The sequence below is a fragment of the Pseudoneobacillus rhizosphaerae genome (genome assembly GCF_917563885.1).
Classification (GTDB): domain Bacteria; phylum Bacillota; class Bacilli; order Bacillales; family Cytobacillaceae; genus Pseudoneobacillus; species Pseudoneobacillus rhizosphaerae.
On sequence record NZ_CAKJTG010000005.1, the window covers coordinates 1 to 57,671 of the forward strand.

58 protein-coding genes and 1 tRNA gene (1 of these 59 running past the window's edge) are annotated in these 57,671 nt (G+C 35.1%); 15 read left to right on the plus strand and 44 right to left on the minus strand.

From position 1 onward, the window contains the following. Nucleotides 1-377: 377 nt before the first annotated feature. Together LRP83_RS04915 and LRP83_RS04920 are read right to left on the minus strand one after the other, a co-directional pair. Nucleotides 378-1,898: an MDR family MFS transporter gene (locus tag LRP83_RS04915; RefSeq protein ID WP_230495573.1), complete on the minus strand. Its 1,521-nt coding sequence runs from the start codon at nucleotides 1,896-1,898 to the stop codon at nucleotides 378-380. Nucleotides 1,899-2,137: 239 nt separating this feature from the next. Further along, complete coding sequence (locus tag LRP83_RS04920) at nucleotides 2,138-2,767, minus strand: hypothetical protein (RefSeq protein ID WP_230495574.1); 630 nt, start codon at nucleotides 2,765-2,767, stop codon at nucleotides 2,138-2,140. Between the two features lie 490 nt (nucleotides 2,768-3,257). Between LRP83_RS04920 and LRP83_RS04925 the strand changes: the two genes are divergently transcribed. From LRP83_RS04925 to LRP83_RS04935, 3 genes are all read left to right on the plus strand, one after another. Beyond that, nucleotides 3,258-4,346 carry a CotH kinase family protein gene (locus LRP83_RS04925; protein ID WP_230495575.1) on the plus strand — a complete coding sequence of 363 codons (1,089 nt, stop codon included), beginning with the start codon at nucleotides 3,258-3,260 and terminating at the stop codon, nucleotides 4,344-4,346. Between the two features lie 135 nt (nucleotides 4,347-4,481). Next, a complete protein-coding gene (locus tag LRP83_RS04930) occupies nucleotides 4,482-5,537 on the plus strand; it encodes a spore coat protein (protein ID WP_230495576.1) in 1,056 nt (351 codons plus the stop codon). A 99-nt stretch (nucleotides 5,538-5,636) separates the two neighbouring features. Further along, nucleotides 5,637-6,302 carry a DUF2642 domain-containing protein gene (locus tag LRP83_RS04935; RefSeq protein ID WP_230495577.1) on the plus strand — a complete coding sequence of 222 codons (666 nt, stop codon included), beginning with the start codon at nucleotides 5,637-5,639 and terminating at the stop codon, nucleotides 6,300-6,302. Between the two features lie 43 nt (nucleotides 6,303-6,345). Here LRP83_RS04935 and LRP83_RS04940 read toward each other — a convergent pair whose 3' ends face one another. From LRP83_RS04940 to LRP83_RS04950, 3 genes are all read right to left on the minus strand, one after another. Then, on the minus strand, nucleotides 6,346-7,704 hold the full coding sequence (locus LRP83_RS04940) for an arsenic transporter (protein WP_230495578.1): 1,359 nt from the start codon (nucleotides 7,702-7,704) through the stop codon (nucleotides 6,346-6,348). A 314-nt stretch (nucleotides 7,705-8,018) separates the two neighbouring features. After that, a complete protein-coding gene (locus tag LRP83_RS04945) occupies nucleotides 8,019-8,219 on the minus strand; it encodes a cold-shock protein (protein ID WP_230495579.1) in 201 nt (66 codons plus the stop codon). 235 nt (nucleotides 8,220-8,454) lie between these two features. Continuing rightward, a complete protein-coding gene (locus LRP83_RS04950; protein WP_230495580.1) occupies nucleotides 8,455-9,321 on the minus strand; it encodes a DUF1002 domain-containing protein in 867 nt (288 codons plus the stop codon). 248 nt (nucleotides 9,322-9,569) lie between these two features. Here LRP83_RS04950 and LRP83_RS04955 point away from each other — a divergent pair, with 248 nt between their 5' ends. Then, a complete protein-coding gene (locus LRP83_RS04955) occupies nucleotides 9,570-9,902 on the plus strand; it encodes a hypothetical protein (protein WP_230495581.1) in 333 nt (110 codons plus the stop codon). A gap of 174 nt (nucleotides 9,903-10,076) precedes the next feature. On the opposite strand, the gene LRP83_RS04960 is transcribed toward LRP83_RS04955, so the two are convergent. Further along, nucleotides 10,077-10,967, minus strand: a complete 891-nt coding sequence (locus LRP83_RS04960) for a hypothetical protein (protein ID WP_230495582.1) — start codon at nucleotides 10,965-10,967, stop codon at nucleotides 10,077-10,079. A gap of 177 nt (nucleotides 10,968-11,144) precedes the next feature. Here LRP83_RS04960 and LRP83_RS04965 point away from each other — a divergent pair. After that, nucleotides 11,145-11,241: transfer RNA gene (locus tag LRP83_RS04965), tRNA-Sec, on the plus strand. 108 nt (nucleotides 11,242-11,349) lie between these two features. Here the strand turns inward: LRP83_RS04965 and LRP83_RS04970 are convergent. Then, the gene (locus LRP83_RS04970; protein WP_230495583.1) at nucleotides 11,350-12,042 is read right to left on the minus strand and encodes an oxidoreductase; all 693 of its coding nucleotides are present in this window, start codon (nucleotides 12,040-12,042) and stop codon (nucleotides 11,350-11,352) included. A 242-nt stretch (nucleotides 12,043-12,284) separates the two neighbouring features. On the opposite strand from LRP83_RS04970, the gene LRP83_RS04975 reads away from it, so the two are divergent. Beyond that, the gene (locus LRP83_RS04975) at nucleotides 12,285-12,710 is read left to right on the plus strand and encodes a DUF2621 domain-containing protein (RefSeq protein ID WP_230495584.1); all 426 of its coding nucleotides are present in this window, start codon (nucleotides 12,285-12,287) and stop codon (nucleotides 12,708-12,710) included. A gap of 28 nt (nucleotides 12,711-12,738) precedes the next feature. Here the strand turns inward: LRP83_RS04975 and LRP83_RS04980 are convergent, their stop codons facing one another. Both LRP83_RS04980 and LRP83_RS04985 read right to left on the minus strand, forming a co-directional pair. After that, complete coding sequence (locus tag LRP83_RS04980; RefSeq protein WP_230495585.1) at nucleotides 12,739-13,209, minus strand: CcdC family protein; 471 nt, start codon at nucleotides 13,207-13,209, stop codon at nucleotides 12,739-12,741. Between the two features lie 149 nt (nucleotides 13,210-13,358). Next, on the minus strand, nucleotides 13,359-14,066 hold the full coding sequence (locus LRP83_RS04985; RefSeq protein WP_230495586.1) for a cytochrome c biogenesis CcdA family protein: 708 nt from the start codon (nucleotides 14,064-14,066) through the stop codon (nucleotides 13,359-13,361). A gap of 280 nt (nucleotides 14,067-14,346) precedes the next feature. Here LRP83_RS04985 and LRP83_RS04990 point away from each other — a divergent pair, with 280 nt between their 5' ends. Next, nucleotides 14,347-14,517: an aspartyl-phosphate phosphatase Spo0E family protein gene (locus tag LRP83_RS04990; RefSeq protein WP_230495784.1), complete on the plus strand. Its 171-nt coding sequence runs from the start codon at nucleotides 14,347-14,349 to the stop codon at nucleotides 14,515-14,517. Between the two features lie 41 nt (nucleotides 14,518-14,558). On the opposite strand, the gene LRP83_RS04995 is transcribed toward LRP83_RS04990, so the two are convergent. The 8 genes from LRP83_RS04995 to yneA form a co-directional block, all read right to left on the minus strand. Next, complete coding sequence (locus tag LRP83_RS04995; protein ID WP_230495785.1) at nucleotides 14,559-16,352, minus strand: ABC transporter ATP-binding protein; 1,794 nt, start codon at nucleotides 16,350-16,352, stop codon at nucleotides 14,559-14,561. Between the two features lie 4 nt (nucleotides 16,353-16,356). Next, nucleotides 16,357-18,105, minus strand: coding sequence for an ABC transporter transmembrane domain-containing protein (locus tag LRP83_RS05000; RefSeq protein ID WP_230495587.1), 1,749 nt, complete (start codon nucleotides 18,103-18,105; stop codon nucleotides 16,357-16,359). Nucleotides 18,106-18,267: 162 nt separating this feature from the next. Next, on the minus strand, nucleotides 18,268-18,486 hold the full coding sequence (locus LRP83_RS05005) for a YneF family protein (RefSeq protein WP_230495786.1): 219 nt from the start codon (nucleotides 18,484-18,486) through the stop codon (nucleotides 18,268-18,270). Between the two features lie 72 nt (nucleotides 18,487-18,558). Next, entirely contained in the window at nucleotides 18,559-18,999 is a 441-nt protein-coding gene (gene sirA, locus LRP83_RS05010) for a sporulation inhibitor of replication protein SirA (RefSeq protein WP_230495588.1), read from the minus strand. A gap of 535 nt (nucleotides 19,000-19,534) precedes the next feature. After that, nucleotides 19,535-21,541, minus strand: a complete 2,007-nt coding sequence (gene tkt, locus LRP83_RS05015) for a transketolase (RefSeq protein WP_230495589.1) — start codon at nucleotides 21,539-21,541, stop codon at nucleotides 19,535-19,537. A gap of 194 nt (nucleotides 21,542-21,735) precedes the next feature. Continuing rightward, nucleotides 21,736-21,969 (minus strand): DUF896 domain-containing protein, encoded by a 234-nt coding sequence (locus tag LRP83_RS05020; RefSeq protein ID WP_230495787.1) that lies wholly within the window; start codon nucleotides 21,967-21,969, stop codon nucleotides 21,736-21,738. Nucleotides 21,970-22,064: 95 nt separating this feature from the next. After that, entirely contained in the window at nucleotides 22,065-22,712 is a 648-nt protein-coding gene (locus LRP83_RS05025; protein ID WP_230495590.1) for a YneB family resolvase-like protein, read from the minus strand. 3 nt (nucleotides 22,713-22,715) lie between these two features. After that, entirely contained in the window at nucleotides 22,716-23,039 is a 324-nt protein-coding gene (gene yneA / locus LRP83_RS05030; RefSeq protein ID WP_230495591.1) for a cell division suppressor protein YneA, read from the minus strand. A gap of 154 nt (nucleotides 23,040-23,193) precedes the next feature. Between yneA and lexA the strand changes: the two genes are divergently transcribed. Beyond that, nucleotides 23,194-23,814, plus strand: coding sequence for a transcriptional repressor LexA (lexA, locus tag LRP83_RS05035; RefSeq protein WP_230495592.1), 621 nt, complete (start codon nucleotides 23,194-23,196; stop codon nucleotides 23,812-23,814). 540 nt (nucleotides 23,815-24,354) lie between these two features. Here lexA and glnA read toward each other — a convergent pair. From glnA to hflX, 4 genes are all read right to left on the minus strand, one after another. Continuing rightward, nucleotides 24,355-25,689 (minus strand): type I glutamate--ammonia ligase, encoded by a 1,335-nt coding sequence (glnA, locus tag LRP83_RS05040; protein ID WP_230495593.1) that lies wholly within the window; start codon nucleotides 25,687-25,689, stop codon nucleotides 24,355-24,357. A 30-nt stretch (nucleotides 25,690-25,719) separates the two neighbouring features. Further along, nucleotides 25,720-26,127 carry a MerR family transcriptional regulator gene (locus tag LRP83_RS05045; RefSeq protein WP_230495594.1) on the minus strand — a complete coding sequence of 136 codons (408 nt, stop codon included), beginning with the start codon at nucleotides 26,125-26,127 and terminating at the stop codon, nucleotides 25,720-25,722. 156 nt (nucleotides 26,128-26,283) lie between these two features. Further along, entirely contained in the window at nucleotides 26,284-27,555 is a 1,272-nt protein-coding gene (locus LRP83_RS05050; protein WP_230495595.1) for a methionine gamma-lyase family protein, read from the minus strand. A 14-nt stretch (nucleotides 27,556-27,569) separates the two neighbouring features. Continuing rightward, nucleotides 27,570-28,826: a GTPase HflX gene (gene hflX, locus LRP83_RS05055; protein ID WP_230495596.1), complete on the minus strand. Its 1,257-nt coding sequence runs from the start codon at nucleotides 28,824-28,826 to the stop codon at nucleotides 27,570-27,572. A gap of 262 nt (nucleotides 28,827-29,088) precedes the next feature. Between hflX and LRP83_RS05060 the strand changes: the two genes are divergently transcribed. Next, the gene (locus LRP83_RS05060) at nucleotides 29,089-29,718 is read left to right on the plus strand and encodes a trimeric intracellular cation channel family protein (protein ID WP_230495597.1); all 630 of its coding nucleotides are present in this window, start codon (nucleotides 29,089-29,091) and stop codon (nucleotides 29,716-29,718) included. A gap of 315 nt (nucleotides 29,719-30,033) precedes the next feature. After that, nucleotides 30,034-30,705, plus strand: a complete 672-nt coding sequence (locus LRP83_RS05065) for a TerC family protein (RefSeq protein ID WP_230495598.1) — start codon at nucleotides 30,034-30,036, stop codon at nucleotides 30,703-30,705. A gap of 39 nt (nucleotides 30,706-30,744) precedes the next feature. On the opposite strand, the gene LRP83_RS05070 is transcribed toward LRP83_RS05065, so the two are convergent. After that, a complete protein-coding gene (locus LRP83_RS05070; protein ID WP_230495599.1) occupies nucleotides 30,745-31,335 on the minus strand; it encodes a YitT family protein in 591 nt (196 codons plus the stop codon). Nucleotides 31,336-31,740: 405 nt separating this feature from the next. On the opposite strand from LRP83_RS05070, the gene LRP83_RS05075 reads away from it, so the two are divergent. Continuing rightward, nucleotides 31,741-32,415, plus strand: a complete 675-nt coding sequence (locus LRP83_RS05075) for a TerC family protein (RefSeq protein ID WP_230495600.1) — start codon at nucleotides 31,741-31,743, stop codon at nucleotides 32,413-32,415. 82 nt (nucleotides 32,416-32,497) lie between these two features. Here the strand turns inward: LRP83_RS05075 and spoVK are convergent, their stop codons facing one another. The 3 genes from spoVK to miaA all read right to left on the minus strand — a co-directional run bounded on the left by spoVK (nucleotide 32,498) and on the right by miaA (nucleotide 34,873). Continuing rightward, nucleotides 32,498-33,445 (minus strand): stage V sporulation protein K, encoded by a 948-nt coding sequence (spoVK, locus tag LRP83_RS05080; RefSeq protein ID WP_230495601.1) that lies wholly within the window; start codon nucleotides 33,443-33,445, stop codon nucleotides 32,498-32,500. A gap of 209 nt (nucleotides 33,446-33,654) precedes the next feature. Next, on the minus strand, nucleotides 33,655-33,891 hold the full coding sequence (gene hfq / locus LRP83_RS05085) for an RNA chaperone Hfq (protein ID WP_230495602.1): 237 nt from the start codon (nucleotides 33,889-33,891) through the stop codon (nucleotides 33,655-33,657). 25 nt (nucleotides 33,892-33,916) lie between these two features. After that, the gene (gene miaA / locus LRP83_RS05090; protein WP_230495603.1) at nucleotides 33,917-34,873 is read right to left on the minus strand and encodes a tRNA (adenosine(37)-N6)-dimethylallyltransferase MiaA; all 957 of its coding nucleotides are present in this window, start codon (nucleotides 34,871-34,873) and stop codon (nucleotides 33,917-33,919) included. A gap of 276 nt (nucleotides 34,874-35,149) precedes the next feature. Between miaA and mreBH the strand changes: the two genes are divergently transcribed. Together mreBH and LRP83_RS05100 are read left to right on the plus strand one after the other, a co-directional pair. After that, nucleotides 35,150-36,157, plus strand: a complete 1,008-nt coding sequence (gene mreBH / locus LRP83_RS05095; protein ID WP_230495604.1) for a rod-share determining protein MreBH — start codon at nucleotides 35,150-35,152, stop codon at nucleotides 36,155-36,157. A gap of 128 nt (nucleotides 36,158-36,285) precedes the next feature. Then, nucleotides 36,286-36,696 (plus strand): nucleoside 2-deoxyribosyltransferase, encoded by a 411-nt coding sequence (locus LRP83_RS05100; protein WP_230495605.1) that lies wholly within the window; start codon nucleotides 36,286-36,288, stop codon nucleotides 36,694-36,696. 46 nt (nucleotides 36,697-36,742) lie between these two features. Here the strand turns inward: LRP83_RS05100 and LRP83_RS05105 are convergent, their stop codons facing one another. From LRP83_RS05105 to LRP83_RS05135, 7 genes are all read right to left on the minus strand, one after another. Further along, nucleotides 36,743-37,357 (minus strand): DedA family protein, encoded by a 615-nt coding sequence (locus LRP83_RS05105; RefSeq protein WP_230495606.1) that lies wholly within the window; start codon nucleotides 37,355-37,357, stop codon nucleotides 36,743-36,745. 204 nt (nucleotides 37,358-37,561) lie between these two features. Next, nucleotides 37,562-39,406, minus strand: a complete 1,845-nt coding sequence (gene mutL, locus LRP83_RS05110) for a DNA mismatch repair endonuclease MutL (RefSeq protein ID WP_230495607.1) — start codon at nucleotides 39,404-39,406, stop codon at nucleotides 37,562-37,564. Between the two features lie 21 nt (nucleotides 39,407-39,427). After that, complete coding sequence (gene mutS / locus LRP83_RS05115; RefSeq protein ID WP_230495608.1) at nucleotides 39,428-42,076, minus strand: DNA mismatch repair protein MutS; 2,649 nt, start codon at nucleotides 42,074-42,076, stop codon at nucleotides 39,428-39,430. 160 nt (nucleotides 42,077-42,236) lie between these two features. Next, nucleotides 42,237-43,775: an AMP-binding protein gene (locus LRP83_RS05120; RefSeq protein ID WP_230495609.1), complete on the minus strand. Its 1,539-nt coding sequence runs from the start codon at nucleotides 43,773-43,775 to the stop codon at nucleotides 42,237-42,239. Nucleotides 43,776-43,897: 122 nt separating this feature from the next. After that, the gene (locus tag LRP83_RS05125) at nucleotides 43,898-44,650 is read right to left on the minus strand and encodes an AAA family ATPase (RefSeq protein WP_230495610.1); all 753 of its coding nucleotides are present in this window, start codon (nucleotides 44,648-44,650) and stop codon (nucleotides 43,898-43,900) included. Between the two features lie 30 nt (nucleotides 44,651-44,680). Then, a complete protein-coding gene (locus LRP83_RS05130) occupies nucleotides 44,681-44,827 on the minus strand; it encodes a YycC family protein (protein WP_230495611.1) in 147 nt (48 codons plus the stop codon). A gap of 114 nt (nucleotides 44,828-44,941) precedes the next feature. Then, on the minus strand, nucleotides 44,942-45,142 hold the full coding sequence (locus tag LRP83_RS05135; protein ID WP_230495612.1) for a cold-shock protein: 201 nt from the start codon (nucleotides 45,140-45,142) through the stop codon (nucleotides 44,942-44,944). Nucleotides 45,143-45,478: 336 nt separating this feature from the next. On the opposite strand from LRP83_RS05135, the gene LRP83_RS05140 reads away from it, so the two are divergent. Continuing rightward, complete coding sequence (locus LRP83_RS05140) at nucleotides 45,479-46,264, plus strand: TIGR00266 family protein (protein WP_230495613.1); 786 nt, start codon at nucleotides 45,479-45,481, stop codon at nucleotides 46,262-46,264. 91 nt (nucleotides 46,265-46,355) lie between these two features. On the opposite strand, the gene LRP83_RS05145 is transcribed toward LRP83_RS05140, so the two are convergent. The 6 genes from LRP83_RS05145 to LRP83_RS05170 form a co-directional block, all read right to left on the minus strand. Then, nucleotides 46,356-47,966: an aminotransferase class V-fold PLP-dependent enzyme gene (locus LRP83_RS05145; protein ID WP_230495614.1), complete on the minus strand. Its 1,611-nt coding sequence runs from the start codon at nucleotides 47,964-47,966 to the stop codon at nucleotides 46,356-46,358. Continuing rightward, on the minus strand, nucleotides 47,963-48,526 hold the full coding sequence (locus LRP83_RS05150) for a glycerol-3-phosphate acyltransferase (RefSeq protein WP_230495615.1): 564 nt from the start codon (nucleotides 48,524-48,526) through the stop codon (nucleotides 47,963-47,965). Before LRP83_RS05150 ends, LRP83_RS05145 begins: the two co-directional genes overlap by 4 nt. Nucleotides 48,527-48,999: 473 nt before the next feature. After that, nucleotides 49,000-49,521 carry an HD domain-containing protein gene (locus tag LRP83_RS05155; RefSeq protein WP_230495616.1) on the minus strand — a complete coding sequence of 174 codons (522 nt, stop codon included), beginning with the start codon at nucleotides 49,519-49,521 and terminating at the stop codon, nucleotides 49,000-49,002. 215 nt (nucleotides 49,522-49,736) lie between these two features. After that, on the minus strand, nucleotides 49,737-50,654 hold the full coding sequence (locus LRP83_RS05160) for an aminoglycoside phosphotransferase family protein (protein ID WP_230495617.1): 918 nt from the start codon (nucleotides 50,652-50,654) through the stop codon (nucleotides 49,737-49,739). Between the two features lie 17 nt (nucleotides 50,655-50,671). Beyond that, on the minus strand, nucleotides 50,672-51,064 hold the full coding sequence (locus LRP83_RS05165; RefSeq protein WP_230495618.1) for a thiol-disulfide oxidoreductase DCC family protein: 393 nt from the start codon (nucleotides 51,062-51,064) through the stop codon (nucleotides 50,672-50,674). Between the two features lie 31 nt (nucleotides 51,065-51,095). Continuing rightward, nucleotides 51,096-51,572 carry an N-acetyltransferase gene (locus LRP83_RS05170; protein WP_230495619.1) on the minus strand — a complete coding sequence of 159 codons (477 nt, stop codon included), beginning with the start codon at nucleotides 51,570-51,572 and terminating at the stop codon, nucleotides 51,096-51,098. 134 nt (nucleotides 51,573-51,706) lie between these two features. Here LRP83_RS05170 and LRP83_RS05175 point away from each other — a divergent pair, with 134 nt between their 5' ends. Continuing rightward, nucleotides 51,707-52,243, plus strand: a complete 537-nt coding sequence (locus tag LRP83_RS05175; protein ID WP_230495620.1) for a nuclease-related domain-containing protein — start codon at nucleotides 51,707-51,709, stop codon at nucleotides 52,241-52,243. An 804-nt stretch (nucleotides 52,244-53,047) separates the two neighbouring features. Here the strand turns inward: LRP83_RS05175 and desB are convergent. The 6 genes from desB to LRP83_RS05205 form a co-directional block, all read right to left on the minus strand. After that, the gene (gene desB, locus LRP83_RS05180; RefSeq protein WP_354002327.1) at nucleotides 53,048-54,130 is read right to left on the minus strand and encodes a Delta(10) desaturase DesB; all 1,083 of its coding nucleotides are present in this window, start codon (nucleotides 54,128-54,130) and stop codon (nucleotides 53,048-53,050) included. Between the two features lie 438 nt (nucleotides 54,131-54,568). Further along, a complete protein-coding gene (fabG, locus tag LRP83_RS05185; RefSeq protein WP_230495621.1) occupies nucleotides 54,569-55,309 on the minus strand; it encodes a 3-oxoacyl-ACP reductase FabG in 741 nt (246 codons plus the stop codon). Then, complete coding sequence (gene phaZ / locus LRP83_RS05190; protein ID WP_230495622.1) at nucleotides 55,293-56,201, minus strand: intracellular short-chain-length polyhydroxyalkanoate depolymerase; 909 nt, start codon at nucleotides 56,199-56,201, stop codon at nucleotides 55,293-55,295. The genes fabG and phaZ overlap by 17 nt, the downstream gene beginning before the upstream one ends. Continuing rightward, entirely contained in the window at nucleotides 56,198-57,217 is a 1,020-nt protein-coding gene (locus tag LRP83_RS05195) for a 3-oxoacyl-ACP synthase (RefSeq protein ID WP_230495623.1), read from the minus strand. Before LRP83_RS05195 ends, phaZ begins: the two co-directional genes overlap by 4 nt. A 14-nt stretch (nucleotides 57,218-57,231) precedes the next feature. After that, complete coding sequence (locus LRP83_RS05200) at nucleotides 57,232-57,411, minus strand: hypothetical protein (protein ID WP_230495624.1); 180 nt, start codon at nucleotides 57,409-57,411, stop codon at nucleotides 57,232-57,234. An 11-nt stretch (nucleotides 57,412-57,422) separates the two neighbouring features. Then, on the minus strand, nucleotides 57,423-57,671 hold the 3' end of the coding sequence (locus LRP83_RS05205; protein WP_230495625.1) for a branched-chain amino acid ABC transporter permease. The gene runs 750 nt beyond the window's last position; 249 of the gene's 999 nt are visible here — the last part of the coding sequence; its start codon lies off the right edge, out of view; it ends in the stop codon at nucleotides 57,423-57,425.

Below are 57,671 nucleotides of genomic sequence, written 5' to 3' on the forward strand. Positions count from 1 at the left end.
ACTAGGTGCTCGGGTTGCTCCCCAGCATTGCCCTATCCCCCTAGTAGGTAAGAGCACATTGTTTAAAGTATAGTCTTTCAATAATTAATTTAATCATTTACACAAAATAATTTACACTCCCGAATCCTTCCGTCTATTTAAGCTATTTTCAGTGCTATTTCGTAATTAAGAGAGTTTTCTCCGCTTATTTAACAAACCATGCTGATTTTCTCATCTCTTGGTCCTTTAGGTTCGCTCTTTATTTAAAATTATCTGTGTCAAAGAATCCATAATAAATGAAAAAGGCGTGTCAAATCTGTTGTCAGATTGCACGCCTTTTTCATTGCCATTTATAGGATTTCTTATAAGAAACTTCCTATATCCCTTCCAAAAGGGGTCTAATTCGTTTTTTGTTCGATATTCTTTTTCATCTCCACCCTAGCATTACCCATGAAAAATACTGTTACTGCAGCCAATGCAATTGGGATTAAAGCAAGTAAAAAAGTATAAGTGATGGAATGGGACATCGCTCCGATAATTTTGTCTAGAACCAATTCAGGGATTTGTTCCCGTTGACCGGATTTAAATATCTGCTGGGGATCATTGAAATTTAACATCCCCCCACCATTATTCATTCCTTTAAATGACTCCTTTAAATCACTAGTAAACACCTTGTTTTGAATGGTTCCAAAGATAGTTATACCAAGTGTCATTCCAAAAGAACGTAGAAAAGAATTAGTTGAGTTAGCTGAGCCTCGATAACGAGGGTCTAACTTATGAATTGTCGCTGTTGGTAATAAAGAGAATGAGAATCCCATTCCGAATCCAACAATAATTAAGTAAACTGTTAATAGAGCTCTCGAAGTTTCAGGCCCAATTCCTGAAAGAAGAAACATTCCAAGAAAATAAGCAATTACAGATATCGTCATCAGATTTCGATAGGTTGTTTTTGTTTGAAAAATACCTCCTACTGCGCTTCCTGCTACTGAGCCTAGCATCATAGGAGTTAGGACAAAACCTGCACTTTTTGCAGAACCACCATAAACAGCTTGAACAAAAATAGGTATAAAAACAGCTAAGATAACAAAGGTGCCACCATACAAAATAGCTAATATTTGAGAAGTCGCAAATAACCGATTTTTAAACATCCAAAAGGATATTATCGGGTCTTTTGCCTTAGTTTCTACAAATAGGAAGACTATGAAAAAAAGACCAAAAATCATTAATAAGCTAATAATTGGAATCGAATTCCAATTAAATTCTTTTCCACCTAACTCAAGTGCAAACATTAGACTAACAACAGCCACAACAAGAGTGATTGCACCCCCCCAGTCAATTTTTTGCTTCGAATGTTCTGGCGATTCATGATAATATTTGATAATCAAAAATAATGATACAATTCCAATTGGGACGTTTATATAAAACACCCAATGCCAACTAAATAGATCTGTTATGTATGCTCCTAAAAGTGGTCCCATTACACTCGATAATCCAAATACCGCTCCTAATAATCCAGTCATTTTTCCACGTTTTTCTGGTGGGAAAAGATCAAATACAATCGTAAAAGCAATCGGCATTAAGGCACCGCCGCCTATACCTTGAATGGCTCGATAAATACTTAATTGTTCTATGCTTTGCGCAACACCACAAAGGGCAGATCCAATTAAAAATACGGATAAACCAAAAATAAAAAAGCGCTTTCTTCCATACATATCAGAAAGCTTACCGAAAATTGGCATACCAGCCATCACTGCAACCATATAAGCGGATGTGACCCAAACAAATTTGTCAAATCCCCCTAAGTCAGCTACTATCGTTCCCATCGCAGTTGCTACAATGGTATTATCCATTGCAGACATGAAAATTCCAAGCAATAATCCAGTAATAACTAGTTTAAGATTACTTTCCTGATTAACCATTCATTCCCCCACTTTCCTAAACAAATTGAAAAGTCTAACAAATATTTAAAGAATAAACGAAGTATTGGAGAAATGCAATTATTTATTTTTCTAGAGAAATTCATTGGAAATATAAATAATAAAAGGCTAAAATTCTTTATTAATGAATTTTTAGCCTTTTCCCATCCATTTTATATAGCTTTTATAGTTAGAGACTAATTTGGACTTTGATTAATAATCAAATTAGTTATTTTCCATTTTTAACATCCACATATTACCGCTATTCCAATACCTTTTCTGAGTATTAAAGTTTTGTGTTGCTCTTCTTCTACTACTTCTTCTAGTATCGCGTCCACCACGTCTTGTTGATCTTCTAGTACTGCGACGGCGGGTGCTTCTTGATCCCCTTCTGGTTGATCTTCTTGTGCTACGACGGGTAGATCGGTTTCCTCTTCGTGTAGATCTTCTGGTTGTGCGACGGGTCGTTCTTCTGGTTGTACGACACTTACAAGTCGTTCTTCTGGTTGTTCTACGAGTTGTACGGCACTTACGAGTCGTTCTTCTGGTTGTCCGTCTTGTTGTACGACATTTACGAGTCGTTCTTCTGGTTGTTCGGCGAGTCGTACGACATCTACGTATGGTTCTTCTGGTTGTTCGGCGAGTCGTACGGCATCTGCGTGTGGTTCTTCTTGTTGTTCGGCGAGTGGTTCTGCCTCTTCTTCTTGTTGTTCTTCTGGTTGTTCGGCGGGTGGTTCTGCACACGCGAGTAGTTCTTCTGGTGGTGCGTCTCGTCGTACGGCATTTACGAGTTGTTCTTCTTGTTGTACGTCTTGTCGTACGACATTCACGTGTTGTTCTTCTTGTTGTCCGGCTCGTTGTACGACATTCACGTGTGGTTCTTCTTGTTGTCCGGCTCGTCGTACGGCATCTTCGCGTTGTTCTTCTTGTTGTCCGACGAGTTGTACGACCTCCTACATTTCCAGTTCTTCCAGTCGAGCGTCCACATCCGCAAGTGGACCGTCTAGTCGTTCTCCCTTGAACTTGACCAGTATCTCTAGTTGTACTGCATTTACGTGCAGTGCGCCCTTGTTCCCTTGGATCATTGTGCATAAAACTAGTTAGCCCAGCATTTGCTGCTTCATCAGCAGCGCGTCTTATATCATCCCTTCTAAACATAAACATAAAATCCTCCCTATTTTTAAATAGATATGCGATGTAGCCGTTACATCACATTCTCTTTATATAAAATACGTCTATGAAAGTTATTTGCCTTAGACAAACGTCCTATTTTTAAAAAAATAGACGCCTATCCATTTGTGACATTCCATTATTGGAATACATACAATTTATAGTGTATGTGCATAAAGGAGGTTACGTAATATGGGCCAAAGCCAGCTGCCTGTATACTATTTATTTATCCACCCAAATGATTTAAAGGAATTACGAGGTGATATTTGGTGTGAGGACCCTATTCAAGGAAGCTTAAAAATAAACAAAAAAAAATTGGATATCGACCTTTTATATAGAGGATCTCATACAAGAAAATTCAAAAAAAAATCCTATAATATTCGGTTTTACCAACCTAAGTTTTACCTTGGCTCAAAAGAAATACATTTAAATGCCGAGTATAAGGATATTTCATTAATGAGAAATAAGTTATCTTTCGACTTTTTCACTAGCATTGGTGTTTTAGCTCCCAAAGCCCAACATGTTTTCCTCCATTTAAATGGAAAACCTGAAGGATTATATTTACAACTTGAATCAGTTGATGAACAATTTTTCCAGAAAAGAAATTACCCCTTAGGTGCTGTATTTTACGCTGTCGATGGTGATGCCAATTTTTCACTATTAAGTGATTTAGATCAAGATGTGAAAGAATCATTAGATTTAGGGTATGAAATGAAATTTGGTACTGATGAGGATGTTGGTTATCTTCAAGAATTAATCTATAAAATAAATACTCTACCACGAAATGAATTTGAACAATCGATTCAAGATTATGTAAACGTAAACCAATATTTACGTTGGCTTGCAGGTGTTATTTTCACTCAAAATTATGATGGGTTTGTACACAATTACTCACTTATTCGCAATAAAGAGACTGGATTGTTTGAGGTTTCCCCGTGGGATTATGACGGCACTTGGGGAAGAGATGTGAATGGAAAAGTAATGGAATATGATTATGTGAGGATTGAAGGTTTCAACACACTAACTGCTCGTATTCTTGATATTGCTGCTTTTAGAAGTGAGTATCGAAGTATTATTGAACATATTTTAGTCAATGAATTCACTGTTGATTATATGAAACCGAAAATTGAAAATCTGTACAAACAACTTAGGCCTTACTTCTTAAAAGATCCGTATATCCAACATCTTATTTCTAAATTTGACCAAGAACCAGAGTTTATTCTCAATTTCATTAAGGATCGAAGTAGATATATTAGCGAAAATCTTCATAAATTGGAGTGAAAACATAGCCTTAAGTAGGCAAAAGTTGATATTTATATAAAATAGGCCATTTTATAGGGTCAATACCCCTACATGACACGTATATATAGAGTAGAAATTACCTATTATGATAATCGCCAAGGAGGAATATTAAAAATGTCGAGTAAAAATAAAAATTCATTAAGAAACTCTACTACTCAAGACGCTGCATACCATTCGTTTTTAGAGTCTCTAAAAGGTAAGGAGGTTACCATCTATCGCGGTGGCCCTGAATCAAAGTCTGGTGTACTTCTAGATGTACAATCAGATTTTGTTACTGTGTATGCTCAAAATAACAATAATAACAATAATAATAACGACAAAAATAAAAATAAAAACAATAATCAAAACAATGCACAAAACAACAACCAAGATAATAATCAAAATCAAAAAAACGTAGTTTACTATAACATTAGCCACATAGCCAGCATCAGTGAAAATTCTGTAAACAATTCGACTTTAAATCTCCAACAAGGAACAACAGAAACAGAAACACCGGAATTCGTTCAAGCTGAATCTTTTACAGGTGTTGTTGAACAATTAGAAGGCAAGTATGTTCAAATCAACCAAGGTGGTCCTGAATCTAAAAAAGGCTTAGTACTTGGTAACGTAGAAGATTTTATCGTCATCTTTACAGAAGACGATGGAGTTGTTTATTTTAATGTTCAGCACATTAAGAGCATAGCTGAAAATAACCAAAACAACCAAAATCAAAATAATGGAAATGTACAAATGACCCAAACCGTCGTACCTGATTATGAACAAGTAAATAGTTTCCATGAATTATTTGGACGCATGGCGCATAAGTGGATAGCCATTAACCGTGGTGGCCCAGAAGCTATGGAAGGTATTTTAGTAGAAAATGCGGGTGGACACTATACGTTAATTAATAATCAAGAAGTTATGCGAATTAATCCATACCACATTAAGAGCATTAGCTCAGGTCCAAAAGGTGCTTTAAAACAACAAAATCAAAATCAACAACAAGATCAAACCCAAAATCAAGATCAAAATCAACAACAAAATACTGAAGCTACGGCACAATCTGATAAAAATGAAAACAAATCAGAAGATAAGAGCAAAAGTAATTCCAAAAGTGGCAGTGGCAGTTCCAGAAGAGCTTCTAGAGAAAAAGTGGTAAAAACTATTGATTATGTATGGAAATCAAACTAAACCTAATTTCTAGCTGTTTTTCAAAGTCAGTGGTGCATTAGTCAAACTCAACTAGTGCACCTATTTTTTCTTAAATATTTTACAAAGGAGGGATTGTATTTGAAAGGCATTTCTAATTATATAGGAAAACAAGTCGATATCGAAATCACAGGAAAAACAACTTTCGTTGGTATCCTAATTGATGTAGGTCTTGATATCATTGTATTATTCGACGGTAAGCAATATTTATATATTCCTCTTCTCCATTTACACAATGTCAAAATTAGCAGTAATGAGCCAATTGAAATTATCCACCAAGACAAACAACCTTTTACAGATGATACTGATACCATTTCCTATCGAAAAACATTAAATAACGCTAAAGGAATCTTTGTTGAAATTTATGTGACTGGAAATAAATCCATTCATGGTTACATTACGAATATATTGAATGATTACTTTGTATTTTATTCCCCTGTTTACAAGACACTATTTATTTCGTTGCACCATTTAAAATGGGTGATTCCTTATTCTTCAAGCTTGACCCCATATACACTTAGCAACGAAGTTCTACCTGTTCAGCCATTAGGTATTCCACTATCCCGTACATTTGAAGATCAACTAAAAAAATATGAAGGCAGATTAGTCGTTTTTGATACAGGCGACCAGCCAGATAAAATTGGACTTGTTAAAAATATCCAAAATAATATTGTAGAGCTTGTGACTGCCAATGGAGAAACATTGTATTGGAAGCTGATTCATCTTAAATCAGCTCACCTACCGTAATGTATTAACTAAAAGGACCTATTAATGGGTCCTTTTAGACTGATCAATGAACATATACTAGTAACAACCAATAATACAAACAGAAGAGTGTAAAAATTAAGGTTGGAGGAATAACGATTAGGGTAGTTTTAATATATTTTTTCCATGAAATTTTAATTTTGTTTTTCTTCAAAATATGCATCCAGATAAGTGATGCCAACGTACCAATTGGAAGAATTAACGATCCAATATCACTCCCAATAATATTTGCTAAGTAAACTGTTTTTAACATAACAGGGTCCAGACCCATTTCTGTTAAAGCAATTGTACCAATCATTAAGGCTGGGTGGTTATTAAATAAGTTGGACAAAACGAAAATCAATATCCCCATCGTCAAACTTGCGTTTAAAAGACTTCCTTCAATCAGAATAGTTGTGTGTTTAATTAAAAATTGAGTTAATCCAATATTGTGCAACCCATATATAATTACATACATATTGAATGCAAAAACAAGAATATGCCAAGGTGTTTTCGTTAACATATCTTTTGGACTGATTTTTAAATAGAACCATCTCCAGACTAACAATATGATGGAACCAACCACTGCAACTAATGATATAGAAATATTAAAGTAAGAAGCTATGAATAGACTAGCTCTAATAAGAAATACAAATAACAATATTTTAATCATTAACTTATTTTGTGTATTTATATGATTGATCGAGTGACCTTTAAGTGGATGAGTTCTATCAAGGTTTTGTAAAGGAACCGAATCTGAATATAGTGGGATTTTTTTAGGGATATCCTTATTGAAGACGAAGAATAGTGCGGCAGCTAGAAATAATAAACCTAGTGTTCCTGGAACAAACATCAAGGCAGAATGAAGGTAAAGATCCATATCTACTATTTTGAGAGCTATAAGATTCACGATGTTGCTTACACCTATAGGAGCACTTGATGCGGTGGCAATTAATGCACCACTCAGAAGGTAAGGTATTTTTTGGTGGTTTTTTAACCCTAAATGTCTTAATATTAAAATTAGAATTGGGGTGGTTATTAAAATACTCCCATCATTGTTAAAAAATAAGGTCATTAAAAAACATAACAGCAACGTCAACCAAAACAATCGAACTCCTGACCCTTTTGATTTCTTTAATAACAGCAATGCGGTCCAATAAAAAAACCTAAAGCTTTCTAAAACAAGTGCCATTACAATCGTTGCCATAATTGTAATTGCAGCCCCGCTAACTTTCGTGCTGATATCTATTAAATCAGCAACCGAGACACTACCACTAAGAAATACGATCACAGCCCCAATTGTTGCTGGAATTGCTTCGTTCATTTCTTTAGGACGGATAAAAATGATGACCATCGTTAGAAAAAAAGCGAAAATCGTCATTATTACCGTGTATTCTTGAAACATAAAATTCCTATTCACTCCCTTCTTTGGAATGATCTTACAACAACTCAACCCTTGTCTATATCTATCAGTTGTACTGTATGTATACGTGTCTCATAGTAAAAATGTACTGAGCGAATATACCAATTTTGAATAAATCCGCTAATAACTAGTAGAAATCCCCCCTAAATAATGGCCTTCTAGGTGTTTGTCTTACTAGACTTTTGTACCTTAAAGAGATTTGCCCTAAAGACTATTGACTAGTAGGAGAATGATTAATATAAGACAAAGAAAAACAACCCAACCGATTGGCTGGGCTGTCTGAAATTTAGTTTTGATTATTTTTTAGTAACGTTAGCAGCTTGTGGTCCACGAGCTCCTTCAACAACTTCGAAAGAAACTTCTTGACCTTCTTCTAAAGATTTGAAACCTTCAGCTTGGATAGCAGAGAAATGAACAAATACATCGTTTCCATCTTCTGACTCAATAAACCCAAAACCTTTTTCTGCGTTAAACCATTTTACTTTACCTTTTTTCATAAAACTAAAATCCTCCTATTGGCAAGATTTTTGCCATGTGTAAAATTAACCAAAGACAACGTAAATGTATGAAGCATACAGCAACTACGAACTCTGCTAAAATAACAATCAATTAGATTATTATAAGGCTGCATACGATGCAAAGGTTATTATAATTTTAGCACTATTAGGATATTTTGTCAAGGTTTCCTATATGATATTGAACTTACCAGTCATACTAGTTTTATCCTTAAGCCTAACTAAATAGCGATTTTATAGCTTCAAATAAGGATATAAAAAAATCTTTAAGCTTTGATAAAAACCCTTTACCTTCTTCAGAATGCAAAAACTTCGATATCTTTTCTTTCGCTTTATCTAATTGATCTCCAACCTGATTCCAATCAATATTTAATTCTTTCATTTTGTTAAAAAGATCGATTAAGCTTTGAATTTGGTTTTCGGTTAAAGTTATCCCTACCTCACTAGCCGCTTGTTCAATAATAGCTCGTAGCTGTGCATCTGTTTCAGGAGCATTATCTGCTACTTTTTCTTTAATCTTTGCGATTAAAGCTGCCGCATTTTCTGAACCAATCTTATCCCCTAATTTGGCTGTTTCAACCATTTCTTGATTAGCTACTTGCTTTACCTCTTCAGGTATAACTTCATTAGAAGAAATTTCATAGGCTTTCATCAGCCCCGTTAATGCTGCTGTACCTGAGACTTGAAACGGTGCCACTACTTTTATTTTCGCATCTTTCACACCCGCAGTAATTAACGCATTCAAATACATTTCATCCGTGACCCAGTTAATATTTTCTGTCTCTACATCTAATCCTGTTCCTGTTGCCATATAGGTTATGGATGAGGAGGAAATAGCTCTCGTTCCTAGCTGGGCTTTCGGAATTAAGTCACCTAAGTACTTTCTTTCCTCAGCATTTGAAACAGTAATAATCTCTGTATTATCTGTAGCATCTAATTTCTTGAGGATTTGTTTCTCTTGCTCTTTACTCAAGTTTTCTCCAAGGGTAATAATCACATCACCTTCTGCTACATCGGCAAAAACGTAACTCGGTGAGAAAATCAAAAGCAAAACTAACAAGTTTGTAATAAAGCTCTTCTTCATTTCGAATCCTCCAATATTATGTTTTATTCCTATTAGTCCCTTAAAACAGATAAGAAAAATAATACTTATCCAAAAGTGGCATATCTCGTTAGTGTAATTTTATACGTATTAACAGTCATTTTCAATCAGTACTCCGCCCTAAACCTTTTATGTTTTTTCAGAATTTTCTTTTTTTATTACTTTACTACTGTTCACACATAAAGTATTTTGTTATGATTAGTGCAATTCGAATTACGGGAGGTGATCCATTGAAAAAATCGCTTACCCTTACATTGCTGCTATTCTTTTCTCTTGGACTAGGAGCTCAATTTTTAGTTGGACTCCCTGCAGACCACCTCAGTAGTAATGAATCTCTTAAGATTGTATTGAACGAGCAGTTTGATGAACCACTAGCTAATCTCAAAAATGATAATCATAAACTTTTTTCTTTGGTCCTTTCCATACTATCTGTGTATATCCTATTATCTGCCATTAAACACCCAAAATCCTTATTCGGATTCAGCTATTTAAGGAAGGAATTTTATACACCGATTTTTTATCAATCTAATTACGTGGTTATATCCTCTTTTGTTTTTATATAAAAACTAAGGAGGAATGAAAAATGTGGTTTAGAGCACTCATGATTGGCTTTTTTTCTATATCTGCCGCAAGTATGTTTCTATTTCAAGGAATTGAGTTCTACCATGCATTTGTAGAAACCTTTAAGAACAAATAACAAATGGGCTAAACCGTTTATTCGTTAACGGTTTAGCCTTTTATGTATTTGTATAATTAATTATTTTTTGTGAGGGTGGTTCCCCGGAAACGGCGTATTGACCCTTGTAAATTATATTTTTATATATGACGGACAAATAAAGCATTAAGATTTGAAGTCCATTCATAAAAAGCCCATTAGTTAAATGAGATTTAATAATTCCCATTTTTATTAAAAACCAATCAACACCCTTCATAAAAAGGAAAGATTGGATTTTCCCTTGCCAATTTGGTTTTTGATGGATGGTATAGGTCGTAAAAATTGAAATTATAAACCAATATAAAGTGGAAATGATAAAATGTTCTCTCCATGAGTAAATCTTTCCAAGTCCAAATCTAACCTTTCGAAGTACACCAAGTATATTTAACACACTTAACCCAGTAACCCAAGTCATCAATAAAAAGGATGTAAATAAAATGTTACTGTTTCCTTTTATCAAACCTTTGTACCAACTTTCGCTTATTTTAAAATAAAGGGGTATTAAAAAAACGGTATACATGGTTCTCCACCAATTATTTTTAAATACACCTAGTTTGATAAAAATTCTTTCGACAATAGCGAAATATATGGCGAACATCGCCTTTATTTTCCATCCGAATCCAAAAGAAGATATGAAAATAGATGCAAACGGCACAAAAACACCTTGTGATAAAAATGCTCCTAAAATATTGTCTAAATACTTTTTCTTAAATAAATTTGGTTTATATTCATATGAGTGAAATAAATTCAGGATAAAAAATTCAAAAAAGTAAGCAAATCCAATATTTGATAGCAATAAAATAAATAACGACTTTCGATTTTTATTTTTACCAAAAGTATAAATGAGTAAAGCGGTATGAATGACGAATAAAATAATAAATGGAAGAGTGTTTCTATTTACTACACGTTTCAAAAACATTCCTCCTCTCACTTTATATGGGATTATTATTTGAAAAATGTTTGAAAAACATTCCATTTCCTTGAACAAAATAAGAATGTTTTATTTTCTCTTAAATAAATTACCGGCAATATTATTGCAGAAACAAGTAAAATCATTCATAATATAACAAGTTGAGGTAGTAATTCTTATGGGGTTGATTGGGGTACTGGTGTCCTCCACGGTCTTCAAAACCGCTTGTGTCCTGCGTGCCAGGATAGCTGGGTTCGATTCCCAGGCAGTCCCGCCAAACTACATAATTATCCTATAAACAATTCGACATGTTGATTAGGTATCGTATACGAAAGGCCCTTCTTTATTAGCAGAAAGGCCTTTTTATATTTCATATGAACTTTTTTTATTTCCAACTATATTTACCATCACTAATATCTTGTATTTCATTCGAAGAATATATAAATAATCCCGTTCTTTGTGTTTGACCAGATAAAAACATCGCCTTCGCTACATTCCTTGCTTGAATTGGCTTATATTTGCGTAGGCTACCTACCATGGCTAACGATAAAATGGGACTCAAAATGATGGCCAACTTCTCACCAAATCTAAACTCTTCACGTTCTCCAAGTAATAAGGATGGCCTAAAAATATGTAAGTTTCGTATAGCTGAATTTCGAAGCTTCCCTTCTACTTCTCCTTTGACACGATTATAGAATACCTTCGAAGACTTATCTGCTCCCATTGCCGTGATAATAAGAAATTTTTCCACTGTATATTCTTCTGCAAGTTTCACTAAACCAATTGGATACTCATAATCTACTTTTCTAAAAGCTGCTTGTGACCCAGCCTTTTTAATCGTCGTCCCTAAACAACAGTAGACATCATTTACATTCAAATGCTCCTTATACTGATGGAGATTATCAAAATCCACAATAATTTGTTTAAGCTTAGGGTGATTGACTTTCAGAGGTTTTCGTGTAAAAACTTTAACTGACTCATATCTATCTTGCTCTAATAAAATTGTCAATAATTCACCACCGACTAATCCAGTGGCACCTACAAGTAGCGCTGATTTTTTCTTTTCAATAGTCATCATTTCCACTCCTACAGATCCCTCATATACATTCAGTTTAATGGACTTTAGCAAACTCTACAAATTTTGTCATGGTAAAATGAAGGAAAGTGATGAAGATCACCTTAAAAATAACGGAATGTAGGAGAGGAGCAGACTTAAGTCTGCTTTTTCTTGTATAAACCGATGAATCATGTCCAACACTCTTGTCATCCATTAAAAAATCAGTCTATAATATTGTTAATTACTAAATTGTAGGTGAGAAAATGTTAGAAGGCTGGTTTTTGTGGTTTATTCTATTCTGGATTGTTATTTTATTCGGTTCTTTCGCCATTGGCGGTTATTTTATGTTTAGGAAATTTCTAAAAAAACTTCCAAAAGAAGATGGAAAGTCGGTTATGGATTGGGAAGAACATTATGTAAAAGAAACTCGTCATTTATGGCCAGATGATCAAAAATTATTATTAGAAGATTTAGTGAGCCCAGTTCCAGAATTATTCAGAGATGTTGCCCGTCATAAAATAGCTGGTAAAATTGGTGAGCTTGCTTTAAAGGAAAAAGCCTCACGAATTACTCAAGAGCTCGTAATCAGAGGTTATATTCTCGCTACTCCTAAAAGGGATCATAAATTCTTAATTAAAAAGCTACGAGAAAAACATATCGAAATGACACCATATGAACATTTATTCTAAAAAAACGCACCTGCATGGGTGCGTTTCTTTATTGTTTATGTAATTGATTATGCAATTTACGAAAATTAAGAAACATCGCAATTCTCCACGGAACTATCATTCCAAATGCTAGTATCCAAAACATTCCACTAAGCTCACCATAGTCTATAGTTGTACTTAATACTGATTTCATGGCAATTCGAAGTACTAAGAGACCAATTAATATATACATAAATGCCTTTGATCTAATTAAATATACGTCATTATCTCTAATTTCAAATTTAGATGTTTTTACTAATAAAATAGAGAAGAGCATTCCCACAACTAATGCTTCCATTATTTCTAAAGGAGAAACTCGAAAATAAGGATGTAAAAACATAAGTGCCCCAGTACTCATAAAAATGGGAGGTAAAATAATTTTCTTTGCTGTCGCTGGTTTTTTTGCAGCTTTAACTCGGATGAACATGACGAGTATAGCCATGCCAATGGCACCAATCGAAGATGCAAGTACTAAGTTCATATCCATTCATCCTTTATCTTTGATATATCTACATTATATCGTAAATTATAGCGAGTAGATTCTTGAAATATTACAATATAAATACGAAGGTGCCACTTATCCTGGCACCTTCGTATCTATTTTACCCTTATTATTCTATTTTTGTAAAATTAAAAACCTGTAAATCCACCGAAAATCGGTGAGAGAATGGAAATGATTTTTGTCATCCAGTCAAAAAACAGAACAATCCCCATAACAATCATCACATAACCACCAATTTTGACTATTTTCACATTGTGTTTACGGATCCATTGCATTCTACCAATAAAGAATGAAAGAATGAAAAATGGAATAGCAAACCCTAATGAATAGGCAATCATATACAATACTCCTGATCCTGGGTTAGATGCTGCTAAAGCGATAACTGTCATTAATATCGGACCTGTACATGGAGTCCAGCCAGCAGCAAATGCCATCCCAATGACAGTTGAACCAATAAATCCAGTTGGACGATTTTTTATTTCAAATCGTCTTTCCTTCATAATAAATTCTGGTTTGAACACACCTACTACAATTAAACCAAATACAACAATAAAGATGGCACCCATTTGGCGAATAAGATCTTGATACTGTAAAAAAAACTGTCCAACAAATGAAGTCCCAAAGCCGATAGCGATAAAAATGATTGAAAACCCAATTAAGAAAAAGAGTGTATGAAGAAGACTTCTTTTTTGTAGCATCGCATTTTCACTTTTAAGTTCCCCTACTGACATTCCAGTGATATACGATAAAAACGCCGGATAAAGCGGAAGACAACAAGGCGAAATAAAGCTTAAAAACCCTGCAGCTAAGGCAAGAAAAATATTCACATCAGTCATATTAAACAGCTCCTAGTATTCACTTACGATATCTTACTCCATTCTACCAAATAATTCTTTAGTTTAATATTAAAAGGGTTGTGAATATTTTGTGACAAAAGTCACCATGAATCTAGCTTGTTTCTAACATATACATATATTAACAAAATATTATTGGGTATTTTTTTACAAATCTCTTTGAAGTTATTCCCAATATCCGCTATAATGGAAATCTAGTATCCAAATATATTCCTATTCAATGAGATACAGAGTTATGACTTACATGAAAGGAACATCTATTGTGAAAAAAAATGAGTTATTACATCTCATCGAACAAAAAAGAGCGGAACTTATTGAAGTAGTCAATCAAAATGGCTTTACTTCTTCCATCGCCATTCGCTATAGCCAAGAATTGGATCATCTTTTAAATGAGTATAACCGTATTTTTATAAAAAAAGTCTCATCCTATTAAAAAATCAGCTCAATATGTAACCATTGAGCTGATTTTTCATTTTATGAAACGGCATTCTCTGTTCTAACAACAGAACCATTCTGTAATAAAAACATTTTGTGGTAAAGACCTTTTTGAGCTAGTAGCTCTTGATGGGTGCCTCGTTCAACAATCTCACCTTGATGCATAACTAAGATTAAATCTGCATCTTGGATTGTGGATAGACGATGAGCAATGGCGATTGTAGTTCTCCCCTTCCTCATTCGCTCTAAAGCCGTTTGAATTGCTTCCTCTGTTTCCGTGTCAATATTTGCTGTTGCCTCATCCAGAACGAGAATCTTAGGGTTAGCTGCTATTGTTCTTGCAAAAGCAATAAGCTGTCTTTGTCCACTTGATAGAGTAGCCCCTCTTTCAACAACTTTATGTTGATACCTTTCATCTAACTTATCAATAAACGTATTTGCTTGAACAAATTGTGCAGCTGACTCTATTTGCGAATCCGAGATTCCTTCACTGTGCAAACGGATATTATCAGCTATTGTTCCATAAAACAAAAATGGATCTTGAAGAACTAATCCCATCTTATCTCTCAACTCAATTTTGTTATAGCTCTTAATTGAATCTCCATCAATGAGAATATCTCCCCTATCAAATTCGTAAAAACGCATAAGTAAATTAATAATCGAGCTTTTTCCACTGCCCGTATGTCCTACTAGGGCAACCGTTTGACCTGGTTCTGCCGTAAAGGAAATATTTTTTAACACATCTCTTTTTCCATCATAGGAAAAAGAAACATTTTTAACTTCAATTTTACCTGATTCAATGTTAAGCACTGAATCATTCTCCTGATTTGGAGCTAACTCATCTTCATCTAGTAATGTAAACACTCTAGATCCAGCCACAATGGCTTGTTGATAGAGTGAAAGACGCATCATCATATTATTGACGGGCTCAAAAAAACGATCCAAATAATTGATAAACGCATATAGCACACCAATTTCTACTGGAGACTCAAAGGATGAAATACCAAAAAAGCTTAAAACAATAATCAAAGCAGCTACAAAAACAAGATCGACAGCTGGTCGAAGCAATAAACCATCCACTTTAATATTTTTCATTCCAGCCTGATAATGCTCTTCATTAATTTTCCCAAATTCATTTCGTAACCGTTTTTCTTGGCGAAATACTTGAATGATCGCCATCCCCTGTAATGATTCACTTAATTTAGCATTAAGTTGACTTAGCCGTTCTCTTAAATCCTGATAAAAACGGGAACTGTATTTACGATAGGCTGTCATAATTAGAAAAATGACAGGTAAAATAAAGGTACAGAATAATGCAAGTTTTACATTAAGTACAAACATGGCAATAAAAATACCAGTTAGTAAAAATGCGCTTTGAATAAAGGTAGCAATGACTGTTACAAACATATCCTTAATCGCTTCAGTATCATTGGTAACACGTGAAACAATACTACCAGCAGGTGTTTTGTCAAAATATTTTAATCCTAAGGAATGTACCTTTGTAAACACATCTATTCTCAACTGTTGAATAATTTTTAAAGCTATTTCTTGAAACTTAAGTAATTGAAGATAAGAGACAATAACATTGGTAATTTGAAGTCCCATATATGCCGCCCCTAGGATAAATAGCGGTTTAAAAATTAAATTTCTAGGCGTTAAATAGTCATCTATAAAAATCTTTACTAGTATTGGCCCTAATATGTCAACTACTGTTGTAATTAATAATAAAGAGAACGCAAAGATAATTTTTTTACTATGAGGCTTTGTATAGGAAAGGAGGCGAAAAAGAACCTTTCTTTGTTCCCTTCCATTTAACACTTGATTCTTTTGCATCATTTTACCCTCCATGCTCCACAAGCTCTTCTAGCTGTTGTCTTTCATACATTTCTTTATACCAGCCATCCAGCTCCATCAACTCTAAATGGGAGCCTCTCTCAGTTATTCGACCCTCGTCTAACACAAGAATTAGATTAGCATGTTGAATAGCACTTAGGCGGTGCGCAGTGATGATAGTAGTCTTATCAACACGATTTTCCTTTAGAGCCTTAAGAATTTTTTCTTCTGTTTGGGCATCTACCGCAGATAGAGAATCATCTAAAACCAATACCTCAGCGTCCATTAAGATGGCTCTTGCAATGGAAATTCTTTGCTTTTGTCCACCCGATAATGAAACTCCTCTTTCTCCAACAAGCGTTCCATACCCTTCTGTGAATTGAAGAATATCCTGATGGATATGAGCCGTTGTAGCTGCAGCTTCAATGACTTCTTGGGAAACAAAAGGATTAGAGAACGCTATATTCTCTGCTATTGATGCAGAAAACAGAAAATGATCCTGTGGTACATAGCCAATTGCTTCTCTTAGTGATTCCATTTTATAACTTTCTAATGGATTTCCTCCAAAGTAAATTTCCCCTTTATAACCATCAAACTCTCGAATTAACAATTTTAGCAAAGTCGTTTTACCTGCTCCTGTTTTTCCAACAATACCAAGCGTCTGCCCTCTCTTTAGTGCAAAGAAGATATCTTTAAGTACAGGTTCTGTTTCTTTCGGATAAATAAATGATTCTAATGCATATTCAATATCACCAGTAGGTACTTTATTTAATGCATTTTGACTATCAGGCATTTCAATTTTTTCCATTAATAAATTATTTATTCTATCGTAAGAAGCTCGACCGCGCTCAACAATATTAAATAACCAACCAAAGGCAAGCATCGGCCAAATCAATAATCCTAAATACGATGTAAAAGAAACAAGTTGACCAATTGTCAATTCTCCATTAATGACAAATTTCGCCCCAAAAGAAAGGGAGAGGAAGAAAGAAATTCCAACAATGATTGAAATCGTGGGATCAAAAAGCGAGTCGACTTTAGCGACACTGATATTTTTTTGAACCACATCCTCTGACAATTTCTCAAAATCCTCAATATCTTCCATTTCCTGGCCAAATGTCTTAATAACCTTAATACCGGTTATACTTTCCTGTGTTTTATCATTTAGTGATGAAAAAGCCTCTTGAGCTTTGTGGAACCGCTTATGTAATAACGTTCCATACCAATTCGTTAACACTGCCATTAGCGGCAGTGGGATTAGCGCAATTAGTGTTAATTTCCAGCTAATTGTAAACGCCATTGCAATAATAACAAATCCACCTGTGGCTAAAGAATCCACAAAGGTTAGTACACCAGCACCTGCTGTTTGTTGAACGGCAGAAATATCATTGGTGGCATGTGCCATTAAATCTCCAACACGCTTTTTTTGATAAAAGGATTGGGACATGCTCGTGAAATGCTCATACAGTTTATTACGTAATTGCTTTGATAGTTTTACAGAAGAACCAAAAATCATAATTCTCCAATAATAACGAAGAACGTACATTGTAAGTCCCGCAAGTATTAGAAATGAGACATATTTTAATAAAGAAGCTTTTGTAATGGTCTCAGTTCTAATTAGATCCACGATAATACCTATAACCTTTGGCGGAACTAGCTGTAATAAAGCCACAAACATTAAGAGAGCAATCCCAGTTAGGTAGGCTTTTTTTTCTTGCTTAAAATACCACATTAAATCTAAAAACACTTTCATAAGAAACTTCCTCCATGTAAATACAGCAATGTTTGTAAAATAAAAAAACTTCAGCTAAATCAGTTTATCAAATATTCTTAAAATAAGGAAGATTTTTAGTTTACATATAAAAAAGCACTCATCTAAAAAAAAAGATGGAGTGCTCTTATGTTTATTACATTATTATTTTGATTGCTTGTTCATCGCTGTCATCATTTGGTTGATCTTTTTTTGCGATGGCTTTTGGCCCATTTGCATCATCATAACTTTTAACATTTGTTCATTAATTGGTGGATTTTTCTTTAAATAGCTCATCATGTAACGACGTGCTATGAAAAATCCTAGCGCTACACCAGCTACTAATGCTAGTACACCAACTAGAATAAGTTCCCACATACAAATACTTCCTCCTTCATGTTGTCTACCACATACAGTCTAGCAAAACCTAAGCTATTATACAATATCTCAATGAAATTAGACAAATTTTCTTTCCTTTATTGGCTTTAACCAACCATATCTTTGGTGTTCAATGTCAATAGCTAAAAAGGATGATTCGCATTTTCTTAAAACTTCAAAAAATATTGCCTCCGCTTCGTAGCTACCATCCGCTTCCACCGTTATATATCCATCCTCTATTCTTAACCATGCATTACTAGTCTTTCCAGATAATTCTACCTTATAATATCCATTTTCAGCACAATACCCCTTTATTTTTGAAAGGTGTTGATGAACCATCTGGTGTAATCTTAACGCAGGTATTGGTTTTGTTATATATTGTATTTGCTTATTAATAATTGTTTTTAGCTCTCCGAAGGAATGCTTACTTTCTAAAAACAATTCAAAGAACATTCGTTCTCTGCCAAAATAATGATTAGCAAATTCTTCTTCTATCAAGTAAAGCTGATACACTCTCACTGTGATCACTCCTTCGCAAGGCTTGTCCCTTTTATCTATTATAAATAATGGAAAAAGAAACGTTTGTCTGAAAATGTTACAAATTATGACTATTTTTGTCGAATTCTCGTTATTTCCTCTTTTTTTTAAATTTGTTTAGTAAAATGGGATATTTAATTCTTTTGAAAACATATTCTTGACACATCCGAATTGTTTTGGTATGATTAAATTTCTTCGCGTTTAAGAAGTAACTTGATACTATGAAGGTAAATGAATTGGCATTCTACTATTGTTTTTATAAGGACTTATTCACACTGGATCGGCTTAGGAGCCGTAAGGATGTTAGAGAGGTAGGGCTAACGTCGTATAAGATTTAAAACGTTCAGGTGGAACAAAGACCGCGGCAAATTTATTTCAATATAAATAGATTAATTTTTACTTGTGATGTCGCAAGTTACTTTTATGACTTCAAAAAGCGGACTAGGTTTCTAGTTCGCTTTTTTCAATTCCATTGAGTGCAAAAAAAGGAAACGAGTAATCGTTTCCTTTTTTTGTATTAATTTTGAAGTAGTGATTTCACTCTAGAAACAACATTTTCAACCGTAAAACCGTACTCTTTCAAAATTGTTTTTTCAGGAGCTGATGCACCGAATTGATCGATGGCTAGAACTTCACCTTCATCACCTGTGTATTTATGCCAACCTAATGATGCAGCCATTTCGATGCCAAGTCGCTTCTTCACTGATTTAGGAAGCACACTATCTTTATATTCTTTAGATTGAGCATCAAAGCGATCCCAAGACGGCATGCTTACAACTGAAACTTCAATTCCCTCGGTTAATAATGCTTTTTGAGCTTCAACCGCTAAATTTACTTCTGATCCTGTTGCTAATAGCAATGCATCTGGAGTTTCTTTATTAGCTGGCGAGATAACATAAGCACCTTTCGAAACCCCATCATATGCATGTTTATCTGTTCCTGGTAAGGTAGGTAGGTTTTGTCTCGTTAAAACTAATGCAGATGGTTTATTTGTTGATTCTAGTGCAATCTTCCATGCTGCAGCTGTTTCATTTCCATCTGCTGGGCGAATCACTGATAAATTAGGCATTGCTCTTAATGCAGCTAATTGTTCTACTGGTTCATGAGTAGGTCCATCTTCCCCAACCGCAATACTATCATGAGTGAATACGTACGTTACTGGAAGGCCCATTAAAGCGGCTAAACGAATCGCTGGGCGGAGATAATCAGAGAAAACAAAGAATGTTCCACCAAACACCTTTAATCCACCATGTAAGGCCATACCGTTTAAGGCAGCACCCATAGCGAATTCACGTACTCCAAACCAAATGTTTCTACCTTCAAAGGAACCAGGAAGGAAATCAGCTGAACCTTTAATCGATGTTTTATTTGAGCCAGCAAGGTCAGCTGAACCTCCAAATAATGTCGGTAGATTTTTTGCAATTCCATTTATAACCTCTGCTGAAGAAGCTCTACTTGCTAAGCTTTTTCCTTCTGAATAGACAGGAATATCTCTGTCCCAACCTTCTGGAAACTCATTTTGAAGAGCTTGTTCCAATTGTAACCCTAATTCTGGGTAATTAACTTTATATTGTTGGAATAATTCGTTCCATTCCTTTTCTTTGTTTACACCATTTTCAACTACTTGTTGGTTAAAGTGGTCGTATACTTCTTGTGAAACATGAAAATCTTGTTCAAATGTCCACTTGTATGCTTCTTTGGTTAATTTTAATTCATCTGCACCAAGTGGCATTCCATGGGCATCAGATGTACCAGCTCTATTTGGGGACCCATATCCTATCACCGTTTTGACTTCAATTAAAGTAGGATGGTTTAAGTCCTGTTTTGCTTCTTCAAGTGCATTTGCGATTTCTTCAATATTGTTTCCATCTTCTACTCTAATGTACTGCCAACCATATGCCTTAAAACGGTCAGCAACACTTTCAGAGAAGGATTGCGAAAGATCACCGTCTAAAGAAATATCGTTGGAGTCATATAAAACAACTAAACGACCTAATTGCAAATGCCCTGCTAATGAAGCTGCTTCTGCAGATACACCTTCCATTAAGTCCCCATCTCCACAAATACTATATGTAAAGTGATTTACTAATTCATAATTATCTTTATTATAAACCGCTGCTACATGTCTTTCAGCCATCGCCATCCCTACCGCCATAGCAATACCTTGACCTAATGGACCTGTCGTTGCATCAACACCAGCTGTATGTCCAAATTCTGGATGCCCTGGCGTTTTACTACCCCATTGTCGAAAGGATTTAATATCATCCATAGATAAATCATATCCAGAAATATGTAGTAAGCTGTACAGTAACATTGAGCCATGGCCAGCAGACAATACGAAACGGTCACGATTAAACCAGTTTGGATTTTTAGGATTGTGGTTCATAAATCGCGTCCATAAAGTATAAGCCATCGGAGCTGCCCCCATAGGCATCCCAGGATGTCCTGAATTAGCTTTTTCAATCGCATCAATAGATAAAGTTCTAATAGAAGCAATGGAGAGATTATCGATATTTTCTAACATTAAATACAACCCTTTCTAAAGTTAAATAATCAGTTTCCTTCAAAAGAAAGCTAAGTTTTCCATTTTAATATTAATTTGTCTATTGAATTAATACAACCAAAATGATGTTATTATATGAAAAACAGGCACTTTGTTAATTAATTTGTCACAAAACAGGAGTTTTTATGTAGAAGAATGGGAGTCCCCATTCCCTCTCAATGTAATTTTTTTTTGCTTTTTAATTGCTTGATTTTATCTGGTGTAACATCGTCACCCATTGGGTCAATTATTTTTACATTTGTTAATGTATTCAGCACTGATGAACGAAAAACCTCAAGATATTCACGACGAAGCTTTGATTGTTCTTTTGCTTCATGTTCGGTCAAACCGGTTGTTTTTGCTTTTTTTGCCAATTCATTAATACGAGCCAATCTTTCATTTGGCAGCATAGTCAACCCTACTTTCTCTTTAGTTTCTATAAGGATAGACATCCTTGAACTACATGATACTACTAAAAAAAAGACCATTTGACAAGGCAAATGATCTACTGCTCGATTGTATCAACATATTCAAGGTATCTTCTATGTACAGTAGCTTTTGAAACCGGATAGCCAAACCCCCGTAATGTAGCTGCTATTTCCGCAAAAGTTAAATTACTTTTTCTCAATCTTACAATTTCTTCTAAAGGTACATCCTTTTTTTCACGCCCAACAGAACCACCAAGATTATGTAGATTTTTTTGTGGTTTATATCCATTTTGGATTGCCCGCTTCATTCCCCGCTTAATCTTAGCGTTATGTAATCTTCGTTGATATTCTTCTACAATCCCAACAATTTGTAATACCATCGCATCAGTCTCTGATAATTGTAATTCACCTTGATGAGAGACAGAATAAATTATTACACCTTCTTTATGTATACAATGGAGAAGAGCTATCTTGGCATTCCCTCTTCCTAGCCTTGTTTCATCCTGTATTAGCAATAATTCGATTGGATTATTTTTAATTAGTTCTAAAACCTCTAATATCCCTTCTCGCTCAAGCTCATATCCACTCGCTTGATCTTTAATGACCTTTACAATTTCAAAGCCTTCCTTTTCAGCTAATTTAATTAGTTCGTTTTCCTGTCTAATTAGAGATGATTCTTGACTTTCTTTATTAGTACTTACTCTGCAATAAATGACTGCTTTCACTTTTTACTCCCCTATCGCACTAGCTAATTCTGTGTTTGCTTCTTTAGATATGTTTTTAATTGGAAGTATAAGCTCATCACCTGGATACAGATGTTTATCAGATAAATCGTTTTTAGTTAGTACCCAATTTACGAATTGTTTTTTTGAAAGATGACTGTTCTTTGAGTATTGCTCAGCGTATTCCCAAACTGTATCACCAACTTCAATAGTAACCTTTACGTATTCTTCTTCCTTTATATCTGATTTAAGACTTAAAAATAGAGTTGAAAGACAGCTTACTACAATTAATAAAATTGTATAAGAATGAGTAGCCCAAAGTTTTTTCATAATATTACACCCCTATAGAATATATGTTCTTATTTTCTGTTTTTATTATAATACGAACATTTGTTTGTTGTCAACTGTTTAACGAACTTATGTTTGTATAAAATAAGGAAACATGCTATAATTAATCCAACAAATGGACACGAGGTGCGTTAATATGACAAAATTATCAAAACGCCAGGAAGATATACTGGCCTTCATTAAAGAAGAAGTACGCGCAAAAGGTTATCCACCTTCCGTAAGAGAGATTGGTGAAGCAGTTGGCCTTGCTTCGAGTTCAACTGTTCACGGACACTTAGCTCGTTTGGAATCAAAAGGGCTCATTAGACGGGATCCAACCAAACCAAGAGCAATTGAGGTTTTAGATTACTCACCTACTAATATTCCTACACAGAATGTAATTAATGTTCCAATTATCGGGAAGGTTACAGCTGGATTACCTATTACAGCGATCGAAAACGTGGAAGAATACTTTCCTCTTCCTTTAAGTTTTGCTGCAGCAGACGAAAATGTATTTATGCTTGAAATCATGGGTGACAGTATGATTGAGGCAGGGATTCTAGATGGAGATTATGTTGTAGTCAAACAACAAAGAACTGCAAACAATGGCGATATTGTCGTGGCTATGACTGAAGAGGACGAAGCTACAGTAAAAAGGTTTTTCAAGGAAAAAGACCACTTCCGCTTACAACCTGAAAATTCAACGCTAGACCCAATTATTTTACAAAGTGTTACGATTTTAGGAAAAGTCATCGGGGTTTATCGTCATATTCATTGATGAATAGTAATGTTAAGGAGCATCGGTAAAGATCGATGCTTTTTTTGCTTGTTAAAATTTAATGTTGATTTTCTTATCCAACGAACGTATGTAGCCCCACAAGAATAGACTAATCCATACAGTCAAGAGTTGAAAAGTAAGAAAACGGTAACTATTAGAGGCTAATAGTTTCTATTTATTACCGCATTCTTACTTTTTTACTGGTTTCGGGCACGATTAGCTTCTATTCGTTACCGTTTTCTCTCTTTTCTACTGGTTTCGGGCACGATTAGCTTCTATTCGTTACCGTTTTCTCTCTTTTCTACTGGTTTCGGGCACGTTTAGCTTCTAATAGTTACTTAACACAGCAAAATGGTGAGAAACTGCTAATTATATTAGTAACTTCCATAATCCTTCGGAAGATTTTAGAAAGCCTTGATGCCTCATTCCACTTTTTAATTTTGTACGAACATCAACAATGGTGTTATCAGATACTATATTTTAGATTTTTCTTAAATAAAAAAAGCCCCTTACACTTAAAAGTGTTTGGGGCTTTGAAGATTAATACATACTCATATATTGGTCACGTTCCCACTGATGAACAGATGTACGGAACATATCCCATTCAATCTCTTTAGCTTCAACAAAGTGTTCTAAAATATGTTCACCTAATGCTGAAGTAATAACTTCATTCGCTTGAAGAGTTTCTAATGCCTGCGCCAAAGTTGCCGGTAGATCGTAAACCCCTTCATCCAAACGCTCTTCTTTTGTCATTACATATATATTACGGTCAACTGGAGCAGGGGGAGTTAATTGATTTTTAATTCCATCTAATCCAGCCTTTAATAATACCGCTAAAGCAAGGTATGGATTGGCTGCCGGATCAACACTCCGTACTTCGACACGGGTACTCATACCACGGGATGCCGGAATCCGAATTAAAGGTGAACGATTTTGTGAGGACCATGCAACATAACAAGGTGCTTCGTAACCAGGAACTAATCGTTTGTAAGAATTCACTAATGGATTGGTCACTGCTGTAAAGGACGGAGCATGTTTTAAAATCCCGGCAATAAACTGGCGTGCAACATCACTTAATTGTAGTTCTGCTCTAGAATCAAAGAATGAGTTCTCTCCATTATTAAATAATGAAAGATTACAATGCATTCCTGAGCCATTTACTCCAAATAACGGTTTAGGCATAAATGTCGCATGTAATCCATGTTTGCGAGCTATTGTCTTAACCACTAGTTTGAATGTTTGTATATCATCACAAGCCTTGAGGGCATTTGCATATTTAAAGTCAATTTCATGTTGCCCTGGCGCTACTTCGTGATGTGACGCTTCAACTTCAAAGCCCATTTCTTCTAATTCCAAAACGATATCACGGCGGCAATTCTCACCTAAATCGATTGGAGCTAAATCAAAATATCCTGCCCGGTCATTTAACTCAAGTGACGGTTCACCTTTTTCATTTAATTTAAATAGAAAGAATTCCGGCTCAGGTCCTAAATTGAAATCAGTAAATCCTAAATCATTCATTTCTTTTAACACACGCTTTAGGTTATTTCTCGGATCTCCTGCAAAAGGTGTACCATCTGCATTATGAATATCGCAAATTAAACGGGCAACCTTTCCTTTTTCAGCAGTCCAAGGGAATACTACCCAAGTATCTAAATCTGGAAATAAGTACATATCAGACTCTTCAATTCGAACAAAACCTTCAATTGATGAACCATCAAACATCATTTTATTATCTAACGCTTTTTCTAATTGACTAACAGGAATTTCAACGTTTTTAATTGTTCCTAAAATATCAGTAAATTGTAATCGAATAAATTTAACGTTATTCTCACCTGCTAAACGCTTAATATCTTCTCTTGTAAATTTAGCCATTTTAATTTCCTCCTAAATAAATAATAAGCCTTAATGGAAAAATCGGGACATATCGCCTTGTCTTAATGATGAGCGATTGAAACGACCTGCTTGCATGATTTCATTTCGTAATAGTTTTCTCAATTCCTCATTCGTTAAATCTTTCCTGATTTTTTCTGCTTCTTGTTTAATTTCAGCAGGTAATTCCTGATGGTCATGAACGGCAAATATTTTTTTAATTCCAGCCATATTTACTCCTTGATCAATTAAATCTTTAATCTCAAGGAGCTTATCAATATCATTTAAACAAAAAAGTCTTCTATTTCCTTCAGTTCTTGCAGGAAAAATTAATTCATGCTCTTCGTAATATCGGATTTGTCTAGCAGTTAAATCAGTTAATTGCATAACCGTTCCGATTGGAAACAATGGCATCGAACGGCGAATTTCCTTTCCGCTCATGGATTATTCTCCTTTATGGGTAATGTTATGCTGTTATTGTATTCTATGTAAGAAAGAGTGTCAATCTTATGTTAGATTATCTAACATGATTTTTCCAAGAATAACTTTTCATTAAAAAAGAACAACTAGTATTTAGTTGCCCTTAGTTAAGATTGACTATTTTAAAGTAATTAATTCTTTTTCAATTAGGTTATCTAAAGCAATACATATCGCCATTTTTACATGTGAGTAGGTTAACCCACCCTGTACGTAAGCAACGTAAGGTGGTCTTATCGGTCCATCTGCTGTTAGTTCAATACTTGCCCCTTGAATAAATGTTCCAGCTGCCATTATAACATCATCCTCATAACCAGGCATATAGCTTGGATACGGTGTTACGTGCGAATTAATAGGAGAAGCGTATTGAATAGCTTGACAAAACGCAACCATTTTATCACGATCATCAAACTGCACAGACTGAATAAGATCGGTTCTCTTCGTGTTCCATTTCGGCTCAGAATTCATTCCTAACTTTTCAAGAATGGCAGCAGTAAACACTGCCCCTTTCAACGCCTGACCTACTACATGGGGAGCCAAGAAAAATCCTTGGTACATTTCTTGTAGACTATAAAGTGATGCCCCCGCCTCTGCACCGATACCCGGTGACGTCATCCGATAGGAACATGCCTCTACCCACTTTTGCTTTCCAACAATATAACCACCCGTTTTAGCTATACCCCCACCTGGATTTTTAATTAGTGAACCAGCAATTAAATCCGCTCCAACATGGCATGGTTCTAGACTTTCCACAAATTCTCCATAGCAATTATCAACAAAAACAACAACATCTGATTTGATTTCCTTTACAAATCGAATCATTTCACCAATTTCATCTATTGTGAAAGATGGACGTGTTGCATAACCTTTAGAGCGCTGGATACCAATCATTTTAGTAGTAGATTTAATTTGTTTAGCCACTTCTTCAAGGTTCACTCGACCTTCATCCGTAAGTGATACACTTTGGTAAGAAATACCGAATTCTTTTAATGAACCTATTCCACTACCTCGAATCCCTACAATTTCCTCTAAAGTATCGTAAGGCTTTCCTGTAATATAAAGCAACTCATCTCCTGGTCGTAATACACCAAATAAAGCAATGCTAATGGCGTGTGTTCCAGATATGATTTGTGGTCTTACAAGCCCTGCTTCACCACCAAATACCTCTGCATAGATTTTTTCTAATGTGTCACGTCCGTGATCGTCGTAGCCATATCCTGTTGTTGGGATAAAATGAGAGTCGCTAACCCTATGATTTTGGAAGCTTTTCAGCACACGAAATTGATTTTTATCCATTCTTTCTTCCATTTCTTGATGTATCTCTCTTATCTGTATTTCGACTTCCTGTACTAGAGGATGAAGTGCCCCTCCATTTTTTAATTGCTGAAACATTTTGTTACTCCATTCTAAACTTTATATTTTAAAAGTTGTCCACTTATTTGATGATCTAAAAGGGCAAAGCCTTTACATTTATAGAAATCTTCTGCCTCATCATACGCTAATTCTCTTAATATTGTCTCATTTTTTAAAAGAGCAATTAATTTTCCTTCCGTAGAAGGAACGTTTACATGATATGATTCCATCATACCGATGACTATTTCTTCAATTTTCCTGGTCAAATTAATTCGATCGTCCTCATTGAACGCACTTATAATAACGGCCTCTGTATTGGCAGTTGGAACAAAATCAGGATGACGTAAATCGCGTTTATTATAAACGGTCAACTGAGGAATTTGTTCTATATTTAAATCTTTTAGTATTTTCTGGACGGTTTGTTCCTGTTGGAAATAGTCTTGATTTGACATATCCACAACATGAAGTAAAAGATCCGCTTCCTTAGCTTCTTCTAAGGTTGATCGAAATGCTGCAACAAGTGTGGTCGGGAGATCTTGGATAAAACCAACCGTATCTGTCAACAACGTAATATAACCGCTAGGCAAAATCATTTTACGAGTCATAGGATCTAACGTTGCAAATAATTGATTTTCTTCAAATGAATCTGCTTCCGATAATCGATTAAACAAAGTTGATTTACCGGCATTTGTATAACCAACAAGGGCAATTTGAAAGGCTTTGTTTTTCTTACGTCTTTCACGATAACGATCACGGTGCTGAACAATAACTCTTAATTGTTCTTTGATTTCGTCCACACGACGTCTAATATGACGTCGGTCTGATTCTAATTTTGTTTCACCAGGTCCTCTAGTCCCTATTCCACCACCCAGCCTTGAAAGAGCTATACCTTGACCCATTAGTCTAGGCATTAAATACTGTAGTTGGGCAAGTTCCACTTGGAGCTTCCCTTCTTTTGAGCGTGCCCTTGCAGCAAAAATATCTAAGATTAGCTGGGTTCTGTCAATAACCCTTGCATTTAACTGTGCAGAGAGATTACGATTTTGACTTGGTGAAAGCTCATCATTAAAAATAATCAGGTCGGCTTCTATCTCTTCTGTTAATGCACTAAGTTCTTCTACCTTCCCTTTACCTATGTAAGTTGCTGGGTGAGCTCTAGGTCTCTTTTGGCTAACGGAGGTAATTACTTTTCCCTTCGCTGTATCGGTTAAGGCTGCTAACTCGTCCATTGAATATTGAAACCTATCATCATCTTCCGAAGTTTGACAACCAACTAAAATTACCTTTTCACGATCATTTTGTTGTTCCAAATAAACAACCTTCTTTCCATGTTATACATACCTTTACATACATTCCATCATACCAAAAAACAACCTCCTGACAAAATTCCAACTCTTACTCTTCTCATTTATTAAGTCATTCTCCTAACACGCTGCACCGCATAACCGTACATGGGGACTGTCCCCCTGTGCTTTAAAGTATTAAAATGTATTGTGTTTCTGAATATTCGTGTTAAAATCATTATGTTTGTAAATTGAATTTTTGGATTTCATCATGAGGAGCTTGCATAAAATGAATTGGGATGTTTTGAGTATGATTGGAACGATTGCGTTTGCGGTTAGCGGTGCAATTGTTGCGTTGGAAGAGGAATATGATATTTTAGGTGTTTATATTTTAGGAATTGTAACTGCTTTTGGCGGAGGTGCTATTCGAAATTTACTTATTGGGGTTCCGGTTTCTGCTTTATGGGACCAGGGGATATTTTTTCAAATTGCATTATTGGCCATTACAGCGGTATTTTTGTTTCCAAATAATTTATTAAAGCATTGGCAGCGTTGGGGGAATTTTTTCGATGCTATCGGTTTAGCAGCTTTCGCTATCCAAGGGGCAGTTTATGCATCAAATATGAATCACCCAATTAGTGCCGTAATTGTCGCTGCAGTCCTAACTGGAAGTGGCGGTGGAATTATTCGTGATTTACTAGCTGGCCGTAAACCTACCGTTTTAAAAGCAGAAATATATGCGGTTTGGGCGATTATTGTTGGAGCTGCAATTGGATTAAAGATAACAACTTCGCCCTTTGAATTATATACATTATTTTTTATTATAACTGCTTTAAGGGTGTTATCTTATACTAATAATTGGAAATTACCTAATCGTAGCCTAAATCCAATAAATATAAAGAACACATTTAAGATGTAATGCGTAATATATATTAATCTTGACCATTTAGAAAACTGTTTGTTAAAATATTTTTTATATTAATACTACATTCCTTGAAGGGGAGTAGCTTTTACAGCAAAGTCGTCATTTCAGGATTTTTATCCTCGGCTTTGTTGGCAACCGATTGTTGTTAGCAAGACCTTTACCGTTTGGGTAAGGGTCTTTTCTGTTTTTTAATGACCTTTACTATCGTGTAAAGGTCATTTTTTCGTTATTAGGAAGAACATGGATTAATCTGAAAGTAATTTCATTTAAATATATACAAATAATAAGGTCGAGAGGAGTGATGAGTAAATGGATTTTTTTTCAGCCGATTACTTTTCAGCACTGTTTAGTATTATTGTCATTGATTTAGTACTTGCAGGTGATAACGCAATAGTAATTGGGCTAGCAGCAAGAACTTTACCTAAGGATCAACAAAAAAAGGTCATACTATGGGGTACAGCTGGAGCAATTATCATTCGAATAATTGCAACTCTAGCTGTTGTGTGGTTACTGAAAATTCCTGGTCTTCTAGTAATAGGTGGTGTCTTATTAATTTGGATAGCCTATAAGCTATTAGCCGAAGAAAAAGGTCACGATGTGAAGCCTTCTGAAAATTTTTGGGGTGCTATAAAAACAATTATAATTGCAGATGCATTAATGGGTTTAGATAATGTTTTAGCCATTGCTGGAGCATCACATGGTGATTTTAGTCTTGTTGTTATCGGATTGTTAGTATCTGTCCCAATCGTTGTATGGGGAAGTACTCTAATATTAAAATGGGTAGATCGATTTCCAATTATTATTACAATAGGGGCTGGTGTTTTAGCCTATACTGCGGCTAAAATGATAACTGATGAGAAATTTTTAAAAGATTTCTTTGAAGATAACCCATTATTAAAATGGGGATTAATACTCCTAGTTGTAATAGGTGTTTTAGCATTTGGAACAATGAAAAAAAGGCAAGTCTCACGATCACATTAACAAAAAGAGGGTCACTAATTCATATTTCTTGACCCTCTCCTACTCCCTACTAAATTTTAGTGTACAAAGACTAGTGGCTAGTCCTACAAAAGTTATCGTTAAAGCAGAAAGTAAAAACGTGTCTTGAGATAACAGCATTCCTCCAGCACCTATTACTATTGCATCAATGATAAAAATCATTACCCCTACATTTATGTGTGTTTTTTCTGATAAAAATTGTGCGATTAAATCAGTACCACCTGTACTCGTCTCAAACCTTAACATTATTCCTATACCAATACCAACGAAAATCCCGCCCATAATCGAACTTGTTATAGCGGTAAATTCAACAAATGTGGTAAAGCTTTCATGATATGGAAATAATAAATCAATCGTAAATGAAGAAAATAACATTCCGTGGAGGCTATTAAAAAAGTAAACACGATTGTATACCCAAGCCAAAATAAATACTGGAATACTTAGCATAATAATAGCTAGTCCAGCTTTTAACCCAACTAAATAATTTATGATTAAACCTATTCCGATAATTCCACCATCTAGCAATTCAAATGGTACAAGAAAAAAATTAATCCCAACTGATAAAAATAGGCTACCGACAATTACGGCCAATATTTTTTGTTTATAAGACATAATAAACCTCATCCTTTTAGGAACAGTTTGTACATGTCATTTATATGTGAAGATTATTTAAAAAAGAATGTACGTAGAGGTTTAACACGTCTACAATTCCTACCTTTTCATTTTGGCCATACCGTTTAAGCCCAAAAACGTCTTGACTTAATACCCATATATCTCTAAAATAGATATATAGATTAATATCTCAACCTTTTTTAAAGGGGAGTAGCTGTTACAGCAAAGTCGTCATTACGGGATTTATCCCCGGCTTTGTTGGCAACTTTATGTTGTTAGCGAGACCTTTACCATAGGTAAGGTCTTTTTTTGGCCTTTACCTATAGGTAGAGGTCTTTTTGTTTGTAATGGACAGGAAAATGCATCATTTTAATTAAATTTATAGAAATTAGGGGGAGTAATAAAATGGAATTTCTTTCACCAGAATTTTGGTCAGCATTGTTAGCCATTATTGTGATCGATTTAGTTCTAGCAGGAGACAATGCGATAGTTATAGGGTTAGCAGCTAGGAAACTACCAAAAACTCAACAAAAGAAAGCAATTATCTGGGGAACAGTTGGTGCCATTGTTATTCGTATGATTGCTACTTTGACTGTCGTTTGGCTGTTAAAAATCCCAGGACTACTTCTAATTGGGGGAGTTTTACTAATTTGGATTGCTTATAAACTTCTTGTAGATGATAGTGGTCATGAAATTAAAGCTGGAGACAATTTCTGGGCAGCTATCAAAACGATAGTAGTGGCAGATGCTTTAATGGGTCTAGACAATGTAATCGGAGTTGCGGGAGCAGCAAATGGACATTTCGGTTTAGTTGTTATTGGGTTAATCATCTCCGTTCCAATTATGGTATGGGGTAGTACAATTATATTAAAATTAGTTGAGCGGTACCCATTAATTATCACTTTTGGATCAGCGATTCTTGCGTTCACTGCTTCAAAAATGATTATGGAAGAAAAAATGTGGGCTCAATTTTTTGAACACAACCCAGTAATAAAATATGGCTTATCCGCACTAGTTATTGGGGGAGTTATACTTATTGCAAGATTGAAAAAAAGACAAATCGTCTCACATGCAAATTAAAAAGGAGGAGGTATCCTCCTTTTTTTGATCTAATTACAATTTCAGCGGCCCACTTAAACATATGGGTCGCTGTTTTCATTATTTACTCTTCACCAAAAACTAAATCATTACTGCGGATAGTCATTAAATCATGACGGTCAAAATGACTAATCAATAATAATCGCATCGCCTGAGCCCTAATCGATTTTTCGATAACATTCCTTATATAACGACCATTTGAAAAACTATTCGGAGTTAAACTTGTTTTGAGCCACGTTAAGTGATCCTTTAGTTTTTTTTCTGCTTCATGACTTAATGTATATTCTCGCTCTTTTAACATCCGATCACCAATTTCCATTAACTGTTCAATATTATAATCTGGAAAATCAATCACTAGTGGAAATCGAGAGTGTAAACCAGGGTTTAAACTTAGGAAGTATTCCATTTCACGGGAATATCCAGCCAATATGAGGATAAAATCATGTTGTTTGTCCTCCATATGCTTTACTAAAGTATCGATAGCTTCTTTTCCAAAATCTTTTTCCCCTCCCCGACCTAGGGAATAGGCCTCGTCTATAAATAAAATTCCACCCATTGATTTTTTTATTAGATCGCGTGTTTTTTGTGCTGTATGACCGATGTATTCGCCTACTAAATCCGCTCTCTCAGCTTCAATTAAATGGCCTTTAGTCAACACATTCATTTTTTGGAATAGTTTACCGATTAACCTAGCTACCGTTGTTTTCCCTGTACCTGGATTTCCCTTAAACATCATATGAAGTGATTGTTTGCCCGTCTTCAAACCCATTTCATCCCGTTTTTTATTTACATATATCCACGCATAAATCTCTTTTATCATCCGTTTCATTTCTTCCATTCCTACTAATTGCCCTAGCTCCTCTTCAATCTCCTTTAAAGCAGTATGCTCGGGTGGAATGACCTTTGGAGCAACTGGGGTTTCATCAAATTCCCTTGAAATAGTATTTCGTTTATGAGAATTTAGGACAATACTTATCTGCCCATTATTTTTCATGCGCATCGGTTGATCCAAAGCTTTCACCTCTCATTCACCAGACAGTATACGCATCGATGTGCAATTTGTGACAAAAGCCTATTTATATTTAAACTATTAGACTTTTTGGTGGATAAACCAACTCATTTATATTTATTCATTTAAGTCCCAATTCATTAAAGAATTTTTAATTTTTTTAAGTAAATAAAAAAAGAGCCTACAAATGTAGACTCTTGGCTTATTGTTTATTATTTTTCGCTATTATCCAAATCCAATTGTACATTTCGTTGTGGAGCAAATGTAGAAATAGCATGTTTATATACTAGCTGTTGTTTGCCTTCAGATTCAAAAAGGACAGTAAAATTATCGAAACCTTTTATTTGACCTCTGATTTGAAATCCGTTTAATAAGAACACAGTCACGTTTGTACCGTCCTTACGGAGTTGGTTTAAATATTGATCTTGAATATTAATGGATTTGTTCATTATGTATCCTCCTCTTTTCTCTCTACTAATATGTATTCGCTTTAATTGCGAGCTTTCCTTCAATAAATAAAGAAATTTCATTCATTTTTTTTGAGTAGCTGTTTATTTCAGTCATATCAAACCAGGTAACATCCATTTTATTTCGAAACCAAGTTAACTGTCTTTTGGCATACCTTCTAGAATTTTGCTTTAAAATTTTGATTGCCTCTTCTAAAGTAACTAAGCCATCTAAATATTCATAAATTTCCTTATAACCAATCGCTTGAATAGATTGTACATCTCTTATTCCTTTGTTATACAAGGCTTTTACTTCTTCTAATAGTCCATCCTCCAGCATTAAATTAACCCGGAGATTGATGCGTTCGTACAATTTGTCTCGATCCATAGTTAAACCAATTAAAGCTACATTGTATAAAAGCTCATGTTCTTGATCTTGTTGGTATTCACTCGCTGTTTTCCCCGTACAATGAAAGACCTCTAATGCACGAATTACTCTTCTAACGTTATTAGGATGGATTCGCTCGGCACTTTCAGGGTCAATTTGCATAAGCAGGTCATGGATGTATTCATTTCCGTTTAGAAGTGCTCTTTCTTCTAATTCCTGCCGAAATGCAACATCAGAACATGTTTCTGTAAACTTATAATCATTAATTACGGATTGAATATATAAGCCAGTCCCCCCTACTAGCATTGGTAGCTTTCCTCTTTTGTGAATATCAGTAATCTTTTCGCGAACAAGGTGCTGAAATTCAGCCACTGAAAAGCTCTCATCAGGCTCTTTTAAATCCAATAAATGGTGAGGTATCCCCTCCATTTCGGAAGATTGGATTTTAGCTGTTCCGATATCCATCTGTTTGTAAATCTGCATTGAATCTCCACTAATAATCTCTGCATTATACTTTTTAGCAAGTTCAATACTTAGTTTTGTTTTTCCTACCGCAGTCGGCCCAATTAAAACCAACAATTTTTCTTTATTGTCCATTCATTCACACTGCCTTTAAAAATTAATCTTCTATATTACCTATCCTAACATAATTTTCGAAAAGCAGTTGAACATCTAAAAATTATATCCAATATAACCTACTTTTATTCTTTTCAAATTCAATCCAATAAAGTTAAATTATTCTTGTAAAATTACATTTGTTTAACGCTTGTATAACAAAGCATAATCTACCCCCAAAGTCATGATAACATTTTAGAAGAATATATCGAAAGTTACTATATTAAAAAATCAATTATGAAATTGGATGTGAAATAAATGTTATCAACTATAGAGCTAGGGATTGATCTCGGTACTGCTAATATTCTTGTATACAGTAAAAATAAAGGAATTGCCCTAAATGAACCTTCAGTTGTTGCCATTGACATTGAAACAAAAAAAGTACTAGCTGTCGGGTCAGATGCAAAGGCGATGATTGGGAAAACTCCGGAAAACATCGTGGCAATCCGTCCTTTAAAGGACGGAGTAATTGCTGATTTTGATGTAACTACACAATTACTTCAACATATCATGCGTAAAGCATCAAAGAAACTAGGGTTTGCCGTTCGTAAGCCGAATGTTGTTATATGCATTCCTTCAGGTTCAACGAGCGTAGACCGTCGAGCCATCCAAGATGCTGTACGATCTGCTGGTGCCAAAAAGGTTCAATTGATTGAAGAACCGGTAGCTGCCGCTATCGGTGCAGGACTTCCAATTGATGAGCCTGTTGCAAATGTTGTCGTTGATATCGGTGGTGGAACAACAGAAGTAGCTATTATTTCCTTCGGTGGTGTTGTTGCCTGTCATTCCATTCGAGTTGCAGGAGATCGGCTTGACGAGGATATTATTCAATACGTTCGAAAGGCTTATAATGTTTTAATTGGCGAAAGAACAGCCGAATTAATCAAAATGGAAATTGGCTATGCCATTGTTGATCATGAAGAAGTTTCAATGGAAATTAGAGGAAGAGATTTAATGTCAGGACTCCCCAAAACAATTAGTATTACTTCCACTGAAATTCATGTAGCAATGAAAGAATCTCTCTCACATATTTTAGAAGCTATACGTGCCACTTTAGAAGAATGTCCTGCTGAATTAAGCGGGGATATCGTAGATCGTGGCGTTATCTTAACAGGCGGTGGAGCGTTAATTAAAGGAATGGAAGAGTGGGTCAATAAAGAAATCGATGTACCTGTGCATCTAGCAGCTAGCCCTCTTGAATCTGTAGCTTTAGGTACCGGTATGGCATTAAAATATATTGATAAAATTTATTCAATAGCTAAATAGGTAAAGGAATCCCACGGGATTCCTTTCTTTTTTGAGTACTTATTTATTTCAAAAAATATTTTTTTCCTTGTGCAGTAGCTAAGTTGCAATTATTATGAAGATGATCCGAAATAAAAAAGGTGGATAAAATGAAATTTTATATTGCTTCAGGACTATTAAATAAAAAGATTGTTCAAATTGTTGCAGCTCATTTAAAGTCTTATGGATTTACACATACCTATGATTGGACACAAAATGAACGAGCTGATAGTGTTGAAAAATTACAAGCCATAGGAGAAGATGAGAGAATAGGAGTATTGAATGCGGATTTTCTCATCGTTCTTTTACCAGGTGGCAAAGGTACTCATGTGGAATTAGGAATAGCTCTAGCACAACATAAACGAGTATATCTATATTCACCTACTGAAGATATTAATGATTTTTCAAAGACATCAACGTTTTATTTTTTAGAAGAAATTATCCCGTATATTGGCCCATTAGATAATTTCATCGAGATGGTACTCGAAAATGAAATATCACTAAAAAAGGACAAAGGATAAAAAAGCCTTTGTCCCTTTATAGAACTATGCTTATCTAATCTACAATTTAGACCCTTCTTTTTCTAAGTACTGTAATATAATAATAAATCAACCATATTAACCCTAATGCAATGACCAAGTATATTATTTTTGAATAAACTTCTGTAAAAGCTAGAATTTTTGGCCAGGATTCTCCCATCATAGCTCCGAAACAAACAATAATTGTATTCCATGTTAATGTTCCAATAAAGGTTAGTAGTAAAAATAATGAAAAATTCATTTTTGACATCCCTGCAGGAATGGAAATGATACTTCTAAGTAAAGGTATCATTCTACAAAAGAAAACTGTCCAGACATCATATTTCTCGAACCAAACATTCGCATTTCTAATATCCTCCTTCTTTAAACGTAATATATGACCCCAACGATCAATTATTTTTTCTAGCCTTTTCACATCAAGAATAGAGCCAATTTTAAAGAGAATCATTGCTCCAATTACCGATCCTGCTGTAGATGAAATGATAATTCCAATTACACTTAAATCAGTCCTTGTTGTCATAAAACCACTAAATGACAGGACAATTTCAGATGGAATGGGAGGAAATAAATTTTCTAATACAATAATTAGAAAAACCCCAATATAACCATATTGTGAGATGATTTCAGTAATCCAATTTTCCACATTTCTCCTCCATTAGTTTAATAATCTTCCTTATTAAAATCTTATTAATAGTTGTCCCATATATGTATAAATATTTTAATACTTTGTTTCCGCAATCTAAGTGAGACAAACAAGTTAACAAAATATAAAGAGGATGCTTAGGTACGTCCTAAGCATCCTCTTCTAAATATTATAGGATTGATAGAAAAGAAGATTCATTCGCTGCTACATAACACGTTTAAACATCTTCTCCATCTCATATGTTGAATAATGAATGATAATAGGGCGGCCATGTGGACAAGTAAACGGATCAGAGCTGTTCCTAAGATCATTTAGAAGTGCCTGGATTTCATCTTGACGTAAATGATGATTTGCTTTAATCGATGCTTTACAGCTCATCATTATGGCGGCCTCTTCCCTAAGTTTTTTTACATCTACTTTTTTCATTTCTAAAAGTTGTTCAATCATTTCTTCAATGATTTCCTTTTCCATTCCTATCGGAAACCATTGTGGATGGGCACGAACAATAAAACAATTAGTACCAAATTCCTCAAAAAAAAGCCCAACATGCTCAAGTTCCTTTTTATATTCAACAATTTTCATATACTCATTTGCAGCATATTCCAATGTAAGTGGAACGAGGAGTTCTTGGAGTTCATTTTCTACTTGGCCAACCTTTTCACGAAAATATTCATATTTAATCCGCTCTTGTGCTGCATGCTGATCAATGATATACAAACCATTTTCATTTTGAGCAAGTATATAAGTTCCATGCATTTGTCCTATAGGATATAGCATTGGTACACGTTTTTCGCAAGAATCTTTCAATTCTACGACTTCATCAAAATTTTCAATCTCTGGCTGTGTTTCAAGTCGAACTTCATGGTCCACTTCTTGAACATGTGTTTTTAACTCATCTGTAGCCTCTTGCTCCGTAATTAGCACTGGTATTGGCTCTTTTACTAAGCTACTAATTGGAAAAGTATAGTCATTCTTAATAATTGGCTTTTCATCGAGTGTTAGAGTGGTCTGTTCTGACTTTGGACGTTCCACTTTAGTTGATGGTACCCCTGAAGGAATCAGCGTCTTTGTTTTAAAGCTTGATTGAATAGCATTTGTAATCAACTCAGTTAATTCTTGCTCTTTGCTTATACGAACCTCCATTTTCGATGGATGCACATTCACATCGACTAATATTGGGTCCATTTCAATATTCAAAAGCACAACTGGATAACGACCAATCGGAAGTAATGTATGATAACCATCCTGAATGGCTCTTGCTATAGGATAGTTTTTTATAAATCTCCCATTTATCATCGTTGAGATGTAATTTCTAGATGCCCTTGTAATTTCAGGTAAGGAAATGTAGCCTGACACTTTATAGTCTAGTGACTCAATGTGTATGGGCACCATCATTTTTACAATGCTCATCCCATAAATTGCTGCTAACACCTGCCTTACATCTCCGTTTCCATTCGTATGCATCACCTTTCGCTCATTATGAATCAAACGAAATGAAATCTCTGGATGTGATAAAGCAATTCTTCCTACGACGTCGGTAATATTCCCTAGCTCTGTATGAATGGTTTTCATATATTTTAAGCGAGCAGGAGTATTAAAAAATAGGTCAGACACCGTAATATCCGTTCCTTTTCGACTTGAAGCCTTTTCAAGAACTTCAATTTTTCCACCTTCTAGCACGACACGTGTTCCTGCTTCGTATCCTGTGGAAGTTTTCATTTCAAGCCTTGAAACTGATGCAATACTCGGTAATGCCTCTCCTCTAAATCCTAAAGTTCGGATTCGAAACAAATCTGATTCGTTTTTGATTTTACTGGTGGCATGTCTTTGGAAAGCAGCTAAAACGTCAGACTCTTCAATACCATCGCCATTATCTATTATCCTGATTTTTGCAAGACCAGCTTCTTCGATTTCAATTTCGATAATCGTGCTACCAGCATCAATTGCATTTTCAACTAGTTCTTTTACAACTGAAGCTGGTCGTTCAACCACTTCACCTGCAGCAATTTTATTTGCTAATGCATCATCTAATTGGATAATCTTTCGCACTTATGCCACCCCCTAAGCGGTTTAACCCTTTAATTTTTTTTGAAGCTCATATAATGTGTTTATCGCTTGTAACGGAGTTAAATCTAGAATGTCTAGTTTTTTTAGTTGATCTAGTACTTTCAGATCTTTACCTACAACAGGCTTTGATAGCTCTCTAGGTTCATCAAAAAATGATAATTGAGCAGTTGCACTTGGTTCAGCTATTGAACTATCCACTAGCTTGTCCTCATTTTTTTGTTTAAGAATCGTTGGATTGGATTGAGCTGTCATATTTGAAGCCTCTAACAATTGCTGTTTTTGCTCAAATTGATTTAATAATTCATTCGCCCTCTTAATAAGTTCTTTAGGTAGCTCGGCTAATTCAGCTACGTGTATACCATAGCTTTTATCCGCCGCTCCCTCTTTTATTTTATGAAGGAAAACGACTTTCCCATTATGCTCAATTGCACTAACATGAATATTTTTCACCTTCAGAAGCTCATCCTCTAATACTGTTAACTCGTGATAATGGGTTGAGAACAAGGTTTTTGCACCAATTTTTCGATGAATATACTCGATAATGGCTTGAGCAAGGGCCATCCCATCATACGTAGATGTTCCTCGACCAATCTCGTCAAACAGAATTAAACTATTTTTAGTAGCATTCACAATCGCATTCCTTGCTTCTAGCATTTCTACCATAAACGTACTTTGACCAGAAATTAAATCATCTGCTGCCCCTATTCTTGTAAACACTTGATCAAATATAGGTAAAGTAGCCTCAGTTGCTGGAACAAAACAACCTATTTGAGCAAGAATAGAACTTAAAGCGATTTGACGCATATACGTGCTTTTACCAGACATATTTGGTCCTGTAATGAGTAAAATCTCTCTTTCATTGTCCATAAAACAATCATTCGGTACATATTCATTTGAATCTAGCACTTTCTCAACCACTGGATGGCGACCATCTTTGATGACGATTTTACGGTCCTTTGAGAATTGAGGCTTTACATAATGACGCTCTTCGCTGACCTGTGCAAAGCATTGTAAAACATCAAGCTCACTAACAGCTTTTGCTAACGCCTGTAGCTGAGGAATATATTCCTTCACTTGTTCACGTATTTGAGTAAATAGCTCATATTCTAGTTCGCCACTTTTTTCTTCGGCTTGTAAAATCAAAGTCTCTTTTTCTTTTAACTCAGGAGTAATATATCTCTCTGCATTAGTTAGTGTTTGCTTCCGTTCATATTGTCCTTCAACTAGAAGATGAAGATTGGCTCGTGTCACCTCAATATAGTAGCCAAAAACACGGTTATAACCAATTTTCAATGACTTAATTCCAGTCTTTTCACGTTCCATTCGTTCAAGCTGTGCAATCCATGTTTTCCCGTTACGACTTGCGTCACGGTAACGATCAAGCTCCTCATTAAATCCATCGCGAATCATATTTCCGTCTTTCACTGATATTGGCGGACTTTCAACCAAGGCATTTTCTAATAAATCGGTCACCGCTTCACATGGATCAAGTCTATCTGCTAAATCATTTGAAACTTCACTATTTAAGGAAAGTAAAATTTGTCTTAAAAAGGGTATTTGAGATAGTGATTTCTTTAATTGAATCAAATCTCTTGCGTTAACATTACCAAAAGCTACTCGTCCTGCTAAACGTTCAAGATCATACACTTCATTTAATTTCTCACGTAGTTCTTGTCGCTCAAAATAGTGATGGATAAACAGCTCCACTAAGGAATGTCTATGACCTATCTGTTTTTGATCAATTAGCGGGCGCTCCACCCATTGCTTTAACTGCCTTCCTCCCATAGCGGTTCTTGTTTCATCAAGCAGCCATAGTAGGGAGCCTTTCTTGCCTTTAGAACGAATCGTTTCCGTTAGCTCTAAATTACGCTTGGAAAAATAATCGATTTTCATGAATTGTTGAATTTCATACATCTTTATTGGCTGAAGATGATCAAGACTTCTTTTCTGCGTCCGATAAAGATAATGAAATAACCTTGAAACGGTCTTTTTAAGTGCTTCTTGATGCAATTCTTCTAGAAGATGTGAAAATGACCTATCAATAGATGATGAATCCTCAAATGATAGAGCCATCACATTTCGGTCCCTTAATTTCTTTTGTAACTCGATATCAAACTTAGAATCTATAACAACTTCCTTTGCCCCTAAAATCGAGACTTCATTCAACACATCATCGAAATTCCCAGAAATCAAGGTAGCTTTCCCCTCACCCGTTGTAAGGTCATTGTAGGCAAATCCATACATTTCATCGTCAAAATAGGAAATAGTAGCTAAGAAATTGTTTTCTTTATCTTGTAATCCTCGACCTTCCATCACCGTACCAGGAGTAATAAGCTGTACAACCTCTCTTTTCACTACTCCCTTTGCTTGTTTGGGATCTTCCGTTTGTTCACAAATGGCTACTTTATAGCCTTTTTCAATTAATTGTTCAATATAATTAGGAGCGGAATGATAGGGAACCCCGCACATTGGAATGCGTTCTTCTCCTCCACCCTCTCGACTTGTTAAGGTAATTTCCAATTCCTGTGATGCTTTTACCGCATCATCAAAAAACATTTCGTAAAAATCACCTAATCGAAAAAATAAAAAGGCATCCTGATATTCTGCCTTTACTTGAAGATATTGCTGTATCATAGGCGTGTAAGTTGCCATATTTTCCTCCACCTGTTTAATTACTTTATATGCATAATTCGACAATCTATTATAACATATTGTGTCTGTTCCTTTTAGTGGTGGGATTTGTTAACTGTTATTTTTAACTACGATTTTATTATTCCACTTTCAACACGAATAAAGACTAAAGCGTTTTGCTTTAATCTTTATTCGTGTTAACTTTTTTTGAATGTGATGGATGTATTCCGATTTCCTTTAAAGCTCTTTTATCCATTTTCCCAACATGAGTCTTTGGTAAAGAATCCATAAAAATAAATTTTTTCGGTATTTTATATTTTCCAAGTTTATAAGAGCAATATTCCTTTAATTCATCCAGTTCGATTAGGGAAGTTGTTTTTAACACAATAAACGCAGTGACAATTTCACCCCATTTTTCATCTGGTAATCCAATAACAGATACTTCATCAATTAGTGGGTGGGATGAAAGCCAATGCTCCACCTCCAAGGGATACACATTTTCTCCCCCAGTTATTATCATATCTTTTTTGCGACCAACGATATAAAAGTAGCCATCTGAATCCTTTTTTGCTAAATCTCCCGTGCAAAGCCAGCCGTCGTAAAAAGTGGAGCTAGTGGCCTCTCCATTTTTCCAGTAATGGGAAAAACAATGATTGCCTTTTATCCATAATTCCCCAACTTCATCGTATGCCGCTTCCTGTAAATTATTCTTCATTATTTTAACGGTATTTAAAAGCATCGGTTTTCCAACTGATCCTTTTTTTAGATGAGTTTTATTTGGGTCGATATAAAAATTATTTGGTCCTGCTTCAGTCAGACCATATCCTTCCTTAAATTGTAATCCTTTGCTCCAAAATGCTTCATATATTTCAAGTGGACAAGGAGCTCCTCCAGAAAGAAAAACCTTCATATTTGGGAAATCACTTTGACTAAATTCCTCCGTGTGAATCATCATATGATACATTGTTGGGATAAAAAGAACAATTGTACACTTAAACTGCTTTAAATATTGAATGGCTTTTTTAGGGTCATATTGGTCAGCAATTACCACTGTCCCTCCCATTAGCAACAATGGGATTGATAGTGCATTCAATCCACCCGTATGAAACATAGGAATATTTGTTAAAGTTACATCTTTACTAGATAGATTCCAGCTTAACACTGTGTTCATGCCATTCCATAGAATGGATTGATTGGAGAGTACAACCCCTTTAGGTTTGCCTGTCGTTCCTCCTGTGTAAATCATCATTAATGGATCATCCATATTAATATCTTCATCATAATGATGATTACAATCGCCTGCATTTGAGGTAAAGCTTTCAAATTCCTCATCGCCAACACTAAAAATCAAGGATGAATGAGCACATAAAGGTGAAAAGTGGTCTTTTAAGTTAACATGGATACCAATTATTACTGGTGAACAATCTAATAAAATATCATTTAATTCATTTATAGATAGCCGCCAATTTAACGGGACAAAAATGGCTCCAATTTTTTGACTTGCAAAGATTAAATCAAAATAGCTAATATGATTGGGGGCTAAAAGGGCAATTCTGTCTCCTTTTTTCACGCCTTGGCTTTTAAGCCATTGGGCGATGGAGATTGCACGATTATTTAATTGCTCATAATTCCAAAATGTATTTGTCTCTGCATCAATAACCGCTTGCGCATCTGGTGTTATTCTTGCCCTATTTTCAAGCCAGTCTATTTCCCACCTCACTGTACAATCTCTCCCTTTTTTATATTGGTGTAATTGTACGTAACTAAAGTTACAAGGTAGTTACATGCTTATTGAAAAATACAAAAAAAGGCACTGAGAAGTATCAGAGCCTTTGATAATCTTTATTCACATTCATCTGGTTCTAAAAATAAATGGTGGAGCATTCTCTCACGATTATTTAAAAAATATTTCGTCAGCTGAAAATGTTCTGTTTCCTCGTACTTAACTTCAGTTATTCCTGTTTCGTTGTCAAAGTGAAAAATAGTCGAATTAGGATAACCGAGCAAAATAGGTGAATGGGTAGCGATAATAAATTGAGAAGATTCTTCTTTTTCTAAATCATGGATGATTTTTAATAAAGCTAATTGTCTAGCTGGTGAGAGAGCAGCCTCTGGCTCATCAAGTAGATATATCCCTTTTTGGCCAAAGCGATTTTTAAATAAAGCTAGAAAAGATTCACCATGTGATTGCTCATGAAGGGATTTTCCCCCATACGATTTAAACACATCGATATTTGGATTTTCCTTTTGTAGCTGTTCTAAATGTGAGGCGAAGTCATAAAAGGTTTCAGCTCTTAAAAAAAATCCGTTACTCATTTTCGGGAGCCATGATAACCGTAAATAAACTCCTAAGGAAGATACGGTGTCAGTGATTTCAAAACGATTATTTTGACTTCCTCCAGCTTTATTAAAACCAATTTGTGAAGCAATCCCCTCTAACAAGGTGGATTTACCTGAGCCATTTTCCCCAACAAAGAAGGTAATGTTTTGCCTAATCTCTAACTCTTCCAATCCTTTTATAGCAGGAATTGAAAAAGGGTATTTACTTAGGTTGGGTACTTTATCCGTTAGCAAACTGATTTTTTTTAAAAACATTTAGTTTCGTCCTTTTTATAATCTCTCGGCTTATTTTTCTTCCTGTTGTTTTGCTTCAAGTTCGGCTAACTTTGCAATTAAAATATGCTTTGGCATATGCATTATTTGTTCAATTGGTAGCTTTAATTGTTCCGAAAGCTTTATAGCTGTTTCTGCCGAAATTTGCATTGGTTTCATTTGAAAACCACCTCTCATTTACGATAACCTAATTGTACCTTCTTGCTCGGAATGACGCAAAAATAAACAAAAAAAAACAGACTCTCGAAAGAGTCTGTTTATATAAGCTTAATATTAAGCTTTACGAACGTTAGAAGCTTGAGGTCCACGTTGACCTTGCTCAACGTCAAATGTTACTTCTTGACCTTCTTCTAAAGATTTGAAGCCTTCGCCTTGAATTGCTGAGAAGTGAACGAATACGTCGTCTCCTGCTTCACGCTCGATGAATCCAAAACCTTTTTCTGCGTTAAACCATTTTACTTTACCTTTTTCCATGTTTGTTGCCTCCTACGTGTTCAGTGACACATTGTAATACTATCCTTGCTCAGTGAATTTCAAGACAAAGCGTTTAACACTTATCCTACATCTCGAACAAAAATAATTCTCCTTAATACTAACAGTAAATGTTTGGATAAGCAAGTTAATCTTTAGTAAAAATGAAAAATTTGCTAGTAAATCCTCAGAAATGATAGGGATTTGTCAGCCTTTTTAGCTAAAAATTCCTCATGCGAATCATCTAATTCTTCCCTTAAATTATATTGTTCTAGTTGTAGCAAGATAGTAATAAAACACTTAAAATATAGGTGCAGGACTTACATAGGGAGGTAGATTATGAACAATCATGAAATTGATTACAAAATTTATGGTGATGACATGCAATTTGTTGAAGTTGAACTAGACCCTAAAGAAACAGTTGTTGCTGAAGCTGGTAGTTTAATGATGATGGATGATCATATTCATATGGAAACAATCTTTGGAGATGGCACAGAAAGCTCTGGATTTATGGGGAAATTATTTAGTGCAGGAAAACGTGTTCTTACAGGTGAAAGCTTATTTATGACTACTTTTACGAATCAAGGTATAGATAAAAAACGCGTTTCTTTTGCTTCACCATATCCTGGAAAAATTATTCCTATGGATTTGAGTGAATATGGAGGCAAAATTATTTGTCAAAAAGATGCTTTTTTAGCTGCAGCAAAAGGTGTTGCGGTAGGAGTAGAGTTTCAAAGAAAAATTGGAGTTGGCTTCTTCGGAGGCGAAGGCTTCATCATGCAAAAGCTTGAAGGAGATGGGATGGCTTTTGTTCATGCAGGAGGTACAATCATTAAAAAAGATCTTGTTCCTGGTGAAGTTCTGAGAGTTGACACTGGGTGTTTAGTCGCGATGACAAGAGATGTTAACTATAATATTGAAATGGTAAAAGGCGTAAAGACTGCATTATTCGGTGGGGAAGGATTATTTTTTGCTACTTTAAGTGGTCCAGGATCAGTATGGATTCAATCCCTTCCATTCAGCCGCTTGGCAAGTCGGGTATTTGCAGCCATGCCGCAAACTGGTGGAGCCAAAGATGAAGGTAGTATTGCAAAAGGTATATTTAATTTATTTGATGGTGATTGATATAAGAAAAGCGGAAGCGCCCGTTTAGCGGCGTATGGACTTATCATTTAAAAATAGCCCTCATTTCTATAATGAAATAAGGGCTTTATTTTCAATTACTGATTAAATTAGTGAATTTGCATGCCATCTCATAGCGATAAACCTTTGACAAGATTTGGATCATTCTTTCTAATTCTGTTGTTGTATAGTCACCTACGCAAGCAACTTGAATCCAATTTCTTTCTCGTAAATAAGCACTCTCATAATGTAACTGAAAGCCTTGGTAAAGTAGACTATCTCCAATATCCAAAGAAGAAATATCCTTTGGAATTTCTATCGTAATGATAATAGGTGATGCGATATTTTCTGTCGTTGTGATTTTGAAACCAACAAGACTTAACACTCTGTTTAAATAAGAATGAGTCTCTTTAATGTTAACATATGTGCTTGGACTTAATTCTTCAAGTGCTATCAACAAGGCATCCAATAAATTGGAGGAATGAGAAAATGGTATGCTACCGTTTTCAAAATAAACTCCTAAATCAATATATCTAGGAAGAAGTGGCGATGGCTTAGCTTCATGTTGATGAAATACGAAGGACAAACCGGTTAGTGCGGATATTGCTTTACCACTTACCCCTGATGCTAAAAAAACACCAGTTAAGTCTAAATCTACAGCACCGATTGAGCTAATACAATCAAGGCATAGGTTTAAACCATTTTCCAAAGATATTTCTTTAAGTAGATTTATATCATTTAGCATTCCTGTAGAGGTTTCACTATGAACCGCCCATATCCAACCTATTTCATCTGTTAAACTAGCTTTAATCTCTTCTTTAGAAAACGGAACTCCCCAATTTTTTCTCAATACATTAAAATTCAACCCTAATCGATCTGCCTGTTCGACTAACCTGCTACCAAATTCACCGTTATTTAAGATAAGACCTTTACCGGTCTCTAATGAAAGCTGTCCCGCAATGACATCATTTGCCAATGTCCCAGATCCTAATAAAATTTGCACATGTTTACTCTTCGTTAATTGACACAGGATTTTCGTTGCTTTATTAAGGTTTTCAAAAAATACTTCTGATCGATGGGAAATGGGTAGATTTCGCAATCCATCAAGTACCTTTTCAGAAACCCGAACAGGTCCAGGTAAAAAAGGAATCGTTGGTTGAAGGATCCTGCCAGCTAACGATTCTTCAAATGTTTGTTTAGTTAAGTACATTGGCTGAAATTGAGCCTCATTATTTCCAGTCATATGTGCAAATGGTTGAAAACCCATCTGCTTATAAAGTTTTAATTGCCTATTTGTGCCTGATATGACAGTAGCATCATAGCCTTTTCTTAAACAATACTTTGACAAAAATGCGGCTAAGCCTAAAAATACTCTGCCACTTCGATGCTCTTTTTTTACAGCTAATAGCCTAATTTCACATAGTTTTTTTACATCTATTGGAAGCGACTGCTCAACCTCACCTATTTTTTTATCTAGAGAAAATGGTCGATTATCACGAACGGCAATCATACCAACTAATTCGCTTTCTTTTAAACATATAATATATGTATTTTCATGATGAAAAGGATCAACTAATTTTCCATGCTCATTTTTTTGATGCTGAGGTATTTCCTCTGAAAAGGTCTGGTAATTTAGTTGATGGATAAGATCAAATTCGTGTTGGTGATTAGCAATTTTATAAAAATATTCATGCTTTTCGCTCAAATTTTCCTCAGCCTTTCACTTATATTTTCTGTATGTACAAAGCAAATCATTAATATGATCGCTGTAACAAGTAGACAACTAATCCAATCATACTCCTTAAAAACAAGAAGCATGGGAATACACAGGAAGGCCCCAAGTCCTGCAATCGTAAAGCTTTTGAGAATAGGATAAAGGATTAGAAAAGCGATTATGATAACAGAAACGACGAGTGGTTCAAAGGCGATGATGCCACCAATAAAAGTCGAAATTCCTTTTCCTCCTTGGAAATTTAGGGTTATGGGCTTTATATGACCAATGATACATAGTGCTAATCCAAGCAACTGTACATACTCTGGAAAATGTAGGATGCTCGCAAAGACAACCACGATAACCCCCTTTAAAGCATCGCCTAGAAAAATCAATATAAATTCTTTTTTTCCATGTTCGCGTCCTGCATTTCTAGCTCCCACATTTCCACTTCCCAAATGTCGCAAATCCTTATGATGGATTACTTTAATTACTAGAAATCCAAACATGATTGTTCCAACAAAATAGGATGAAATGAAATAGATCCAAATCATTCTGACACAACCTATTAACATATTTTTCTAGAAACCTTTTCTTATAAAAGGAATATTATAATAATTTTATCATTATTTCTACTATTACTGTATTTGTTTGATCAAAGAATACAAAATTTATAAAAAAGACCTTACCCATTTGGAAAAGGTTCATTGTGACCCTTCCATCAAAACAAGGTCAATTTAACAACTTAAATGTTGCCACCATAGTCGTAGTCTATATTTGACATGACGACTTAAGTGTAGGCGCTACTCCTCTATTATTACAAATAATAGAAAAATAATAGCTTTAATATAGTATATGGATATCTATTTTTTCTGACAGTATATGAGCCTATTAGGTTGCTCCGTTAGCTCCCCCACCCCTTTTTTCTATTTAACCTTTTTTATTCATTCATATGACTGGGCTTGGACTATTAGACTGATAATAGCTGAAAAAGGCTCCTCATTATTAACGGGAGCCTTCATTTCATTCATCCTAACTTTTTGTGTTCAAGGTCAATCCATCCATCTAAACGACTAAGACTCTCTTTAGCTCTATCAAAATCGATTGTTCGATAGTGATGCATCCCGCCTTCTTCTTCGTCTTTTTCATCTGCCCATTTAACGATTTGTTGTAATGGCGTTCGAACAATGTCGTTTGTAGGTAGAAAGGAATCAGTATGGAACAATATGGCTAAAGCGATTGTTTTTGCTTTTACCGGATTTTCACCTAGCCTTATCAATAATTTATGGGCTCTTTCTGCCCCTTTTATTGGATGAATATCATTTTGCTTATACAAATCGTAATCCCATTTCCCATTCCGATACCAAGTGTAATGACCCATATCATGCAGCAATCCTGCTTTTGCCGCTATATCAACATCCACATTATGCTCTTTTGCCAATTGAAAAGCATGATAGGAAACGGCAATAGCATGTGCTAAACCAGATCGATTTAAGAATTTCTGGGCAATATGATGATGAAAAATATCAATTAAAGTAACGTCCCTCATTCAACTTCTCCTTAGCAATATATTTTTTGATGTCCTTTATTTTAAGCTACCATACCCATTCTCTACAAATGACTAAACAAATATGACAGTTTTCACCTGATTTCGAAATTATATATCGAAATTATTCAAAAATAATATGCCAAAAATCGAAATGATGCAGTTAATATTGCAAAAAAGAAAGGCTGGATTTAATAAAAATCCAACCTTTCTTTATTTTATTTTTTCGAATCCTGATATATATCCCTTATAGCTTGGATTCCTTGAAAGAAACTTCTTGAATAATTTTCGTTATCTTCAACTGACCATGCGGTGGATAAAATGGAATGAGCAATTCCCCACATTAAGATTCTTTCTTTGTTTAGCCCCAACTCTTCTGCAAAAATGTCAATACGCTTTTTAATGACCTCCTTGCAACCTTCTTCTGGTAATTTATTTTGCAAGTACTGAATAAGATCATATTCTCTTTCCCCAATAAGACCTTGAGGATCAATGAGCATCCAGGAATTTCTTTTAGATAGAATATTGTAATGATGGAGATCACCATGAAGAAGATATGATTGAGTACTTGTTTCATTCATTTTATTGAAAAAGTACTCCGCCTCCTCTAACAATGAGGCTGAAATGGGGCCAAGTCCATTTGGATTCTCTTTTTTTAGTGCAATTAAACTAGCTGCACGATTTTTAGTCGTCGGAAGTGTACTGTCACTTTTTGCAGGAACCCAGAGTTCTTTTAATATATTTGCTGCAATTCTCGTTGCAACCTCATCGTCATCTATCGTTGAGAGCATTTGACCTGGTTTAAGTCGCTCGAGAAGAATAATCCCCTTTTCTTCGTCATAATCCAACAGCTGAACCATCTTTCTATTATGATGGTTAAATAGTTTTAGAGCCTCTAATTCATATAGAAAATCTTGACTAGGTACTGAGAGTTTTAATACTAATTCTCTTCCATCGGCGAAAACGGCAGCTGCAACAAAATTATAGGACAATTCAAAAGAGGCGTCTAATACCTTTAGATTCCATCGTTCTTCACAGTAAGTAATAAGTTTTGGTAAATTCTCTAACCATTCCTGCCCTTTTTCCTTATGGACAAATTTTATATTCTTAGTGTAGACATCAGAAAGTTGAAGCATTATATCCTCCTATTTCTCTATTCTAGAAATCTACTTCTAATTTCAGGGGATGGAATCATACAGGATTCTTTTTTCCCAAACCATTTATAACGGTTTTTCACGACAATGTCATAGAAAATGTCTCTAATTGGAGTAGGGATTATTTTAAAAATAACAAATAACCTCCATACACCTCCTAAATTTTCACATACTTTTAAAGCCGCTGCTGACTTTTTATAGTATCTATCATCCTCAATGTATACAATGCTATCAAGATTTTCCGTTAGACCAAATTCATTCAATAGCTTTTTACCCGTTTCACCTTGAAGTGGAGCAAATTGATAAGCACCGTTTGGATCTCTTTTTATAATAAATTGCACACTGCTATCACAAAAATTACAAACACCATCAAATAGAATGATACGCCTCATCTTTCTCACCTTTGTAGGTTCGACGTTCGTTTCACTTATATTTTATCATCGTTTGGAAGGTTATCCCCTTTGAATCGAAACTTTGCTGCGTAATAAAGCCAACATTTTCATAAAGTTTTATCGCTCTTTTGTTAAAGGATGCTACAGTCAAACGTAGTGGGAGGCATTGTATATTCGCGTTTTCAATATTTTGGAGAATAAAAGCAAGGAAACTTCCTCCTCGGCCAGCCCCTGTTAGTTCTGGCTTAAGTCCTAGCCCTATGTCAATCATACTCTCATTGTATGCACCGTATTCATTACCAGCTGGTACGATTGCACTTATACCCGTACAATAATAACCTGTTAATTGTTTAGTTTCATCGATTACTGCCAGGTAAGTATCATTCATTAGTTCTTTTAGTGATTCATCTGTTAATTCATTATTATAAAAATCATAAGGGGAATCGTATTGCCATAGAAGTATTTCCTTTGCATAAGATTCGGTCATTTTGTTTGTAGTCCAGTTCATAAAATCTCCTTTTTTTCATCTAACTATTTATTGAATCCTTTTCTATCCATGAATTATGATAATGATGTGATTATCTACAATATACCAAAATTTGCTAGAATTTTTCAAATAATAAAAAGAATTGGATGTGAAATATGAATATCATCATTCGAGCTCGTAATAAGTCGAAAGAATTATTAATTCAAGAATCTTTAAATGTTAGGATGAAGTTGTCAAATAAGGAGCTAAGCAATTATCTGCATAACAAAAAAGGTCATGAAGGCGAAGTACAATTTGATGAATTATTAGAGAATCTCAATATTGATTGCCTCGTATTGAATGATTTGTTATTTGAACTAAACAACAAATTTTTTCAAATTGACAAGATCATAATAACGCAAAATGGGGTTATCATTTTTGAGGTGAAGAATTTTGAAGATGAGTATTATGTTGATGGTTCTAAATGGTTTGTTCTCCCCAAAAAGGAAATCGATAACCCCCTTGATCAATTGAACCGCAGCCACTCCTTATTGCAGAGATTGCTTCAGAGTCTTGGATATAATTGTACCGTTGATAAACATCTTGTTTTCGTTAATCCCGAATTCACCTTGTACCATGCCCCTATGAATTCATCTATCGTCTTACCCACACAGTTAAAACGCTTAGTCAATAAATTAAACATGCAATCATAAAAACTAAATGAAAACCACACTAAACTCGCAAATAAACTGCTGAGCCTTCATGTTGATGAATACCCTTTTAAACGTAATTTTAGGTATAACTTTGTAGACCTAAAAAAAGGTATTTTTTGTTCTTCTTGCTATTCTTTTATTACTAAAGTTAATACAAAGAGAATTACTTGTGTAAAATGCGGGTTAGAGGAGAATGTTAAATCTGCCGTTTTAAGAAATGTGGAGGAAATTAAATTGCTTTTTCCTGAAGAGAAAATCACAACTAATATTGTTTATGATTGGTGTAAAATTGTTAAGTCAAAAAGAGCGATTAGAGAAATTCTAAATCAAAATTTCATCTTAATAGGACATACTAATTCTTCACATTATGTAAAATAAATTATATCTATTGATATTTAATAACCTTTGAAGAAGGGTTTGAGAGAGTGTTCCGTGCTTTTTGGATAAAAACATGCTTCAGTTAGACTAACTGAGGTAAGTTTTTCGTTCTAATGGGTAAAAATATGCTTCAGTTTGACTAACTGAGGTAAGTTTTTCGTTCTAATGGGTGAAAACATGCTACAGTTTGACTAACTGAGGTAAGTTTTTCGTTCTAATGGGTAAAAATATGCTTCAGCTTGGCTAACTAAGGTAAGTTTTTCATACTTTTGGATAAAAACATGCTTCAGTTTAGTCAACAGAGGTAAGTTTTTCATTCTAACGGATAAAAACATGCTTCAGAGTGGCCCTTAGCCGACAGTTGTCCGCCCTCCAACAAAAAAAACGAGCATCAACAAAATCATCGATGCCCGCATTCCACTCTATTTACTTCTTACTCGGCAACAAAACCTGCTTTAAATTTAACTTTTTATGGCTTTCGACTTTCTCAGGATTTAACCCTTTACCTAAAACGCTATAAACTTTTCCATTAAACATATCCACCAATTCGTCTTCCTTTAAGTAAGGTCTTGGCGTTTTTAAAAGTATTAACATCGCCCTCGACATTGGCATTTCATGGTAACGTTCTGGCCAAAATTCTTTAATCTTTTCTTTCACTAAAGGATAGTACTTTGAGCTCATTGCTGGGAACAAGTGGTGTTCTGTGTGATAAGAAAAATTAAAATGTAATACGTTAACCCACTTAGGCACTGTCACAGATAATGAGTTTGCTAGAGGATCATTAACCTCCATTTGAGGATTTAAATTATGATTAGTTGCGATATAACTACTCATAATAAAATTTGCAATAGCAGCAGGTATTAAAAATATAAAAACCCACTTTACAGGACCGACAACGAACAATAATACAATCCAGGTCGCCCACGGTAATAATAACTCTAGAAGAACTAAAGGCTGCTTGTTTGGTTTAAACTCTTTAAAAAAGACAAAGAACATTCTTGTCGAGTGAAGGGTGAAGTTAAAGGTTAGAAAAATGATATAACCAATCATTCGAATAAAATTAGGTTGTCTAAAAAAGAATGCAAGCAATGGTCTTTTGGAAATGAATTCAGCAGTGGACCATGTATCTGGATCATTATGCTCATGTTGGGTATGTACATGATGAGTCATATTATGCCATTTACGCCATAACTTAGGTCCGATCCCTATTGAACTAAAAGCAACTCCTCCTAAAAAATCCCGAAGAAAAGGTTTCCTAACCACAGTCCCATGCAGGATTTCATGTCCTAAAAAACACATTCCAGCAAAGCATAAACCGATTGCCATCGCAATTAAGGTGTTTGCCCAGAACGGAAGATTAAAAAGAGAAACTGAAAATATCCCTGCTAGCGCAACAAGAAAATAAGCTAATCCTCCAAAAAGCCGTGTTGGAACTGGCTTAAATGCCTCTTTTGGTAAATGAGGCGAAACTCTTGCAGCATACCAGCCAAAACTATGTAAATCTTTCATCATTTGCTCCTTTCACAATAAAAGCCATCTCTTATATTATATTTTTGAAAATTCCTAAAAAACAGTATCTACACCTAGTATCTAATCCTAGCAGTAAATACCAAATTGAGCAATAGGAATTTATCATTATACAAATAGTGAAAACCATTAAAGGAATTGTGCATTTTCCCTATATCATTATTCCCATTTTTAACATTTCAATAACTATAATGTAAAAAGAAACCCGCTTAAGCCAGAAGGTTTCTCGAATATAAAAATGTTATTTTTCGAGCTATTTATCAAAAGGACTAATATTTTTTCAATATTTAAACAAAATATATAGACTTATATTTATCCTTTTGCTAATATGTTTATTAAGATATGTCTAAACACGCAAAAAGGAATCCGAATATCGGATTCCTTTTTGCATTTTTACAATATTACTGTTATCACATAGGCTTACATCATTATTCCACCATCAACATGGAGTACTGTCCCATTTACATAATTTGACTCTTCTGATGCTAAAAATAAATATGCATTCGCAATATCTTCAGGAACACCAAGTCTACCGAGTGGTACCATCATTTTCATTTGGTCCAAGATTTTTTCGGGCACCTTTGCCGTCATTCCCGTTTCAATAAATCCAGGTGCAACCGCGTTCACATTGATACCCTTTCGACCAAGCTCTTTAGCCCATGTCTTCGTCATCCCAACAACACCAGCTTTAGTTGCTGCGTAATTTGTTTGTCCGACGTTGCCATATACACCTGAAACGGAAGAAGTATTAATGATTTTTCCCTTTCCTTGCTCTACCATTGTCGGAAGGACAGCTTGTGTACAATGAAAAACACCTGTAAGGTTGACATCTATCACTTTCTGAAAATCCTCGACAGCTAGTTTGGAGAGCATTCCGTCTTTCGTAATCCCTGCATTATTTACAAGGATATCAATCCTTCCGTATTTCCCCAAAACGGCTTTGACCATTTCATCTACACTCTTACGGTCTGCAACATTAACTTGAAAAAAGGTGGCATCATAACCTTCTGACTTTATATTGTGTACACTCACATTGCCTAGCTCTTCATTAAAATCAACAACTGCAACCTTTGCTCCTTGTCGGGCAAAGGAGAGTGCTGCTGCGAATCCAATACCACTTGCAGCTCCTGTGATAATAGCTACTTTATCCTTTAATCTCAACTTCCACACCCCGATTATTCAAAAATTCAGACATAGAATTTAGTAGTTGATCTAAATCATCTACCAATGGAGAATGCCCGCAATCTTTCAATTCTACAAACCTTGCATAATCTCCTAAATCATGAAGTAATTCCTTAGTCATTTGCTCAGATACCACAAAGTCTCTATCACCATGTAAAACCAGTACTGGAACATTTATGTTCTTTACACTTCCATTTCCTACTGACACTTCATTATCTTCATTACTAATATTAAATGTATTTAGAGCATGATAAACCTCAGCTAAATTTCTTTGTGTTAGAATGTCGTCTACATACTCTTCATAAAGCTCTGGATGAGGTTGATTTTTGGTATAGATTGCCGCGTTCCAAACAGCCTTTAAAAAGTCACGATTAAGGCTATCATAAGCACCCTGAATCGGAACTGTTCTAATCGGGTCATTTTGTATTTCGTCGAATGTTTTATAACGTAAATTTAGATCTAATTGTCCCTCACTATTTAATCCGTAAAATGGGTATCCTCTAGTTGAAGCAGAAGCTAAAAGAATTAATTTTTCACAATATCCTTGATAGTCAGAGACGAATTGCATACACACAGCTCCACCTGTTGACCAACCAACCATTGCGAAATCCTTTAATCCAATTTTGTCGACAAATAGCTTTATATCATCTGAGAAATCTTTGATAGACTGAATTGGAGTAAGATAGCTAGAGCTTCCGAATCCACGTAAATCAACCGCATATAACTTAAAAGACGCATCCATATTTTCTAAGACTAAGTCCCAATGTTTAGAAGAAGTCATATTCCCATGAACTAATAAGACTTTCCTATCTCCACCTTCTCTTTCACGGTAAGCAAGTTTTTCTCCATTTGGTAATAATACTTCTTTCATTTACAGCTCTCCTTTCCCCATCTAATTGTGGTAGCTCCCCAAGCATAGCCAATTCCGGCACTAACGAGAACGACTACATCACCATTCTTTATTTTCCCTTGCTCTAATGCCAACTCTAACGATAAAATTTGATCAATTTGACCGATATGACCATAATCTTCTAGATAAATCGATTGGTTTTCGGACAAGCCTAATTCAGTTAATACATAATCATGTGCAGACCTTTTCATGTGAAGAATTCCTAAATAATTGATATCACTTACCGAGTAACCACTCTTTTGTACAGATTCTTTGATGACTTTTAAAAAGTTTTCCATCGATTTCTGTTCAAGACGAAGCTTCATTCCTTGGGGATCTAAAACATCTAGGTAATTCAGTCGCGCATCTAATGCCTCTTTAGAGATTGGTAGTTTTGTTCCTCCCGCTAGGACAACCACATCCTCTGAAAAGGAGCCATCCGTTATCATTTCAGTTTCAAGTAACACATTTTGGTTATGATCTTTTTGAAGGAGGATGGCACCACCACCAGCTGCTAAATTAAACATAAACCTAGTACGTGGGTTCTCGTAATCAATAAAATCAACATTTCGATAACCACCAGCTAAAAGAACAGTTTGAATAGACGAATCTGCCACCATCATGCTCTTAGCAAGTTTTAGTGCCATCATTGTCGTACCACACCTAAGCGCTACATCAAATGCCCATGCATTATACGCTCCGACTGCTTCCTGTAGTTTAATACCAGCGGTCCAAAGTGGATATTCCTTATGTTCTTCTCCAATATAAATAACTAAATTAATGTCAGCTGGATTAATTCCCGCTTTTTCAATAGCTTTTCTAGCAGCCTTTATTCCCATCTCGCAAGTATGATCATCAACACCAGGCACAGGTTTTTTCTTTATTCCCATCTTCTCTTCTACAACACCAATGGGAATTCCTGCCTTTTCAGCAACTTCTCTGCTTGTCATATAGTTTTCAGGTATATAAATTCCTGTACTGACTATGCCTATATTCATTCAAACACCCCAGACTATAAATCTTCCACTCTCTTTTTCATAAATTGCATCGCGTCTTCAATTGTATTAAATAAATTCTCGTTATCCTCCTGGACATGAGTTACTTTAATTCTCCACTGCTTTTCATTGGATTCTTCATTAAAGTCTGTTACCTGAAAGCGAACGATGAAGGATGAGATTTGCTTTGATTCCATTGTATACTCTCCTAACCTGCTAGCTTTTCCTCTTTTTTAACATCTGGCTTTTTTCTTCGCTTCCAATTAATCGATTTAAGTGTTCCGACAATTCCAAGAGGGAAAAACATAACAGCTAAAATATAAATAATTCCAAAGAAGATAATCCATCTTTCAAATATCCAGTGTTCCTTTGCCAGTGCGGTTAACCAATGATGGGCAAATTCAATTAATCCGGCACCGATGATGGCACCTACTAAAGTGCCTACCCCACCAATAAT

What these genes read in the sequence shown, in the direction of transcription:
- LRP83_RS04975 (WP_230495584.1), top strand. Translation starts at nt 12,285, where the DNA reads ATGTTAGAAGGCTGGTTTTTGTGGTTTATTCTATTCTGGATTGTTATT.
- glnA (WP_230495593.1), bottom strand. Translation starts at nt 25,689, where the DNA reads ATGGCTAAATTTACAAGAGAAGATATTAAGCGTTTAGCAGGTGAGAAT.
- LRP83_RS05020 (WP_230495787.1), bottom strand. Translation starts at nt 21,969, where the DNA reads ATGCTGCCAAATGAAAGATTGGCTCGTATTAATGAATTGGCAAAAAAA.
- LRP83_RS05140 (WP_230495613.1), top strand. Translation starts at nt 45,479, where the DNA reads ATGAACAATCATGAAATTGATTACAAAATTTATGGTGATGACATGCAA.
- LRP83_RS04945 (WP_230495579.1), bottom strand. Translation starts at nt 8,219, where the DNA reads ATGAAAAAAGGTAAAGTAAAATGGTTTAACGCAGAAAAAGGTTTTGGG.
- LRP83_RS05125 (WP_230495610.1), bottom strand. Translation starts at nt 44,650, where the DNA reads ATGTTTTTAAAAAAAATCAGTTTGCTAACGGATAAAGTACCCAACCTA.
- LRP83_RS05200 (WP_230495624.1), bottom strand. Translation starts at nt 57,411, where the DNA reads ATGGAATCAAAGCAAATCTCATCCTTCATCGTTCGCTTTCAGGTAACA.
- LRP83_RS04915 (WP_230495573.1), bottom strand. Translation starts at nt 1,898, where the DNA reads ATGGTTAATCAGGAAAGTAATCTTAAACTAGTTATTACTGGATTATTG.
- LRP83_RS04980 (WP_230495585.1), bottom strand. Translation starts at nt 13,209, where the DNA reads ATGAACTTAGTACTTGCATCTTCGATTGGTGCCATTGGCATGGCTATA.
- LRP83_RS05050 (WP_230495595.1), bottom strand. Translation starts at nt 27,555, where the DNA reads ATGTTTCAGCAATTAAAAAATGGAGGGGCACTTCATCCTCTAGTACAG.
- LRP83_RS05135 (WP_230495612.1), bottom strand. Translation starts at nt 45,142, where the DNA reads ATGGAAAAAGGTAAAGTAAAATGGTTTAACGCAGAAAAAGGTTTTGGA.
- LRP83_RS04950 (WP_230495580.1), bottom strand. Translation starts at nt 9,321, where the DNA reads ATGAAGAAGAGCTTTATTACAAACTTGTTAGTTTTGCTTTTGATTTTC.
- LRP83_RS05195 (WP_230495623.1), bottom strand. Translation starts at nt 57,217, where the DNA reads ATGAATATAGGCATAGTCAGTACAGGAATTTATATACCTGAAAACTAT.
- lexA (WP_230495592.1), top strand. Translation starts at nt 23,194, where the DNA reads ATGACAAAATTATCAAAACGCCAGGAAGATATACTGGCCTTCATTAAA.
- phaZ (WP_230495622.1), bottom strand. Translation starts at nt 56,201, where the DNA reads ATGAAAGAAGTATTATTACCAAATGGAGAAAAACTTGCTTACCGTGAA.
- LRP83_RS05175 (WP_230495620.1), top strand. Translation starts at nt 51,707, where the DNA reads ATGAATATCATCATTCGAGCTCGTAATAAGTCGAAAGAATTATTAATT.
- LRP83_RS05045 (WP_230495594.1), bottom strand. Translation starts at nt 26,127, where the DNA reads ATGAGCGGAAAGGAAATTCGCCGTTCGATGCCATTGTTTCCAATCGGA.
- LRP83_RS04930 (WP_230495576.1), top strand. Translation starts at nt 4,482, where the DNA reads ATGTCGAGTAAAAATAAAAATTCATTAAGAAACTCTACTACTCAAGAC.
- hfq (WP_230495602.1), bottom strand. Translation starts at nt 33,891, where the DNA reads ATGAACAAATCCATTAATATTCAAGATCAATATTTAAACCAACTCCGT.
- yneA (WP_230495591.1), bottom strand. Translation starts at nt 23,039, where the DNA reads ATGAAAAAACTTTGGGCTACTCATTCTTATACAATTTTATTAATTGTA.
- LRP83_RS04995 (WP_230495785.1), bottom strand. Translation starts at nt 16,352, where the DNA reads ATGCAAAAGAATCAAGTGTTAAATGGAAGGGAACAAAGAAAGGTTCTT.
- mutS (WP_230495608.1), bottom strand. Translation starts at nt 42,076, where the DNA reads ATGGCAACTTACACGCCTATGATACAGCAATATCTTCAAGTAAAGGCA.
- LRP83_RS04985 (WP_230495586.1), bottom strand. Translation starts at nt 14,066, where the DNA reads ATGACTGATGTGAATATTTTTCTTGCCTTAGCTGCAGGGTTTTTAAGC.
- desB (WP_354002327.1), bottom strand. Translation starts at nt 54,130, where the DNA reads ATGAAAGATTTACATAGTTTTGGCTGGTATGCTGCAAGAGTTTCGCCT.
- LRP83_RS05070 (WP_230495599.1), bottom strand. Translation starts at nt 31,335, where the DNA reads ATGTCTTATAAACAAAAAATATTGGCCGTAATTGTCGGTAGCCTATTT.
- LRP83_RS05130 (WP_230495611.1), bottom strand. Translation starts at nt 44,827, where the DNA reads ATGAAACCAATGCAAATTTCGGCAGAAACAGCTATAAAGCTTTCGGAA.
- mreBH (WP_230495604.1), top strand. Translation starts at nt 35,150, where the DNA reads ATGTTATCAACTATAGAGCTAGGGATTGATCTCGGTACTGCTAATATT.
- LRP83_RS05150 (WP_230495615.1), bottom strand. Translation starts at nt 48,526, where the DNA reads ATGATTTGGATCTATTTCATTTCATCCTATTTTGTTGGAACAATCATG.
- LRP83_RS05075 (WP_230495600.1), top strand. Translation starts at nt 31,741, where the DNA reads ATGGAATTTCTTTCACCAGAATTTTGGTCAGCATTGTTAGCCATTATT.
- LRP83_RS05100 (WP_230495605.1), top strand. Translation starts at nt 36,286, where the DNA reads ATGAAATTTTATATTGCTTCAGGACTATTAAATAAAAAGATTGTTCAA.
- LRP83_RS05065 (WP_230495598.1), top strand. Translation starts at nt 30,034, where the DNA reads ATGGATTTTTTTTCAGCCGATTACTTTTCAGCACTGTTTAGTATTATT.
- tkt (WP_230495589.1), bottom strand. Translation starts at nt 21,541, where the DNA reads ATGTTAGAAAATATCGATAATCTCTCCATTGCTTCTATTAGAACTTTA.
- LRP83_RS05165 (WP_230495618.1), bottom strand. Translation starts at nt 51,064, where the DNA reads ATGAGGCGTATCATTCTATTTGATGGTGTTTGTAATTTTTGTGATAGC.
- miaA (WP_230495603.1), bottom strand. Translation starts at nt 34,873, where the DNA reads ATGGACAATAAAGAAAAATTGTTGGTTTTAATTGGGCCGACTGCGGTA.
- LRP83_RS04970 (WP_230495583.1), bottom strand. Translation starts at nt 12,042, where the DNA reads ATGATGACTATTGAAAAGAAAAAATCAGCGCTACTTGTAGGTGCCACT.
- LRP83_RS05000 (WP_230495587.1), bottom strand. Translation starts at nt 18,105, where the DNA reads ATGAAAGTGTTTTTAGATTTAATGTGGTATTTTAAGCAAGAAAAAAAA.
- LRP83_RS05060 (WP_230495597.1), top strand. Translation starts at nt 29,089, where the DNA reads ATGAATTGGGATGTTTTGAGTATGATTGGAACGATTGCGTTTGCGGTT.
- LRP83_RS05155 (WP_230495616.1), bottom strand. Translation starts at nt 49,521, where the DNA reads ATGAGGGACGTTACTTTAATTGATATTTTTCATCATCATATTGCCCAG.
- LRP83_RS05170 (WP_230495619.1), bottom strand. Translation starts at nt 51,572, where the DNA reads ATGAACTGGACTACAAACAAAATGACCGAATCTTATGCAAAGGAAATA.
- LRP83_RS05160 (WP_230495617.1), bottom strand. Translation starts at nt 50,654, where the DNA reads ATGCTTCAACTTTCTGATGTCTACACTAAGAATATAAAATTTGTCCAT.
- LRP83_RS04925 (WP_230495575.1), top strand. Translation starts at nt 3,258, where the DNA reads ATGGGCCAAAGCCAGCTGCCTGTATACTATTTATTTATCCACCCAAAT.
- LRP83_RS04940 (WP_230495578.1), bottom strand. Translation starts at nt 7,704, where the DNA reads ATGTTTCAAGAATACACGGTAATAATGACGATTTTCGCTTTTTTTCTA.